General features: G+C 50.6%; 52 protein-coding genes and 2 pseudogenes (1 of these 54 running past the window's edge). 29 read left to right on the top strand and 25 right to left on the bottom strand.

All coding sequences use genetic code 11. From position 1 onward, the window contains the following. The 5 genes and pseudogenes from ACUVQO_RS03855 to ACUVQO_RS03835 all read right to left on the bottom strand — a co-directional run. A protein-coding gene (locus ACUVQO_RS03855) for a toxin TcdB middle/C-terminal domain-containing protein (protein WP_445924580.1) crosses the window boundary here: on the bottom strand, nucleotides 1–1336 show its 5' portion. The gene continues 332 nt to the left of window position 1, outside the view; the window shows 1336 of its 1668 coding nt (coding positions 1–1336); it begins with the start codon at nucleotides 1334–1336; its stop codon lies beyond the left edge, outside the window. A 219-nt stretch (nucleotides 1337–1555) separates the two neighbouring features. Beyond that, nucleotides 1556–1786: pseudogene (locus ACUVQO_RS03850) on the bottom strand (toxin TcdB middle/N-terminal domain-containing protein); the annotation flags it as partial. Nucleotides 1787–1798: 12 nt separating this feature from the next. Then, nucleotides 1799–2320, bottom strand: coding sequence for an FG-GAP repeat domain-containing protein (locus tag ACUVQO_RS03845; protein WP_445924573.1), 522 nt, complete (start codon nucleotides 2318–2320; stop codon nucleotides 1799–1801). Next, entirely contained in the window at nucleotides 2274–2891 is a 618-nt protein-coding gene (locus tag ACUVQO_RS03840) for an FG-GAP repeat domain-containing protein (protein WP_445924572.1), read from the bottom strand. The genes ACUVQO_RS03845 and ACUVQO_RS03840 overlap by 47 nt, the downstream gene beginning before the upstream one ends. Beyond that, a complete protein-coding gene (locus ACUVQO_RS03835) occupies nucleotides 2879–3847 on the bottom strand; it encodes a SpvB/TcaC N-terminal domain-containing protein (protein ID WP_445924571.1) in 969 nt (322 codons plus the stop codon). Before ACUVQO_RS03835 ends, ACUVQO_RS03840 begins: the two co-directional genes overlap by 13 nt. A 293-nt stretch (nucleotides 3848–4140) precedes the next feature. Here ACUVQO_RS03835 and ACUVQO_RS03830 point away from each other — a divergent pair, with 293 nt between their 5' ends. Next, nucleotides 4141–4581 carry a hypothetical protein gene (locus tag ACUVQO_RS03830; RefSeq protein WP_445924570.1) on the top strand — a complete coding sequence of 147 codons (441 nt, stop codon included), beginning with the start codon at nucleotides 4141–4143 and terminating at the stop codon, nucleotides 4579–4581. A gap of 213 nt (nucleotides 4582–4794) precedes the next feature. Here ACUVQO_RS03830 and ACUVQO_RS03825 read toward each other — a convergent pair whose 3' ends face one another. Then, nucleotides 4795–5064: a helix-turn-helix domain-containing protein gene (locus ACUVQO_RS03825; protein WP_445924569.1), complete on the bottom strand. Its 270-nt coding sequence runs from the start codon at nucleotides 5062–5064 to the stop codon at nucleotides 4795–4797. A 49-nt stretch (nucleotides 5065–5113) separates the two neighbouring features. Then, a complete protein-coding gene (locus ACUVQO_RS03820; RefSeq protein ID WP_445924568.1) occupies nucleotides 5114–5374 on the bottom strand; it encodes a glutathione S-transferase family protein in 261 nt (86 codons plus the stop codon). Between the two features lie 285 nt (nucleotides 5375–5659). On the opposite strand from ACUVQO_RS03820, the gene ACUVQO_RS03815 reads away from it, so the two are divergent. Next, nucleotides 5660–7369, top strand: coding sequence for a S8 family serine peptidase (locus tag ACUVQO_RS03815; protein ID WP_445924567.1), 1710 nt, complete (start codon nucleotides 5660–5662; stop codon nucleotides 7367–7369). A gap of 104 nt (nucleotides 7370–7473) precedes the next feature. Here ACUVQO_RS03815 and ACUVQO_RS03810 read toward each other — a convergent pair whose 3' ends face one another. Next, nucleotides 7474–7794, bottom strand: coding sequence for a hypothetical protein (locus ACUVQO_RS03810; protein WP_445924566.1), 321 nt, complete (start codon nucleotides 7792–7794; stop codon nucleotides 7474–7476). A gap of 352 nt (nucleotides 7795–8146) precedes the next feature. Here ACUVQO_RS03810 and ACUVQO_RS03805 point away from each other — a divergent pair, with 352 nt between their 5' ends. The 4 genes from ACUVQO_RS03805 to ACUVQO_RS03790 all read left to right on the top strand — a co-directional run bounded on the left by ACUVQO_RS03805 (nucleotide 8147) and on the right by ACUVQO_RS03790 (nucleotide 12693). Continuing rightward, nucleotides 8147–8851, top strand: a complete 705-nt coding sequence (locus ACUVQO_RS03805) for a hypothetical protein (RefSeq protein WP_445924565.1) — start codon at nucleotides 8147–8149, stop codon at nucleotides 8849–8851. A 176-nt stretch (nucleotides 8852–9027) separates the two neighbouring features. Then, nucleotides 9028–11508, top strand: coding sequence for a heavy metal translocating P-type ATPase (locus ACUVQO_RS03800; RefSeq protein WP_445924564.1), 2481 nt, complete (start codon nucleotides 9028–9030; stop codon nucleotides 11506–11508). A 281-nt stretch (nucleotides 11509–11789) separates the two neighbouring features. Beyond that, the gene (locus tag ACUVQO_RS03795) at nucleotides 11790–12215 is read left to right on the top strand and encodes an FHA domain-containing protein (protein WP_445924563.1); all 426 of its coding nucleotides are present in this window, start codon (nucleotides 11790–11792) and stop codon (nucleotides 12213–12215) included. 4 nt (nucleotides 12216–12219) lie between these two features. Continuing rightward, nucleotides 12220–12693, top strand: a complete 474-nt coding sequence (locus tag ACUVQO_RS03790) for an FHA domain-containing protein (protein ID WP_445924562.1) — start codon at nucleotides 12220–12222, stop codon at nucleotides 12691–12693. An 88-nt stretch (nucleotides 12694–12781) separates the two neighbouring features. Here the strand turns inward: ACUVQO_RS03790 and ACUVQO_RS03785 are convergent, their stop codons facing one another. Beyond that, nucleotides 12782–13129, bottom strand: a complete 348-nt coding sequence (locus ACUVQO_RS03785; protein ID WP_445924561.1) for a hypothetical protein — start codon at nucleotides 13127–13129, stop codon at nucleotides 12782–12784. A 144-nt stretch (nucleotides 13130–13273) separates the two neighbouring features. Here ACUVQO_RS03785 and tmk point away from each other — a divergent pair, with 144 nt between their 5' ends. The 11 genes and pseudogenes from tmk to ACUVQO_RS03730 all read left to right on the top strand — a co-directional run bounded on the left by tmk (nucleotide 13274) and on the right by ACUVQO_RS03730 (nucleotide 21921). Next, nucleotides 13274–13957: a dTMP kinase gene (gene tmk, locus ACUVQO_RS03780; protein WP_445924560.1), complete on the top strand. Its 684-nt coding sequence runs from the start codon at nucleotides 13274–13276 to the stop codon at nucleotides 13955–13957. A gap of 138 nt (nucleotides 13958–14095) precedes the next feature. Beyond that, a complete protein-coding gene (gene holB / locus ACUVQO_RS03775; protein ID WP_445924559.1) occupies nucleotides 14096–15064 on the top strand; it encodes a DNA polymerase III subunit delta' in 969 nt (322 codons plus the stop codon). Between the two features lie 141 nt (nucleotides 15065–15205). Further along, entirely contained in the window at nucleotides 15206–15742 is a 537-nt protein-coding gene (locus ACUVQO_RS03770; RefSeq protein ID WP_445924558.1) for a hypothetical protein, read from the top strand. Then, on the top strand, nucleotides 15730–16527 hold the full coding sequence (locus tag ACUVQO_RS03765) for a DUF3153 domain-containing protein (protein WP_445924557.1): 798 nt from the start codon (nucleotides 15730–15732) through the stop codon (nucleotides 16525–16527). The genes ACUVQO_RS03770 and ACUVQO_RS03765 overlap by 13 nt, the downstream gene beginning before the upstream one ends. 43 nt (nucleotides 16528–16570) lie before the next feature. After that, on the top strand, nucleotides 16571–17602 hold the full coding sequence (locus tag ACUVQO_RS03760) for an AI-2E family transporter (RefSeq protein WP_445924556.1): 1032 nt from the start codon (nucleotides 16571–16573) through the stop codon (nucleotides 17600–17602). Nucleotides 17603–17771: 169 nt separating this feature from the next. Beyond that, a complete protein-coding gene (locus ACUVQO_RS03755) occupies nucleotides 17772–18140 on the top strand; it encodes a LapA family protein (RefSeq protein WP_445924555.1) in 369 nt (122 codons plus the stop codon). Between the two features lie 153 nt (nucleotides 18141–18293). Then, nucleotides 18294–19136, top strand: coding sequence for a segregation/condensation protein A (locus tag ACUVQO_RS03750; protein WP_445924554.1), 843 nt, complete (start codon nucleotides 18294–18296; stop codon nucleotides 19134–19136). A gap of 422 nt (nucleotides 19137–19558) precedes the next feature. Then, nucleotides 19559–20833 (top strand): sugar phosphate nucleotidyltransferase, encoded by a 1275-nt coding sequence (locus ACUVQO_RS03745; RefSeq protein ID WP_445924553.1) that lies wholly within the window; start codon nucleotides 19559–19561, stop codon nucleotides 20831–20833. Further along, entirely contained in the window at nucleotides 20833–21075 is a 243-nt protein-coding gene (locus ACUVQO_RS03740) for a hypothetical protein (protein ID WP_445924552.1), read from the top strand. Before ACUVQO_RS03745 ends, ACUVQO_RS03740 begins: the two co-directional genes overlap by 1 nt. 12 nt (nucleotides 21076–21087) lie before the next feature. After that, nucleotides 21088–21339: pseudogene (locus tag ACUVQO_RS03735) on the top strand (LD-carboxypeptidase); the annotation flags it as partial. 69 nt (nucleotides 21340–21408) lie between these two features. Further along, nucleotides 21409–21921 (top strand): S66 peptidase family protein, encoded by a 513-nt coding sequence (locus tag ACUVQO_RS03730; RefSeq protein WP_445924579.1) that lies wholly within the window; start codon nucleotides 21409–21411, stop codon nucleotides 21919–21921. A gap of 88 nt (nucleotides 21922–22009) precedes the next feature. Here the strand turns inward: ACUVQO_RS03730 and ACUVQO_RS03725 are convergent, their stop codons facing one another. Both ACUVQO_RS03725 and ACUVQO_RS03720 read right to left on the bottom strand, forming a co-directional pair. Continuing rightward, entirely contained in the window at nucleotides 22010–22618 is a 609-nt protein-coding gene (locus ACUVQO_RS03725; protein WP_445924551.1) for a hypothetical protein, read from the bottom strand. 195 nt (nucleotides 22619–22813) lie between these two features. Then, nucleotides 22814–23419 (bottom strand): thylakoid membrane photosystem I accumulation factor, encoded by a 606-nt coding sequence (locus ACUVQO_RS03720; protein WP_445924550.1) that lies wholly within the window; start codon nucleotides 23417–23419, stop codon nucleotides 22814–22816. A 185-nt stretch (nucleotides 23420–23604) separates the two neighbouring features. Here ACUVQO_RS03720 and ACUVQO_RS03715 point away from each other — a divergent pair, with 185 nt between their 5' ends. Beyond that, complete coding sequence (locus tag ACUVQO_RS03715; protein ID WP_445924549.1) at nucleotides 23605–24066, top strand: Fur family transcriptional regulator; 462 nt, start codon at nucleotides 23605–23607, stop codon at nucleotides 24064–24066. Nucleotides 24067–24139: 73 nt separating this feature from the next. Here the strand turns inward: ACUVQO_RS03715 and ACUVQO_RS03710 are convergent, their stop codons facing one another. Then, nucleotides 24140–25282, bottom strand: coding sequence for an aldo/keto reductase (locus ACUVQO_RS03710; RefSeq protein ID WP_445924548.1), 1143 nt, complete (start codon nucleotides 25280–25282; stop codon nucleotides 24140–24142). A gap of 37 nt (nucleotides 25283–25319) precedes the next feature. After that, a complete protein-coding gene (locus ACUVQO_RS03705; RefSeq protein ID WP_445924547.1) occupies nucleotides 25320–26381 on the bottom strand; it encodes a WD40 repeat domain-containing protein in 1062 nt (353 codons plus the stop codon). A gap of 64 nt (nucleotides 26382–26445) precedes the next feature. Here ACUVQO_RS03705 and ACUVQO_RS03700 point away from each other — a divergent pair, with 64 nt between their 5' ends. Then, nucleotides 26446–27909 carry a hypothetical protein gene (locus tag ACUVQO_RS03700; RefSeq protein ID WP_445924546.1) on the top strand — a complete coding sequence of 488 codons (1464 nt, stop codon included), beginning with the start codon at nucleotides 26446–26448 and terminating at the stop codon, nucleotides 27907–27909. Nucleotides 27910–27984: 75 nt separating this feature from the next. Here ACUVQO_RS03700 and ACUVQO_RS03695 read toward each other — a convergent pair whose 3' ends face one another. The 3 genes from ACUVQO_RS03695 to ACUVQO_RS03685 form a co-directional block, all read right to left on the bottom strand. After that, nucleotides 27985–30588: a hypothetical protein gene (locus ACUVQO_RS03695; protein WP_445924545.1), complete on the bottom strand. Its 2604-nt coding sequence runs from the start codon at nucleotides 30586–30588 to the stop codon at nucleotides 27985–27987. A gap of 213 nt (nucleotides 30589–30801) precedes the next feature. Beyond that, nucleotides 30802–31296 carry a single-stranded DNA-binding protein gene (locus ACUVQO_RS03690; RefSeq protein WP_445924544.1) on the bottom strand — a complete coding sequence of 165 codons (495 nt, stop codon included), beginning with the start codon at nucleotides 31294–31296 and terminating at the stop codon, nucleotides 30802–30804. Nucleotides 31297–31389: 93 nt separating this feature from the next. Then, nucleotides 31390–33936 (bottom strand): sugar phosphate nucleotidyltransferase, encoded by a 2547-nt coding sequence (locus ACUVQO_RS03685; protein ID WP_445924543.1) that lies wholly within the window; start codon nucleotides 33934–33936, stop codon nucleotides 31390–31392. A gap of 233 nt (nucleotides 33937–34169) precedes the next feature. On the opposite strand from ACUVQO_RS03685, the gene ACUVQO_RS03680 reads away from it, so the two are divergent. The 3 genes from ACUVQO_RS03680 to ACUVQO_RS03670 are packed head-to-tail and all read left to right on the top strand — an operon-like array spanning nucleotide 34170 to nucleotide 35582. Beyond that, complete coding sequence (locus tag ACUVQO_RS03680; protein ID WP_233748319.1) at nucleotides 34170–34346, top strand: hypothetical protein; 177 nt, start codon at nucleotides 34170–34172, stop codon at nucleotides 34344–34346. 6 nt (nucleotides 34347–34352) lie between these two features. Next, nucleotides 34353–35090, top strand: coding sequence for a class I SAM-dependent methyltransferase (locus ACUVQO_RS03675; protein WP_445924542.1), 738 nt, complete (start codon nucleotides 34353–34355; stop codon nucleotides 35088–35090). A 24-nt stretch (nucleotides 35091–35114) separates the two neighbouring features. Continuing rightward, complete coding sequence (locus ACUVQO_RS03670; protein WP_445924541.1) at nucleotides 35115–35582, top strand: acyl-CoA thioesterase; 468 nt, start codon at nucleotides 35115–35117, stop codon at nucleotides 35580–35582. On the opposite strand, the gene ACUVQO_RS03665 is transcribed toward ACUVQO_RS03670, so the two are convergent. The 3 genes from ACUVQO_RS03665 to menA are packed head-to-tail and all read right to left on the bottom strand — an operon-like array spanning nucleotide 35497 to nucleotide 38987. Then, the gene (locus tag ACUVQO_RS03665; protein ID WP_445924540.1) at nucleotides 35497–37110 is read right to left on the bottom strand and encodes a 2-succinylbenzoate--CoA ligase; all 1614 of its coding nucleotides are present in this window, start codon (nucleotides 37108–37110) and stop codon (nucleotides 35497–35499) included. The two genes, ACUVQO_RS03670 and ACUVQO_RS03665, sit on opposite strands and share 86 nt — an antisense overlap. Next, the gene (locus ACUVQO_RS03660; RefSeq protein WP_445924539.1) at nucleotides 37073–38071 is read right to left on the bottom strand and encodes an o-succinylbenzoate synthase; all 999 of its coding nucleotides are present in this window, start codon (nucleotides 38069–38071) and stop codon (nucleotides 37073–37075) included. Before ACUVQO_RS03660 ends, ACUVQO_RS03665 begins: the two co-directional genes overlap by 38 nt. A 4-nt stretch (nucleotides 38072–38075) precedes the next feature. Continuing rightward, complete coding sequence (gene menA, locus ACUVQO_RS03655; RefSeq protein ID WP_445924538.1) at nucleotides 38076–38987, bottom strand: 2-carboxy-1,4-naphthoquinone phytyltransferase; 912 nt, start codon at nucleotides 38985–38987, stop codon at nucleotides 38076–38078. Between the two features lie 202 nt (nucleotides 38988–39189). Here menA and ACUVQO_RS03650 point away from each other — a divergent pair, with 202 nt between their 5' ends. From ACUVQO_RS03650 to menB, 3 genes are all read left to right on the top strand, one after another. Continuing rightward, nucleotides 39190–40638 carry an isochorismate synthase gene (locus tag ACUVQO_RS03650; RefSeq protein ID WP_445924537.1) on the top strand — a complete coding sequence of 483 codons (1449 nt, stop codon included), beginning with the start codon at nucleotides 39190–39192 and terminating at the stop codon, nucleotides 40636–40638. Between the two features lie 134 nt (nucleotides 40639–40772). Next, complete coding sequence (gene menD / locus ACUVQO_RS03645) at nucleotides 40773–42554, top strand: 2-succinyl-5-enolpyruvyl-6-hydroxy-3-cyclohexene-1-carboxylic-acid synthase (protein ID WP_445924536.1); 1782 nt, start codon at nucleotides 40773–40775, stop codon at nucleotides 42552–42554. Then, nucleotides 42544–43377, top strand: coding sequence for a 1,4-dihydroxy-2-naphthoyl-CoA synthase (gene menB / locus ACUVQO_RS03640; protein WP_445924535.1), 834 nt, complete (start codon nucleotides 42544–42546; stop codon nucleotides 43375–43377). The genes menD and menB overlap by 11 nt, the downstream gene beginning before the upstream one ends. Nucleotides 43378–43478: 101 nt before the next feature. Here the strand turns inward: menB and ACUVQO_RS03635 are convergent, their stop codons facing one another. Further along, complete coding sequence (locus ACUVQO_RS03635) at nucleotides 43479–43775, bottom strand: hypothetical protein (RefSeq protein WP_445924534.1); 297 nt, start codon at nucleotides 43773–43775, stop codon at nucleotides 43479–43481. Between the two features lie 432 nt (nucleotides 43776–44207). Beyond that, on the bottom strand, nucleotides 44208–44789 hold the full coding sequence (locus ACUVQO_RS03630) for a DUF721 domain-containing protein (protein WP_445924533.1): 582 nt from the start codon (nucleotides 44787–44789) through the stop codon (nucleotides 44208–44210). Between the two features lie 257 nt (nucleotides 44790–45046). Between ACUVQO_RS03630 and ACUVQO_RS03625 the strand changes: the two genes are divergently transcribed. Together ACUVQO_RS03625 and ACUVQO_RS03620 are read left to right on the top strand one after the other, a co-directional pair. Further along, nucleotides 45047–46582, top strand: a complete 1536-nt coding sequence (locus ACUVQO_RS03625) for an SPOR domain-containing protein (RefSeq protein ID WP_445924532.1) — start codon at nucleotides 45047–45049, stop codon at nucleotides 46580–46582. A 95-nt stretch (nucleotides 46583–46677) separates the two neighbouring features. Continuing rightward, nucleotides 46678–47436, top strand: coding sequence for a PspA/IM30 family protein (locus tag ACUVQO_RS03620; protein ID WP_445924531.1), 759 nt, complete (start codon nucleotides 46678–46680; stop codon nucleotides 47434–47436). A 214-nt stretch (nucleotides 47437–47650) separates the two neighbouring features. Here the strand turns inward: ACUVQO_RS03620 and ACUVQO_RS03615 are convergent, their stop codons facing one another. Further along, the gene (locus ACUVQO_RS03615) at nucleotides 47651–48019 is read right to left on the bottom strand and encodes a hypothetical protein (protein WP_445924530.1); all 369 of its coding nucleotides are present in this window, start codon (nucleotides 48017–48019) and stop codon (nucleotides 47651–47653) included. Between the two features lie 133 nt (nucleotides 48020–48152). Between ACUVQO_RS03615 and ACUVQO_RS03610 the strand changes: the two genes are divergently transcribed. Beyond that, nucleotides 48153–49079 (top strand): histone deacetylase family protein, encoded by a 927-nt coding sequence (locus ACUVQO_RS03610; RefSeq protein WP_445924529.1) that lies wholly within the window; start codon nucleotides 48153–48155, stop codon nucleotides 49077–49079. Nucleotides 49080–49160: 81 nt separating this feature from the next. On the opposite strand, the gene ACUVQO_RS03605 is transcribed toward ACUVQO_RS03610, so the two are convergent. Continuing rightward, complete coding sequence (locus ACUVQO_RS03605; protein ID WP_445924528.1) at nucleotides 49161–50813, bottom strand: ArnT family glycosyltransferase; 1653 nt, start codon at nucleotides 50811–50813, stop codon at nucleotides 49161–49163. A 225-nt stretch (nucleotides 50814–51038) separates the two neighbouring features. After that, the gene (locus tag ACUVQO_RS03600; RefSeq protein ID WP_445924527.1) at nucleotides 51039–52661 is read right to left on the bottom strand and encodes a hypothetical protein; all 1623 of its coding nucleotides are present in this window, start codon (nucleotides 52659–52661) and stop codon (nucleotides 51039–51041) included. Nucleotides 52662–52847: 186 nt separating this feature from the next. On the opposite strand from ACUVQO_RS03600, the gene ACUVQO_RS03595 reads away from it, so the two are divergent. Further along, on the top strand, nucleotides 52848–53984 hold the full coding sequence (locus ACUVQO_RS03595; protein WP_445924526.1) for a Gfo/Idh/MocA family oxidoreductase: 1137 nt from the start codon (nucleotides 52848–52850) through the stop codon (nucleotides 53982–53984). Between the two features lie 118 nt (nucleotides 53985–54102). Here the strand turns inward: ACUVQO_RS03595 and ACUVQO_RS03590 are convergent, their stop codons facing one another. Beyond that, on the bottom strand, nucleotides 54103–57459 hold the full coding sequence (locus tag ACUVQO_RS03590; protein ID WP_445924525.1) for a GAF domain-containing sensor histidine kinase: 3357 nt from the start codon (nucleotides 57457–57459) through the stop codon (nucleotides 54103–54105). Nucleotides 57460–57671: the final 212 nt, after the last annotated feature.

Below are 57671 nucleotides of genomic sequence, written 5' to 3'. Positions count from 1 at the left end.
GCCGCCCAAAGCCATCGGAGTATTCCCGCGACTCAATGGTTTCATCCCGCTTTGGCAGCGGCACATCCGTTTCCGTATCGTGGTGCGTGTGGCGAATGGAGCGGACGAAAATCGGCTGACGCTGGTCGGGTGGACTGTGGTCAAAAGCGAAGAAGTCATAGTCCAGCCGGGTGCTGGAACGTTGGCGATCGCCTTCAACTTTTTGGGGGTTCCCTTTCACCCAGGTCTCCGTCAGCAGTCCCAGCGGTGAAAATTTGAATTCACTTTGATTGCCGTTGGGGTCGGTAACCTGCCTTGGCTGCAACACCCGATAGTCATAGGCGGCGGTGGTCCTCAGTCCAGCGGGGTCTGTAACTGCGGTGGGTAAGAGATCATAGGCATCGTAGGCAATCGTTGTATCCCGATTTGCCTCCAGCCCCAGCGGGTCGCGCATCACCAGGATCAACCCTCGGGCTAAGCCGTCCCCCGATTGGAAGTCGTAACGCCGCCGCTCTGTGGCCACAAAGTAACCCTGCTTATAGGGCGAATCCCCTACGGCAAACCCATAGCCGATCGGCGTGATTGTCAGCCCCGGTCGGGTGGGGTCGGAAGTTGTCTGCACTGGCAGTAGCTCGCGGAAGGCAAGCGGATACTCATCCAGTATGCCATTTGGGACAAAGTAGGGTGGAATATCCGTTCCGTAGGCTTCCTGAAGGATCGATTGATCCAGAATTAGCGTCTCGCTACGCACCAGCGCCCCATACTGACCGAGCTGCCCCGTAGGTAGTCCGGTAAACGCCTCCCCGTCGTAGAAGCTCAACCCCTGGCCAATCAACTGCCGCTGGCGATCGTCTGAGGCAGCCTGGCGCAGATCGGCGATCGTCATGGCCGTGGCTGGCTTCAGCTCATAGCTGGATACCGTCGCCACCCGATCCACGATGTAGACGGCTCGATCATCCCGCTGGGCAAAGCTGGTTTCCGCTACCGTTGCCAGATACTCCTTGCTCGTCCCCTGCCAGCCTCTAGGACAGGCAATCTGAAGCTGGCAGCGCGGCTGACCATAGGCATCGTAGTCCTCCGTAAAGCTGAACTGGGTCATCGGCTCATCGCCCCGCTCCCACTGGCTTGTCCGCTGCGCCAGGGTATAGGGGAAGAAAATGCGTAGTCGTCCTGTCTCCTCTGGGCTGGGGGGAACCTCCTCCCGCACCCCAGACAGCGATTCCGTCACCGTATAGGGTCGAGCCTGTTCTGGCTTGCCATCCAGGGCATACAGTTCCGTGCGCAAGATCCGTCCCCGCAGGGTTCGCAACGCATCCCACTTGGCTCGCCGAGGCAGGGTCTTGAGGAAGACTTGCATCTCAGTCGGGCGTTCTAATTGTGAGCCATCCCCAGCCCAATACTCATTGCGGTAGTCGGTTTCCTCCCATTCGCCAAATTCCTCTCCCACCGGCCCCTGGTGGAACCAGGTTTTGGTCAGCGTCGGCGGTGAAAAATGGGTTCTATCGACCTTGACAAAGCCATTCTCTGAACCATGCAATCCCGCCTGGTCGTAAGCCTTAAAGATTTCCGTATCCAACTGCTCCACCCGACCAAAGCCCCGGAACTCTCGCTCGGCTCCATCCCAGTAGCCGTGGTAGTAGCGATACTCCGTCGTCAGCTTGCCCTTCGAGATCTAGTCAATCACCTCCACCCTGGCTACCACCAGCACCGGAAACGGCAATAGCGTTTTCCAGGGCTGCCGCTGTTGCTCATCTCCCAGATAGAACTTGGTTGAGGGCTGGTACTCCACCTTCGTCACCGCCCCCATGTGGTTGTCCATCTAGTGCAGCAGATAGGGCTTCACACCCCCCGTAAAGTCCAGAAAATAGAGGTGATGGCGGGACAGCCCGTTGGCATCGGCACTCCACAGCACCCCGCTGATGCCCGTACCTAGCAGATCCACCAGCCGCACCGCATCCATATCCGTCGCTGACGGGGTGCCCTTAATGACGATCGGGTCGCTCCAACCATTGCCGCTCTGGTTAATCCACAGAATTACCTGGTTGTCATCCACATACACCAGGTCGGCTAACCCGTCCCCATCCACATCACCGATCAGAATCCGGCGCGGGTCATAGCCATAGCGGAAGCGGGGACTGTTGCGCATGGAAATCCGCTTGCCCCAGTGGCCATAGCCCCGGTTGGGCCAGTACTCAATATTGCCGTCATAGACCAGCACAATATCCTGCAAGCCATCCCCGCTCATGTCTCCCCACTTCACTCGCGGGTCTGAGAAATTGATGTTGGGGAAGTCCTCAATGTCTTGCCGCTCCACCCAGCGGGTTTCCTTCCAGCCTTCCAACGGATCGTTGAAGAAACACTCCAACCGACTGCCTGATCGGATCCGTCACCCCATCCCCGGTCAGATCGACCAGTCGCACTTCCGGGTCTTCCAGATTGAAACTGGGAGCCACCGCATAGGGTTGGAACGACTTCCGATTCCACAGGCCGCCAAACTTCAGGGGAAAGTAGCCTGACAATCCCGGCTGTATCACCAGCAAGTCAATTCGACCATCCCCATTGGCATCAATCAGCTGCACCTCTGGATCCACCAGTTGCAGCCCGGCCGGGGCTTCCTTCATTTCTCTAGGCAGATCAAAGCGCCCATTGCCCAGATTGCGCCAGTAGCGCACCGTACCGTTCATTTCCAGAATGTCCGGCAGGCCATTGCCAAACAGATCGGCCAGTTCCAGTTCAGGGTTAGCCAGCGAGCGAGCCGGTAAGTCGCACCCTTCGACAGGGAAGAAATCTCGGCCTTGTGGTTCAAACCGGCTGTAATCAAATTCCAGCGGCGGCAGGTCTTCGGTGGTGTTGCCATCATGGCCAAAGACCTGAACCTGACTCAGTAGCGACACCCCATTCAGTGGCAGCAAGCTTTCCAGATTTGCCAGATCAGGGCGCTGTCCAGGTAGATAAACTGATAGGTGCGGGTTAGCTGTTCCTGGGCCGTATGAGTACGAATTTCAATGTGCTGACAGCGCCTGCGGGTGCGAATCTCAAATCCCGATCGATATTCCGAGAAAGGATCAGGGCGTTCTGGGCGGTCAGTCTCCAGTTCGTCTTCGTACTTAAAGGTGACGGAAACCAGAAATTCAGGTTTGTTCCTATCACCATAGTCGGCATAGCGAATCTGCTTCAGATAGAGCTGATCCCAATGATGGGGACCATGTGTGCCAGTGTCTCGCTCATAGTCGTAGACAATCAAATTCCCAAACGGGTCGCGGGTCTGGGTCAACGACCAGGAGAAAATATGGCTGCGATCGCCCGGGTTGGCGACAACCGCCGGATCAACCCAGGTGGTATCGGCATTGGCGGGAAGTGCCGCTGTGCCGTAATAGCTGACCAACCCATCCTTACTGCGCACTTCCCAGTAGTCCTGTACCGGGCCATTTGGCAGGTAGACAATGTGATGGTGTTGCATGCGAGCAAATAAACCTTCGGTGCGAGGGCGATAGGTAATAGATCGGTGGCGATCGGTATCCGTCTCGGAATACTCTTCCTTTATAGGCACCAAATCCTCAGCCCCCGACAGCATGAACACATCTTGATCGTCGTCATAGCGGGGAATCCCTTTCGAGGTCTTGCGACTGACGCCGGGAACGCTCAAGCCCCAGCCTAATCCGAAGTCGCCATTGCCATTGCCGGTGCTGTAAACCAGATTTAGTTCCGGTTGAAAGCCGTTGCAGCTAGGCGGCAGGGCGATCGGCACGGTGAAGTTGCCAGTGCCCGTGAACAGATCAGGCGAGAAGGTTTCGCCGATGCCTTTTAGGGCTCCGCCGCCCTTGGGGAGCGAAATCACTTGACTGGAGGTGCCGGACTTGTTGCTCATAGAGCCTCCAGCAGATGTTTATCTTGATCAATAATCAGACTGCTAGGAATAACATTGCCACCATTGAGTCGCCCTACCGTATCAGGCAGAAAACAATAGTCATAGTCTTTGTCTGACGCTGAAGCTTGTCCGTTACCTGGGCATCGCAACGATGCAAGCATGTTCCTGCCCTCCGCTTGCCACAAACCTGAACCTGTCCTCGTAGCGCAAAGACAGTTTCCAGGCAGATGTGTTATTTCTACTCAAACTCTAGATCAAGCGGATGTCCTTGGTTCCAGAACATACATCTAAATTTGCTTTCGGCGACAAAAACGCAAAGATCCCCGAAGTTAGATTGCATTCTGGTTGCAGAGCGATCGCCCCTGTCTCCAACGCCAGGATCTTTCTGTTCACTCAATACCCGCTTTGCAACCCCATCCATGCACTGCTTTCTCAGTCTCCCCTCAGCCAGTTGGACTTTGCCTCGTCATCTGGCGTTCAATCTCCGATGCGGGATGTTGAATGCAGAAATTCGGTTTGGCATTGAACGGACTCCAGATGCAGATTTTCACGAGGAATTGAATCAATGTTTGAATACTACATTGCGTCTCTGGTTCAGCGATCGCATTCTAGAGGTTGACGAAGAAATGATTTTAATCTGGCGCAAGATGGTCGAGCAGGGACGCAAACAGGGGTATACCTTCAACCAGTCGGATCTTTTCATTGCAGCAACTGCCGTTCTGCATGACCTGTAAGTAGTCACTCGCAATGTTATGGACTTTGAGAAATCAGAGGTAATGGTCTTCAACCCCTTTACTGATTTTCAACAACGATCAGAACAAGAATAAAGCTGGGGACACCTTAAAGAACTCGGCTAACTTCTGAGCGTAGTTTTCGCTAATCTCGCGTTTGCCATTGATGACTTCAGAAGCAATGCCACTGGAACCGAAAACTCCCAGCAAATCTGCTTATTTCAGTCCACCGGACTCCATCAGGTGCAGGAGGCCACTGTGGGGAGTTGACAGATTTTGTAGGGGATATTGCTCAGACTCAAATTTTTCAATCAAGATGACAAACAGATCGAGTACCCGGTCTTCTTCAGGGGTTGGCTCCTGCTTGTGCATGAGCAATTCGACAATCGTTAATGCTCTCTGGTACTCGTCTTCAGTCTTGATGGGTTGTGGCAAAACTTCTACCAGGAGGTTGGCATAGGTTTGACGATCAAAAGTAAGGGTCATTTTTCCAGGTATCCTTATCGCATTCGGCGTGGGTCAGGAAGTAGACAAATTACTTCTCTTTCAGAAGATTCTGACTCCAGGTTTGAATGGCTTTTAGGGCGATCGCCGCTTCTTCGTCACTGACTTTGGGAAGCCGTGTAGTCATATAATCTTCGTCAATCCCAACCTGATCACCCGCTGTGAAGTCGTCGCGAAACTGGTCTCCATCTAAGTTCACCAAAATTGGGTCAAAGGGAATTTGTTTTTCCAGCAATGCGACCCAGACTCGACGAGCATTGACAGAGACTGGATTGTAGTAAAACTTCAACATGAAAACTCCAACTTGATGACTACGCTGACTTGATCATATTTCTCTCAAACAACTTCAAAGATCAACTTCTTGAATCTCTCAAACTATCCTGACCCTTCACGCTAAGCAAGTACCGACCTTGTCGAGAGTTAAAGAGTGGCCAATTAAACCTCGTCCAAGCCCAGAACCGTAGTTTCTCTGATCGGAAAACGACCGTTCTCTCGCTGGACTTGGTTTAGAAGATCAAGTTGTTGAACACCCAGTTCTGCCGCTAGGCTATTTCTTATTCTTAAACTTATTTAGTTGATGGGTAGTGGGGCTGTGAAAGGTCAAGTAAGGCTGACAGGGATTCAGCGTCTAGGTCGGGGATTGGCAGTGCTGACTTTAGCCACGATCGCCTGTTGTGCCAGCGATCGCCTGCTACTGCCAGGATTAGCTAAGGTCGCCGTTAAACCGTTGCGCTCTAGTTCCGTTGGAGAAATGGGGATTGATGCTCTACGGCTGCAGAAGGCTCCCTATAGTCTAACGGGACGTAAGATCGCGATCGGTCAGGTAGAAATTGGTCGTCCTGGCCTATTCGGGATTGATAAGGCTGTCTCTAAAAATCAGGTCATGAGTCCAGCGCAGGTATTTTACCAGGACACTCTGGCCCGCATGAATACGGCAGACAGCCATGCTCAGAATGTAGCCAGTATCATCCTCAGTTCAGCTAAATTAATGCGGGGGGTGGCTCCCGATGCCCGTCTGTACTCCTCAGCGGCAGGTACCCCTAAGCGGTATGGTCAGCCAGAAGAATGTCTCTCGGCCCAACATATTGCCTTACAGAATGGTGGTGATGTGCGAGCGATTAACTTCAGTTTTGGGGAAGCACTGCGTCATGATCCTCGGCCCAAAGCTCAATTAGATGGCAATGCCTTGTTAACTCAGTGTGTCGATTGGTCGAGCCGCGTGCATAACGTGCTGTATGTCGTGGCTGGAAATCAGGGCCGTGGTGGCATTTCCATTCCAACTGATAATTACAATGGCATCAATGTAGCTTTTACCACACGGATTCAAGATGTCTTTGCCAGGGTAGATTTTGCCAACTTGGGGGATTCGGCCTTTGGAGCCGTAGAAGGTCAGGAGAGCAATGTTGGCCCCCGTCGCTCTATTGGCCTTGTTGCTCCCGGAAATGAAGTGTCCCTGGTTAATCCCAACGGTAGCGTGACAACTTCCTCTGGTACCAGTTTTGCGGCCCCTCACGTCACTGGAACGGTAGCCCTGTTGCAGGAATATGGCGATCGCCAATTGCGCCAGAGTTGTAAATCTGGTTCCGGTTGCTCTTTACCCTGGACTCTGGATGCTCGTCGCGCAGAAGTTATGAAAGCTGTTTTGTTGAACTCAACCGACAAGCTGAAGGATCAGGGGGACGGCTTAACCCTGGGCATGAGCCGCACGATTTTGGATAAAAACAATCGCACCTGGACAGAAGCTGATACCTCCCAAAATCCCAAAATTCCCCTCCATATTCAAATGGGAACAGGACAACTCAACGCCTTCCGGGCCTATCAGCAATTCAGTCCCGGCCAGTGGAATCCAGAACACCCCATTCCTGCGATCGGCTGGGACTACAGAACCATAGCTGCCCCAGATACTCCATCTCCCTCACTCCTGACTCCTGCCTACCGCGATTATGTGTTTGACAAACCGTTACAGCAGGGCAGCTATGTCTCCATTACCCTGGCGTGGAATCGATTGGTAGAACTGATCGACAAAAATCGTACCGATCGCTATGAATTGGGTGATGAATTTCGCGATCGCGGTCTGAATACTCTTTATCTGTATCTCATGCGGGCTGAGGACAATGACCCAAAGCGAAGTATTTGGTCGTCCATCAGTGATGTGGATAGTGTGCAACACATCTTTCACAAAGTTCCAGCAACCGGACGGTACAAAATTCGGGTGCAGTTTATGAAGCGAGTAAACGAACCTGTTCAGCCTTATGCGATCGCCTGGTGGAGTGTTCCTGCCCGTTGATTTGAGGATGATTCGGAGAGTAAGAGGGTGGGAGAGTGGGTGGAGGGGGAACAGGTCGGGAATACCACAGGACAACCGACACAGAACAACTGACCAACGCCCTTCTATTTCATTGGAATAAACGGTAGATAGGTCTTGATGAATTTACGTACTTTCAGCAGGGTTACTATGGATCTGACTTTCGAGGATAGAGGCGCAGGGGGATGATAGGGAGCCTGTTGCTCGGCTTGCAGTGCGGCATACTCTGCCGGATTCATCGGTCTGCCATCCACGGGCGATCGGGCATCTAGAATAATCTCTGTCCGCAACACTTCTTCAGGAGTGTCTTGGGCAGGTGGTAAGGCCCACGTTGGGTTACTGCTGACCAAAACGAGAGGGGATAGCAAACTGGCGAGCGTGCCCCGTTTGATAGCTTGTAACTTCATTGGCTCTATCCTCTGCAGTTATTTTGTTGGCAACCCTTCAGGCGTACTGTAAACCTGAATTATCAATCCTTCTAACTTTTTCTAAATCAGAAATTTCTTCTAGGATAGCATTTAAATCATAAAAGTTTTTCTACAAAAAACTTTTGCAACTCTCTTTTCCTTCCTGCTTCTACCCTTGCTCAGGCAGAATTTACAACAACCTGATGTGTGGATTTGGTTAAAGATAAATTGCGGAGATGTAGCAGTTGACGTTTATTTCAACTTAAGTGGATACACTATCGGAGTAGAGGTTTCCGATAAAGATTAAAAATTTAAATATTGAAGCAAATTCGCTTCAGATTAATCGAGAACAATGGGAATCTTCATTATTTATGCTGTTTCCTGGAGGCTAAAAGGGATGGAAAGCCGAGGATTAGAAGGCGTGAATGCTCTGATTCAGCGGGGCTATACCGTCAAAATCGGAGAGTATATCAGCCAAGGATGGAAACTTTTTAAGAAGAATGCTGGAGGCTATATTGTCTTCACCATTGTTCTGATTCTCATAAATATAGTAGTAACTAAAATTAATGAATCGGCTTCCCCGTTGGGAACGGTGATCAGACTGGTTGTCACCGGACCTCTGACAGCGGGCTGGTATATTGTCGCCTTCAAGCAACTGAGAAATCGCCTTCCCGAATTTGCTGATTTCTTCAAAGGATTTAATAATTTTCTGCCTTTCTTCCTGGTTAGCCTGATTACAGGAATTCTGATTGTTCTCGGTATGTTGCTTTTAATTCTGCCGGGAATTTACTTAGCTGTTGCCTATATGTTTGCAATGGCCTTTGCAGTCGCTCAACGAATGGACTTCTGGACAGCCATGGAAGCCAGCCGTAAACTCATCACTAAAAATTGGTTTTCCTTCTTTGGATTTGCCCTGGTGCTGTTCTTGATTAATTTGGGAGGGGCTTTACTCCTGGGAGTGGGACTACTGGTAACTATTCCCCTATCGGCTTGTGCCGTTGCTGCCGCCTATGCAGATGTTGTTGGGTTGGGGCCGGAGTTATCGGCAGGTGAATAGTGGATGGTGAAGGGACGGGTGAGATGACGGGATGTTCTGATTCCGGATCCCCAATCCCTGATCCCTAAACCCCAATCCCCCTCATCCCTTTCTAAAGAAACCTGGCTGTAAAGTCTGCAATCCTGTAGGATTTCTTCTACGCTCAAAGAGGAAGTCCTTATTTTTTCAGGTGTGACGTGACGCAATCGGTTTCAAGTCCCTCAGAGATGGCCCCTGAGGTAGTGATTCCAGCCTCGGCCCAAACGATCGCCATCGACGTAACCGGAATGAAATGTGCGGGTTGTGTGCGGGCGGTGGAACAGGAACTGACCCAGTGTGAAGGGGTGGTGTCGGCCACAGTGAATCTGGCAACAGAAGTAGCGACAGTGCAATATCAACCGGGCACTGCCAATCCCGTCAAGCTGGCGGAAAAGTTAACAGCAGCCGGATTTCCCTCCCAACCTCGATTACCGCTGGGCGATCGCACCTCAACCGGCCAGATTGATATTCAAGAGCGGCGCCAATTAGAAACCCGCCAGCAACTCTGGCGACTGGCGATCGCCACCCTGCTCCTGTTTCTGTCTGCTCTGGGACACCTGGAACTGCTGGCCGGGATCAAACTTCCTGGCTTGAGCAACATCTGGTTTCACTGCGGTCTGGCCACTGTGGCCTTGCTGGGGCCAGGTCGTGCCATGCTGATTGACGGTTGGCGGGGATTGCGGCGCAATGCTCCCAACATGAACACCCTGGTCAGTCTGGGAACCCTCACCGCCTACACCACCAGTCTGATTGCGTTGCTGTTTCCCCAACTCGGCTGGGAGTGCTTCTTTGATGAACCTGTAATGCTGGTTGGCTTTATCCTGCTGGGTCGCACTCTAGAACAACAGGCTCGTCACCGAGCGGCCGGTGCTTTTCAATCTCTGCTGGCTCTGCAACCCCAAATTGCCCGTCTGATCCCAGCTCAGGAAGCATCTCTTGAAACCCCAACCACCTCCGCAGCGATCGAAATTCCAGCAGAGTCTGTGCGAGTTGGAGAATGGCTACAGGTACTACCGGGCGACAAAATTCCGGTGGATGGGGAAATAGTAGCCGGACAGACGACCGTGGATGAGTCGATGTTAACGGGAGAGTCTATACCCGTCTTTAAGCAACCCGGAGATCTGGTAGCAGCAGGAACCCTGAACCAATCCGGCACGATCGCTCTACGCACCACCCGTACTGGACAGGACACGACCCTGGCTCAGATCATTGCATTAGTGGAGGCGGCCCAAATTCGGAAAGCGCCGATTCAAAGACTGGCAGATGTGGTCGCCGGATACTTTACCTACGGCGTGATGACGATCGCCGCTTTCACCTTTTGTTTCTGGTACTTCTTCGGCACTCATCTCTGGCCAGAGGTATTGGGAACTGGGGATTGGGGCATGGGAAGTAGTCATCTGATGGCCCATCATCTCATCACCCATCATCCCACCACCCCATCCCCCCTTCTCCTCAGCCTGAAACTCGCGATCGCCGTATTGGTAGTCGCCTGCCCCTGTGCCCTTGGCCTCGCCACCCCTACTGCTATCCTCGTTGGTTCCAGCATTGGCGCTGAACGTGGCCTGTTAATCCGGGGAAGTGACATCCTGGAACGAGTCTCCCACCTCAACACCATTCTCTTCGACAAAACTGGCACCCTCACCACAGGCAAACCCACCGTCACCGACTGCCTGGTCATCTCACCCCCCCACTCCTCCACTTCCCCACCTCTCTACTCCTCCTCCACCCTCCTCCAACTCGCCGCCAGTGTCGAAAGCGGTACCCGTCACCCCCTGGCGATCGCCATTCAACAGCAAGCTCAACAGCAGAAACTGCCTGTACTTCCGGCTCAAGATTTTGTCACCACTCCTGGCCTTGGAGTAGGGGCCACGGTATTGCAGGATGCAGCAGTTGATCCAGATCAGATGCCCGTGCGGGTGCTTTTAGGAACGCTGAACTGGCTGGAACAACATCAGGTGCAGGTTGATGAGGAAATCCAACAACAGGCCCAGTCCCTTGCTGAAGCAGGTAAAACAGTGGTTTATGTCGCAGTGGACGATCGCGTAGTTGGGGTAATTGCCGTATTGGATACCCTGCGTCCAGACGCCGAACCGATGGTTGCCGAACTGAAGCGGATGGGCTTACAGGTGATGATGCTGACTGGCGATCGCCAGGAAACAGCAACCGCGATCGCCCAGGCTCTCAATCTACCAGCGGAAGCGATTCTGGCAGAAGTTAGACCAGAAGCCAAGGCTCACCTGATTGCTAATCTGCAACAGCAGGGATATCGGATGGCCATGGTGGGCGATGGGATCAACGATGCCCCAGCCCTGGCTCAGGCGGATGTGGGAGTTGCCCTGCATTCAGGAACGGACGTTGCCACTGAAGCGGCAGGTATTATTCTGATGCGCGATCGCCTGACTGATGTGGTGGAATCGATCCGTCTCAGTCGAACCACCTTCAATAAGATTCGGCAAAATTTGTTTTGGGCCTTTGCCTACAATAGTTTAGGAATCCCCCTAGCTGCCGGTGTCCTGTTACCCACCCTGGGGATCCTCCTCAATCCGGCGGCGGCAGGAGCCATGATGGCCTTCAGTTCAGTCAGCGTTGTCATGAATTCTCTGTTACTTTATTTGACATTTTCTCCTTCTAAGTCCTAATGATTGGGAACCCAATAACTTCTAGTAGACGGGAGCCAGTAAGTCAGGGATCTCTCTGACAAGGTATTCAGGGAGGTGAAAAACTGCCGGAATTACTCGGATGTGCGATCGCGGGGGTGAAATTGTAAAATGCTTCACGGAGCTACCTAGACTCAGATTGCGAGAGTTTGCCAATCCAGTTAATAACTCTTTATTGGAGTATCCTGAAAAGCGGGTCGATTGACTGTTTCTAGAGTTAGCTCTTCCTGAGTTTTGAAAATCACTACGCCACTAGAGAATCCATGCCTGCCGCTGCTTACCAAAGCCATATATTAATTATTGAAGATGACAAGGGGCGTCTTGAGGTTCCCCTCGATGGACCGACGTACTCCATTGGGCGTGATCCAAACTGTGACATTCGGTTATTTTCCCAGTTTGTCTCGCGACGGCACGCAACTCTAGTGCAAATACCCAACGAAGATGGCTCTTTCTCCTATCGCATCGTAGATGGGGTTCCTAGAGGAAAAGCCAGTTCTAATGGGATATTAGTTAACGGCAGGAAACTTAAAGCCCATGATTTGCAGCACGAGGACAAAGTGGTTTTTGGCCCCAATGTTAGTGCAACTTACCTGGCACTCAAGCGGGATGCAGTAATGACGGCTCCTCCCGATGAATTTGATATCACACTAATTGGGCCTAATATGATTGGTGAGCCAGAAGACGGATAATTCAATGCCTTCAGAATCCTATCAACACCATTTGTTAATTATTCAGGACGATAAGGGACGACGAGAGTTTATCCTGGAGAATCCGATTTACTCAATCGGTCGGGATCCAAAAAGCGATATTCGTCTCATCTCTCAATTTGTGTCCCGCCATCACGCCACTCTGAAGCAGTTGTCCCACAAAGATGGTTCGATTTATTACCGTATTGAAGATGGGGATGCCAAAGGAAAACCCAGTGCGAATGGCCTGCTCATTAATGGGCGTAAGTTGCATGCCCACGACTTGAACAATGAGGACGAAATTGTATTTGGCCCCAAAGTGCGGGCAGTCTATTACCGACTAGAACGGGATGCGATCCTAACAATTCCACCCGATGAATTTGACATCACCCTCATCAGTCCCAATATGATCGGGGAGCCTGAAGATGATGACGACCAGCCAGGAAATAATGATGAGCTAGATGATGACGATTTAAGGTAGCCTCATCTGATCCACACTCACCCTCAATCACAAAAGTGGGCTTCTCCCGCTGTATTCTGCCCTCTACCTTCTAGCTTTCTGATTGAATTTAACTAGTAGTCACTTCAATTAATTTCCAGCAGCTTGCATCCTGAACTGCCTGATTCACCTGATTGAATACTTGATAGCAGTGGTTATCTACTTGCAGCGGCAGTTCTTCATTTTTGATCACAAAATTCATTTGTACTTCTTGATTTGTAGCCGTCGTCTTATCAACAAGAACTTCTACCGTTACCAGTTGATGATAAGCAACCTTGCCAGGAATTTCGCGAGCCATCAAATAATCTCCCGTCTGGTAAATGATATTAAAGTTGCAGGATTCTAAAAGTTCGCTCAATAGCTGCTGAAAGTTGTTTACAGAGGCTGCAACTTTGAAAAAGCCAGTGTAACGCGCCATGATTTGTCCTGGATATTGGGATACTAAGACTCTGCCATGATAGCGTCCATTGAGCAGAGTAGGGTTGCTGATTCTAATCGTGACTCTGCTATTTATCAGAAATATTAATCGAAAAATTAATAGTAATTAGAGGAATTTTTGAACATGCGGGGTCGATTGATCGTCTTTGAAGGAGGCGAGGGCGCAGGTAAAACCACTCAACTCCAGCGATCGCACCAATGGTTGATCGATAGTGGCTGGTTAACCCACTTGCAGAGCAAAGGCTGTATCCGTCAGATTGTCTTAACTCGCGAACCGGGAGGAACCGAAACCGGCCAGCGGATTCGCCAAATCTTGCTAGAACAATCCCAACAAGTAGAGATCTGCGATCGCACTGAACTTTTGCTGTATGCCGCCGATCGTGCCCAACACGTAGAAACCTTTTTGCGTCCCCGACTGGCTGCAGGGGATTTGATTCTTTGCGATCGCTTTACAGATTCCACGATCGCCTACCAGGGCTATGGTCGAGGACTGGATCTAGCCTTAATTGAACACCTGAATCAGATTGCCACCAACGGCTTACAAAGCGACCTTACCTTCTGGCTCGATCTGGACGTTGAAACCGGGCTAACCAGGACTCGACAACGAGGCGAGATTGATCGCATCGAACAAACCGATCACACCTTCCACCACCAAGTGCGGCGTGGTTTTACAACTCTGGCAGCGACCTTCCCTGATCGCATCGTTTCCATTAACGCCAACCAGCCCACAGACCTAGTTGCCCAACAGATTCAAGCTATTTTAAAGGAACGGTTCCAGCAGTGGTTTGGGACAAGCTTTGAGCTTTAAACCTTGTCCAAGTCCAGAACTGGCGTTTCTCTGATCGGAAAACGAACGTTCTCTAGCTGAACTTGGTTTAAGTTTTGAGTTCTCAGTTCAGAGCCAACTTAAAACTTAACACTTAACACTTAAAACTCTCTCTTCCCCATGTCCCACCTCTTCCCTCTCATCGGCCAACCCCAGGCCGTCAAGTTACTGACTCAGGCGATCGCAAAACAGCGAATTGCTCCGGCTTACCTGTTTGCTGGCCCAGCAGGGGTCGGTCGCAGTTTAGCGGCAGAGTGTTTTATTGCCGATTTATTCAGTCAGACTGCATCTATGAGTAAGGAATCAGCAATCTTACAGCAGCGGATTCGCGATCGCAACCATCCCGATTTGCTGTGGGTGGAGCCAACTTATTTGCACCAGGGAAAGCGGCTGTCAGCAGCGGAAGCAATCACGGCAGAAATGAAACGAAAAACGGCTCCCTTGATTCGTCTGGAACAGATTCGGGAGATTGCTCAGTTTTTGGGCCGTCCCCCCCTGGAAGCGCCTCGATCGGTGGTCGTGATTGACCAGGCTGAAACGATGGCAGAAGCTCCTGCCAATGCTTTGCTGAAGACGCTGGAAGAACCGGGACAAGCTACCTTGATTTTGATCGCACCGGGTGTCGAGTCCCTACTCCCAACGTTGGTATCCCGCTGTCAGCGCATCCCCTTTTACCGATTGTCCAGGGAAGCAATAGTGCAGGTGCTGCAAAATACCGGATATGGGGAAATTGAGCAGCATCCCCAAATTTTGCAACTGGCGGATGGCAGTCCGGGAAGTGCGATCGCTCACTGGCAGCAATTGCAAGCCTTACCTGCCGATCTACTGCAACAAATGACACAACGGCCCCGTTCTCACCAGGAGGCTCTAGCCCTCGCCCGTCAGATTAACCAACTGATTGAACCCGAAATGCAACTCTGGTTGATTGATTACTTGCAGCACCATTACTGGCAACAGATTCAGCAACTGCCCTGGGAAAATGCTCTGCTTCAACCCTTACAGCTACTCGAAAAAGCCCGTGAGTATCTGCGCTCAAACGTGCAACCTCGACTGGTGTGGGAAGTGACCCTGTTGGGAATGGTGGCCTGAGAATTTTGTAGGATGGGTTAGGCCGTAGCCGTAACACAGCAATGGCTGACGGTGGTGCCTTACGGAAGAGTAACACATCCTACACAAGAACTCGGAGTGACTCCATCCGGCTTCTCAGAATTTGTACAGGGAGGAGGCTGTATGACTGCAAATCCAGACAATCTTGATGCTGCAAAAGCCGATTACCAGGCAGGAAAAACGGCCTTTGAACGGGGAGATTATCGGAAGTCGGTTAATTCTTTAGAAAAAGCTAATGCTTTAATCAATCCCAATTCCTCGTTGGGGGGAGAAGTGCAAAGCTGGCTGGTCATGGCCTATGAAGCCGTGGGACAGCGGGAAGCGGCGATCGCCCTGTGCCGTCAACTGACCAACCATCCCCATCTCAAGACCCGCAAGGAAGGTCGTCGCCTGCTATACATTCTGGAAGCCCCTCAACTCAAAACCCGTCCAGAATGGCTGACCCAAATCCCAGATCTAACCAACTTGGGTGAGGCTAGTGCCAAAAGTCGAATTGGGGCATCATCTAGAGGATCAGCCAGTAGCCGTCCCGCCCCTAAACCCAAAACTGTTCCTGAACCTGTTGATCTCAGTCAGGTCAATACGGAAGATAATCGCTTTATCTGGGTTGCTCTTGTGGGGGCATTGCTGATTGTCGGAGGGTTGATATGGCTGGCTTAAAGGAGGTGGCGATCGTCCGCTGGTTATCTCGTTTATCGCGATGCTGGGTGATGATCTTGCTAGCCCTGGTGCTGTCTGGGTGCGTGGATTCCACCATCGGGATTCGATTTGATCACGCGAACCGGGGCGAGATTGTGCAACACATTCAATTGGGGGAACGGCTCAAAAGTTTTGGAGGTTCAGCCTTGCAGCAATGGGCGCAGGCAGTGGAACAGCAAGCCGCTAATTTAGGCGGCAAAGTGACTTTTACCGCAGGGCAGGATCTGATCGCCAAAATTCCCTTTATCAGCAGTGCCGATTTAGAAAGGAAGTTTAATCAGTTCTTGGGCACGGTGTTAAATCAAGACTCTGAAACTGCGGCGGACAATGAGCTTGCAACGATCACGTCTCATTTGAAGGTGGAGCATAGTAACTGGTTGCTGGCGGAGCGCGATCGCCTGGTGTATGACATTGACTTGCGATCGCTGGGCGTGGCCTCTGCTCACGGAGAAATCCTCGTCAGTCCCGCTAACCTGATTCAACTGGAATTTCAGCTAGAAACGCCCTGGGGTGCCCGTAACTACTATGGCAATGGCATGAACCGTCCCAGAATTCTTAAACAAGGTCATCAACTCATCTGGTCATTAATCCCCGGTAAGCAGAATGTGCTGGAAGCTGTCTTTTGGCTTCCTAGCCCACTGGGGATTGGTACAGTAGGGATTATTCTTCTAGTTGCTCTGGGTATCCTCCTGAAATCTTTCCAGCCCCCTCAGGAACTGGCTACCCCCAATTCCAGACCCGCTTAACATGCACCGTTCTGTTCACCTTCAACGCCTGCTCATTTGGGGTTTGACTGGTCCAATCGTCGCTTTAAACGTTTGGCTACTAACCCAACTCTTTCGCTTTTTTGAGGGACTTATCACTGTCCTGGTGATGGCAGCAATTCTGGCTTTTCTACTCAACTATCCGGTACGTCTGTTTCAGCGGGCCACTCTATCGCGAGTGCAAGCGGTCACGCTGGTGCTGGTGGTTACAGTGGCATTGTTTGTGATTGCCGGAGTGACCCTGGTGCCAATTATTGTAGATCAGACGGCTCAACTCCTAGCCAAAATCCCCGATTGGCTTCAGACGAGTGCCCGCAACTTACAAACACTCGATCTATGGGCAAAGCAGCATAATCTGCCGCTGGATCTCCAGGGTTTCAGTGGCCGGATTAATAATCAAATTGAACGGCAGTTAGAAGTTGTGGCCAAGGAAGCTGTGGGAGTGGCCGTCGGTACGGTAAATGGGTTGATTACCACAATTCTGGTGTTTGTTCTGGCATTCTATATGCTGCTGTATGGCCACCAGTTGTGGAATGGGCTGATCAATCTGCTGCCACCCCGGTATGGCATCCCCTTTCGTGAGTCGCTGTGGCTGAATTTTCATAATTTTTTTATTAGTCAAATCTTGTTGGCCGTGTTTATGGGACTGGCCCTGATTCCTGTTTTTCTCGTCCTGCAAGTCCCGTTTGCCTTACTGTTTGCCCTGTTAATTGGGATTGCTGAACTGATTCCGCTGGTGGGAGCGGCTCTGGGAATTGGAGTTGTCACTATTCTGCTGATGCTCCAAAATTTTTGGATGGGCTTCTGGGTGGTGATCGCGGCCACCATCCTGCAACAAATTCGGGACAACGTTCTTGGCCCCAAAATGCTGGGCGACTTTACGGGCCTGAATCCTATCTGGATCTTCATTGCCCTGCTGATGGGATTACAAATGGCAGGCTTTTTGGGAGTCATTATCGCGGTTCCGATCGCAGGCACCATCAAAGGCACTCTGGAGGCTGTCCGATCGGAACGCCTTGCCCTAGAATTGAAAAAAGCGGAAGAAGAAATTATTTGATAACAATTCCAAAACAAATCCTCGATCTCAGCCATTGATCGTCAGCCTCTGGTACAAATTAATCAGTAAGCGTCCCTGGGAGCCAGGAAAAATTTAATAGGTTAAAATCTGGCTGGCCATATTCATGTAAATTGCTATCTTTGTAGCTCTCCTAACTGATTTGAGGCTTATGCGACAGGTTAATTTTTTTGTCATTTTCGTGATTTGTCTGGCTCTGGTTCTGTTTGGCATTGAGAACACAGAACCTACCGTGATTCACCTGGTCAAGGGAGTCGATCTGCAGGCTCCTCTATCCATTGAATTAATTCTAGCGATGGGATTAGGGGCGGTGCTGGCCTGGGTGTTTAGCGTCTGGACACGATTGCAACGGTTACTGGAAACTGGTCAAGAAATTCGGGTACGGGATGAGCGAATTCAAGCATTAGAGGAAGATGTAGAACGCTACAAGGCAGAGATTGAGCAACAGCGCCTGCTGCCCGCAGCAAAATCTGTTTCCTCCGAAACGCAGACAACAGACGCTGAATTGGTGACTCAGTAACCCTTGTATAGGTTAGGAGGCACTCATGACGGCTGCTGATTGGATTACACCTACAAGTTTATGGAGCCTTTGGGTACCGCTCCTGTTGTTGGGGTTGATTCTTTTAGCCGCTGCCTGGTTTGTCCGGTTCTCCCACCGTTAAGGTCTTTTCTTATGCCGCTTTCTCTTGCTGAGGATGCGATCGCGCTCCTGATCAACATGGCAGAACAGGGAGAGATTGATCCCTGGGATGTAAAGGTAATTGAAGTCATCGATCGATTTCTCAGTGAAATGACTCCCGTAGCGGATGGACGAGAGCCTTACGAAAAAAGCTTGTCTTCCTCCGGGCAAGCATTTTTGTATGCGTCTATGCTGGTGTTGCTGAAAGCAGATAGTCTGGTACAGGCTGAAACAACACAAGCAAACTCTGAATTGCTGGATCAGGTGGAATTAGAAGGGGAAGACAATGGCCCGATGCCGCTTCCTCCTTACCTGGAACGGCAATTACGGCGACGGGCGGTGGCTCCTGCCCCCAAACGCCGACGAGTGACTTTAACGGATTTGATTGAGCAACTGCGAGCGATCGCGCAAGCCCTGGAGGATCCCACTCCTCGTAAGCGCCTCCGTCGTCCGCCCCCCCAATCTTGCTCGCAAGCGGTACGGGCGATCGCTCAACTGGCCCACCAGGAAAATTTATCGGAAGTCGCAACGGCCCTGGAGCAATTCTTTGCTGCTCATTGGGAAGCGATCGCTCCCACCACTCAAAACTGGCTGGATTTTGAACTACTACTGCAACTGTGGACGAACTCCCAGGGCAAGACTGCCATCTATTCAGGCCAATTATCCGCTGATCCAGAAGTTCATCCCTCAACGCACGATCGGGTTGGCATTTTTTGGGCCTTACTGCTGCTCTCAGCCCAATCTAAGGTGGAACTGGCGCAGGACGAATTTTATCAAGATTTACGAGTTCGTCCCCTTACGGTAGCCGATGTCCAAACAACTGACGGATCTGCCTAGAAGACAGCAACCTATCCCAAAAAGCCAGTGTCTCGAGATGCAGATGTTAAAATGAGCCTCTATGATATAGAAACCGGATTTCTTCAGTATTGTAAAGATCAAACTTTGTTCCTCTTGAGTGGAGGAACCAGATTTCTCCGGATTGAGCAAGCAAGCCCTGGTACTTTCAAGATAGACATCCAGCTTCTAAAATCGTGTTAATTCTGATTTGTGTATTCCCTTAAATTAAAGTTGCTGTAGCTAAAAGTAGCTCCTCTGAATGAAGAATTTTTGTGCTTCCAAGAAACCTTTCATAATCGTGATGGCAGCTACCTCCATGTTTGCCACTCCTGTGTAGCATGAATAAAGCTTGGAGACAGATCGGCGAGAAGCGGATCCTGGCAGTTAAAATTTAATGGCTGAGGATTGAGAGAAAACTATTTATGAAAGCCATGATTCTGGCCGCGGGCAAAGGAACGCGGGTACGCCCCATCACCTATGAAATTCCCAAGCCCATGATTCCGATCTTGCAAAAACCTGTCATGGAGTTTTTGCTGGAGTTGCTACGGCAACACGGTTTCGATCAGATAATGGTCAATGTCAGCCACCTCGCCCACGAAATTGAAAACTATTTTCGAGACGGGCAACGCTTTGGGGTGCAGATTGCCTATTCCTTTGAAGGGTATATTGACCAGAATGGTGAACTTCAAGGGAAAGCACTAGGATCGGCAGGCGGAATGCGTCGAATCGAGGACTTTTCCCACTTTTTTGACGACACCTTTGTTGTTCTCTGCGGGGATGCCCTGATTGACCTAGATCTTACGGCAGCGGTGAAATGGCACAAGGAAAAAGGGTCGATCGCCACCGTAATTATGAAAACCGTACCCAAGGAAGAAGTATCTAGTTACGGAGTTGTAGTCACGGATGAGACAGGTCGAATTAAAGCCTTTCAGGAGAAACCCTCAGTTGAAGAGGCTCTCAGCAACTGCATCAACACCGGGATTTATATCTTTGAACCAGAAGTGTTGAACTATATCCCCTCGGGTGTGGAATACGACATCGGCAGCCAACTATTCCCCAAGCTGGTGGAAATCGGTGCTCCGTTCTACGGTATCGCGATGGATTTTGAGTGGGTCGATATCGGTAAGGTTCCCGATTATTGGCATGCGATTCGAGCTGTCTTAAAGGGAGAGATCAAAAATGTGCAGATTCCAGGCCAGCAGGTGGCTCCAGGCATTTACACCGGATTGAATGTGGCCGTGAATTGGGACAAGGTTAATATTCAGGGCCCAGTCTACATTGGTGGCATGACCCATATTGAAGATGGAGCGACAATCATTGGGCCAACGATGATTGGCCCCAACTGCTGGATTTGTAGCGGTGCGATGGTTGATAACAGCGTCATCTTTGATTACTCCCGACTGGGGCCAGGAGTGAGGCTGGTGGATAAGCTGGTCTTTGGTCGCTATTGCGTGGACAAGACCGGAGCCACGATCGATGTGCAAGCCGCTTCCCTGGATTGGCTGATTACCGATCGCCGCCAGGAATTTACGGAACCCCCAATCGAAGGTCAGGCGATCGCCGAGTTATTGAGAAATGACCCAGCGCCTGACAAAAAACCTGAACCCAAATTTGATCTCGCTTTGAATAGCTATCCAAGTGAGGAAACCAATCCTGATCAGCAAAACGACCTGGACGAGACGGATAAAGCATCCTGATGGACCAGCCTGATCCCTTGCCTGTCTTCCGTCGTCAGTTTCTCCAGCTTGCGACTGGAGGACTGGCGATGTCGCTATCGACAGGAATCATCCACAAAGCGGTAGCTTCTCCGACCTCCTCCCATGCCGCTCTCAAGCCGCCTGTTTTGCGCCCTGGAGATACCGTTGGCATGGTGGCGCCGGCCAGCAATGTGTATGAGCCAGAAGACCTGCAGATTGCCAGGGAAACGATGGAGCAGTAAGGCTTCAAGGTCGTCTTGGGACGCAATATCATGGCTCAGAATGGCTACCTGGCAGGTAGTGATGCAGAGCGGGCGGCAGACCTCAACGAAATGTTTCGTCGTCCCGATATCCGGGGTATCGTAACCTTTTCCGGTGGCTATGGCTGTAGTCGCATTCTGCCCCTGCTGGACTATGACCTGATCCGCCGCTCGCCCAAGGTCGTCGTTGGGCACAGCGACATCACTGCCCTCCTGATTGGCCTCAATCGTAAAACTGGCTTAGTGACGTTTCATGGATCTTCTGGCCTCACCGGAGTGGGAGATTATGCCAAAGAGCATTTTCGCCGCGTCATTATGACCGCCTCTGCGATCGGTGAAATTACCAAACCCCCTCCCACTCCCGAAGGTACTGTCGAGCGCAACAATCGCCTGATTACCCTGGTACCAGGACGAGCCACTGGACCACTGGTCGGCGGCAACTTGACATTGGTGACTAATCTGATCGGCACGCCTTACGAACCGGATACCCGTGGCAGGATTTTATTTTTGGAAGAAATTGATGAGGAACCTTACCGCATCGATCGCATGCTCACCCAACTCTGGCTGGCCGGAAAGCTGCAGGATGCGGCTGGCATTGCTTTAGGCCATTTTATTGATTGCTACCCCAAAGAATTTCGGGCTTCCTTCCCCCAAACCATCAGTCTGGAAAATGTGCTACGCGATCGCTTTATCCCCCTGGGAAAACCCACCCTGTACAACCTGATGTTTGGTCACATTCGAGAGAATGCCGTTTTACCGATCGGAGCCACCGCCACTCTAGATGCCACCCCCAAAACCTTGGCCATCAACGAAAGCGCGGTTGAGTAGTTTGGACAGGGGTTTGTGGTGATTGCCATTCCCCAGAGTAGGTATGACGTTGAGCAGATCCCAGCGATCGTTGGCTTTGCCCCGCGTTTCATACCAATGGTTGCCGCCCCGGATTCACCGCATGGACATACTCGCTCCCAGATTCAGGAAAGCCCCGTCGGTAAGTGGCCTCTTCTGGCTTTCCCCAACCCATTTGCAGAATGATTTCCAGCGTCTCGGATGCTCCCTGCTGGCTTAAGGTCAACCACTCGGTACGGTGCAGGATCCGCTCCACATCGGCTGGGGCGATCGATCGATGGGATTTCCCCGCATTCAAGCTCAAGTAAAGATCCAGTCCAGTTGTCACCTCGCACCAGAAGTCATACAGGATGCCTTTGAAGGATTTCATTAACTGCAAATCTTTGGGAAGGGCCGCCAACTGCTCATCTACTTTAGGAAAGCGAATTGGACGGCCCTTAATCGTCAGATTTTGCCAGACAATGCCAGAAACCTGATGGTCTTTTTGGTACTGGTGTACGGCAGCCCGGAAGTCATTGTAAGCCATAAACTTTTGCAGTCCATCGGGCTGCAGGAATTTATCTAACAACGGACTGCCTGAAGGACTGACAGCCAAGTTCAGGCGCTGCCCGTTCATACAAGCTCGGCGCTCGTCTGCCAGAATTCTGATCAGGTCGTCTGTGGTGTAAACGGGTGACATTCAGCCATCCCCCAGCAGAGGTAAATGGTAGAAGGATTGACCAAGTTGTGCCTCAAACGGCTGTTGAGCTTGCTTCGAGTATTGACCAGTTGCCTCTGTTTTGTCACGGGTCTTTACCCCTTTTTCACTGGTTGTTACTAAAGTTTGCTTTTCAGCAATATAGAAGCATTCCAGCTAGGCAGGAAGTAGCCTGGACTACTGCTTCACTAGCTCCATATTGATTTCATTCAAGGGACGGCGTTTGAGTTCAACCGATTCGGAGCGGGGCAGCAGATCAAATACCTCCCGGAATTTGTCATCCACCTGTTCAAAGCTCAACACGCCAGTCTCATTAAGGACAATCTTGCCCGTTTCATCAAACAAAATGGTTTGCGGAACTAATCCTTTGTAATAGTAACCGGGTTCTGTAGGAGCATACTTGCTTTTAGGAGGAATGGAATCCGCCCGGATAGGGATGATGTCAGCAGCCCGAACATAAAATGCCTGAAGTTGAGAAAGAACGATCGAATACTGTTTACAATCCCGGCTGTCATCCACATAAAATACCAGCAAAACTGGACGTTTCCGCTGAAAACCCTGTTCTAAAGTCACTTTGGGGGGAATGAGAGAACCATTCCCTGCATACAATGCAAAAATTTCTCCATCGTAATGATCGTCTTGTAGACTGGCTAGAGCAGGCTGCACCTGAGCCACTGTAACTGTCGCCAGCACCAGCAATAGACTGATCGTTACCATGCAGATTGTGCGCCAAATAGAGGGGGAAATTAAGCAAAAGCGCGATCGCAACCAGGAAAAGGGCATAGGAATCATTACCAATCGTGTTGTGTCTTTTCCTATTGTGAAGTAAGGTCGCACTGGAATGAAGGGGCAAGGAAATGAGGAGATGGGTGGGTGCATGACCTAAACTAAACTTGTAGCGACTTTGTTTTAGCCTGTGCTACAACTGTATCCAGAGGTAGAGTATGCCGTGATACCTCTATGTAGCCATGAATGATATTGCCACCTTAAAACCAATTCGATCGCTAGATGATGCTTTAGAGCGCTGCCAGAATCTTGGGATGCGGCTCAGCCGTCAACGTCGCTTCATTTTAGAATTGCTGTGGGACGCACAGGAACATTTATCTGCACGAGAAATTTATGACCGTCTGAATCAGCAGGGTAAGGAGATTGGTCACACTTCGGTTTACCAGAATCTAGAAGCTTTATCCAGCCAGGGAATTATTGAGTGCATTGAGCGATCGGACGGTCGCCTATACGGCAATATCAGTGACTCTCACAGCCACGTCAATTGCCTGGATACGAACCAAATTCTGGATGTGCATGTAAAGCTGCCAGACTCAATTCTGCAACAGATTGAAGAGCATACTGGTGTTCGCATTGTCGATTATCACATTGATTTCTATGGGTATCGGAATCCTCCTGCTGAAGAAGGTTCGTTTGAGCATTAGGGATCAGGGATCGGGAATCAGTTTTGGGGAATGTGTTAGGTAGCCGCAACGCATCCATTTTCTCCAGTAGCCTCTACTCCCATAGCCGCCGTCTTGTTGGGCCATTAAGACGTTGGTGAGTGTCTCTCAGTAAGGCTGGAATATTGAGTTGTTCTGGGCAGCGGGGCAGGCAGTCGCCGCAGTCGGTACAGCAGTTAGCTTTACTGCCAGGGAACCAGTGGCCTGCATTTTCAAACATACGGTAGCGGTACTGACCGTACTGAGTCATGTCATAGGCGATCGCCAGATTTCGCAACCGCAAGACTTCTGGAATATTAATCTGTTCAGGACAGGGTAAGCATGCATAGCACTGGCTACAGCGATCGTTACCCAAAACTTTCTCCTGTCGCATCTGCAACCGTTCTAAAATGGCTTGTTCTGCCAGCGATAAGGGGCCGTCCTGGTCTGCCATCTCCAGGGGCCAATCCAGTTCCTGCGGGTTTGCAGGGCCAATACTGAGGGTGGTAATTCTGGGATCACTGAGCAGAAAGCGAGTATTTAGGGCTAAGGGCGATAGGGGAGCACACAAGTTTTGCAAAGTTTGGGGCGGAGTATACAGTAACCCACCTTTGTCAAAGGGGGAAATAATAAAAATTCCCATGTCTTTTTGATGCGCCAGGTCGATCGCGGGCGCATGACGTTGGAAGAAAAGATAGTAATGCAGATTGATGAACTCGAATTGATCAGTGGCGATCGCCCGCAAAACCACATCCAGAGATCCATGCGTAGAAAACCCAACATGGCGAACTCGCCCATCTGCAACCGCTCGTTGAACAGCCTGCATACAACCATTAGAAGCCTCTACCCAGGCGAGATGGGCTTCTGTATTCAGGCCATGAATTGCCAATCCATCCAGATAATCAATCCCTAAACGCTCCAGAGACTCGTCGATCACTCGTTCCATGAGATCCGGATCGAGAGTTGGAGCCAGTTTAGTAGTGATATAAAGCTGCTCGCGGGCAATGGAAAGTCCACTTTGTAAAGCCTGCCCCAGATATCGCTCACTCTGCCCATAACCCCTAGCTGTTTCCAGATGATTAATGCCCAACGCGATCGCTCGCTGCACCGTCTGATAGGCAACCTCTTCCGCAGCCAGACAGCGCATCATTCCCAGAGAAAATACAGAGAGCTGAAGATTCGTTTTACCAAAACGGCGGTACTGCATAGGAGATGTCATTTGTCATTCGTTCGTTAAGCCCTGATAGTGAAAACGGCTATAACTCTTCCCTCTTCCTTCCCAACTTCTCCTCCTGCCACACCCGAATGCCATCACTGCTTCCCGTAATAATCTCTCGACCATTCAGTCCAAAGCGGACAAACATGGCGCTGAATTGAGAGCCACGCAGGGTTCCTAAATAGCCCAGAGGTTTCATTCGCCACAGGTTAACAACACCGCCCAACGTGCTGGCCAGCATCCTGCCATCGGCTGTGAGCGCCAGGTCATCCGCAATAGAATCAAGGGTACGGGTAAGGCTTCCTGAGTTTACCTGCCAGAAGTTCATGCCATCTTCGCCCTGGCTTCCCTCGCTGCCAGTCACCAGCATCTGGCTATCAAGACTGAAGAGGAGAGCGTTTAATTCATGCGATCGCAGGGTACGTGTCAAACGGCATTCTGGCAATTGCCATAGTTTAGTATCCTGCGCACCTGCAGCCAACCACTGACCATCAGGACTGAAGGCGAGGGCGTTGATCGGGCCAGTCTGGATACTGCGCTGAATTCGCTGGCTTTTCAGATCCCAAAGCTGGAGGGGAATTTGGGAAGCCACGCTGTTGCTGGTGACAAGACGACTACCACTGGCAAGAGTGGCACCATCGGGACTGAAGGCGAGAGTAGTAACAACCTGATTGGGGTAGAGAATCATTATCGGGGTGCCCGTTTGCAAGTCCCACAGGCGGATGGTTTGATCCAGACTGCTGCTGGCCAGTAGTTGACCATTGGGGCTGAAGGCAAGTGCCGAAATCCAGTTGCGGTGCCCAGTCAGCGATCGCACAGGTTTCAGCGTTTTTAAGTTCCATATCTGAATAGTTTTTCCTGTACCGCTCGCAAGGAGGGCATCCGTTGAGGTAGCCAGGGCCGTGACCGCATTCTGAGAAAGGAGCGTTGTCTGCCCATAACAGGGGGGTGGGCTGGTGGGTGGAGCAGGCAGGCAAAGGTAACTGCCTCGTCGGATCGCAATTTCACTCTTGACCAGACCATAAATACTGATGACAGTAGCGACGAGCAGAGAGGCGATTACACTAATTCCCAGAATTTGCGAAAATCGTTTGTGCTTCATGGTTTGGCTATGTTTGCTTCCCTGATGTCGATACCTTAGATGTTTTGTTGTTTTTAGCTCAGTTGTGAAAGAAACTCTGCCCCCCTCTTCCCCTAAGGTTACGATCGGCACTGCAGCCTTTATCGGAATTGCCCTGCCTTTAGCTCTGTATCTGAGTGGCGCTTTAACCATCTTGGGGATAGAAAAGTTCCACTATGTCCTGGCTGGGGGCAAGCGGTTTGCTACCTTTCCCAATATAGCCAGTCATTTAGGAATTAGTCTCAGTTATCTAGCCCTGGTGTTGCTGCACGTCGTCTGGTTTCTGGGAACGCCTGCATCAGCTTACAGTTATCCCAAGTTTTCCAGCCTTTTGCAACGGGCAGGTCTATTTCTGGTGTTGGCTTTTGTCGCTTATCCGCTAGGCAACGACATTTACCTGTATCTGCACTCTGGATTAATGAATCTGAGCACCATTAATCCTTTCATCATCCAGGCTGGAGCCTTCACCTCTGAGTTGTCACCGTTTGTGGATTGGAAGCAAACCTCCACCTACGGTCCCATTTCCCAACGGTTGTTTACTGCAGCAGCAGTTCTGGTCACCCTCCACCCCGTGCTGGCTATCTATGGGTTTAAGGTTTTTTGTTTGTTGGCCCACATCCTAAATGGCTGGCTGGTCTGGAAGATTTTGCCCTCGAATATACGGGGTAAGGTGGCGATCGCCTATCTCCTGGCTCCAGTTCTGTTGATGGAACAGGTAGGGTCAGCCCACGTGGATGTGTTTGTCTCCACCAGCATTTTGCTGACGGCTCTCTGCCTATTTAAGGGTCTCTATAGCAGAGCCTTTCTCCCCATCTGGGGCGGATTTCTGACCAAAACCATTCCAGTGATCTGGCTACCTCTGTTACTTTGCTTTCTGGTACGGAAACGCCGCTGGGTCAATCTGCTCCTGGGGTTCCTGGCTTCCATTGCGATCGCGATCAGCCTCTGGAAAACCGTTCTCCCCAATCTGGCAGCCTGGAGCAGTTTATTAAATCCTGGTGTGGTCGGCCAGTACCAATCTTCCCTGCCTGCCCTGCTGCGAGCGGGACTGGAAACCTTCAAAGCCCTCGCTCTGGCAGCCCCTTCCCCAGCGGCACAAAAGTATTGGCTGCTGCAATTCTCCCGCTATCTCCTGGTGGGCTTTGCGGCGTTTTATGCGTGGGTGGTGTTGCAGATATTCCGCAGATCCGCCTATTCTGCAATGACTTTATTAGAGGATATGGGATGGGTGGCACTGGTCTTAATGCTGTATGCCACCTCCTGGCTGATGCCCTGGTATGTGTCGATTCTTTATGCGATCGCGGCTGTTCTACCCAGTGCCTGGTTGTTTGGATTAACCGTGCTGATGTTTGGTGTCTCCAGTAGTGCCATGTACTGGCTTGTGGGAGATGCCGGACTGCAAAGCCTGGTGGCGATCGGCCTGCCAACCTTCACAATGCTAGCGGGTGCCTGGATCTTGAGGGGAGAGAGGGAACCGGGAACCGGGGAAGAGTTGAGAGTTGAGGGTTGAGAATTGAGAATTGAGAGTTAAGAGTAAAACTTTTTACCCCGAACTCATCCACCTCTTTCCCCATTTCCCCGCCACTTACCTGCCAGCAGGCGGGTTCGAGTTTTGCTGATCTGTCGTCGAGGCTGGACGACTGCCTGTGTTGCGGACGTTCATGATCTTGCTGAGCAAGTCAAACCAGAAGGGGGCACCCATAGAGATTGCCAACCCACTAATGAGCCAACCCATCGCCATTCGAGGAATGCTCCAGGGTCTTTTCAGTGCAACCTCACTCACAATGGCAATCGGATGAGGAGGTTCAGCAGAGAGCTTCTGACCTGGGTGTGACTGGGGTAGGCAGTCTCTGTAAAATTGTTGCCACTCCTGAATGTTGGCAGTTACTACTCCAGTTTGATCAAAGGAGGGATTGGCCCCCTCAGTAGCAGGGGGGGAGGGTCTGGGCTGAGGTAGTGTAGTCGCAGAATTATCAGGGGGCGTTGCAGTAGCACTGCTCACTGGATTAGCCGCAGCAGGGTTAGATGTAGCCGTCTGCGCTTGAGGAATGCTACATCCAAACTGTTGTCTCAGGTTGGTTGGAGTCCATTGGATAGGTAAGGCAACCTGTTCCAGCACAGGAGCGGTTTTCTGCACCAGAGCTTTTAAATCGGGAGAATTGTTCCCCTGAGACACTCCGGCAGATGATTGGGTGACTCCTCCTGCATTTTGCGTAATCACCTGTCGTAAATCTTCATCGACTGACAGCCGAGACATGATGTGAAAGGTATCAATGTTGATGATCAGAGCTATCAGGATACCGATGACGATCGCGACCAATCTGGCATTCCGTTTGTAAACCCCAGAGGCCCGACTCATGGAGCGATCGAACCAGACAGACACTTCTTCCCTCAACTGATCCAGTTGCCTTTCCGTTTCCTGTACTTTGACGTAAGCACGTCGAGCCAGAATCGCAAGGCTTTGCTTAACCTGGGGGGGCACCCGGCTTAAAAAGTCTTGAATCTGATCATAGGTTTGATAGTTCTTGTAAATCTTGCGTTGATCCAAAGACAGGGTATTCAGGGCCGTGTTGATACACATCTGGCGCTCTTCATTAAACAGCTTGCTGAGGGAATGTTTGACATCAGCGATGAGGGTGGCATCATCCAGATCCTGCCACCGTTTCACAAACGATCGCTTCAGTTCCGCTGGAGAAAAGCGGTTTGGATCCCGAATCGGGTGAGCGAGTACATGATAATCGTAAGTATCTTTGTCTGAGCTAAACAGCCGTCCCAAATCGTTTAATGCTGAGGCAGTCCCTCCGTTTTGCAGTTGGTCAGCAATATTTTGGATGACTTTCAAAATAATTTGCTGGTATTGTTTCCACCCTTGATCCTGGCAAGTCTGCCGATAAATTTCCTGTTCCTTGGGAGTTAGGGTTCTTAAAACTTCTTCTACCTCAGTTTGATACTGGTCGCTGAACAAATCCTCTATGGTAATGGGTTGGGCGATCGCAGAAGCAGCGGGCATACTGGTCATTCCGAAAGCCAGAGAGTCGGTTTGGCCTGAATTAGCCGCATTTCTAGTTCTGGCTAACTCATTCACTTTTGAGGCGATCGTTTCCCAAACAGGTCTAATTGTTGTTGCTTTGCTACTGGCTTCATAAGCCGCCCTGGCATCTTGGAATGCACGTTCAATCTCTTCATAGGTCATACTGCTGCGGTCAAATACTTCCGCAATTTCCAGCAGATTGGGTCTTAACTTGCCAGAAGCGATCGCCCGCGCACTGTTTTCGCCGAAAGTGCTGGTATCCAGAGCTTTCAAACGCTTGTGGAAGTAATCCAGTTGTTTCCTTTCAAAATCTTGTTGGGACTTGGCTGCAGCACCAGTCGCTATTTGGGGATCTGCCGCTGGAATCTTTTCTCCCACCTGGCTAATAAATAGCTTTAACCCCTCCTGCATCCGCTCAACACAAGTCCGGATATTGACCTGACCCGCTTTGAAATCCATCAGCAGATCGTCATATTCCTCTACCAAGGCGACAAAGTCGGGATTGCGATCATCCAGAGTCAGAATAGCATTGGCCGTTTCTCCTATAGTCTGAGGAGCTTCAGCTAAGGCTCTTGCTTTTTCTGCCAGAACGCGGATCCCGCCCTTTTCCCAGTTATCTTTCTGCTCAAACTCCTGAGCGGAAGGAATGTGGATGGTACGTTTTACAGTATCTGTGTCTGGATCTGCGGTTTCTTCAACCGTGTATAACCCCACGATGCGCCCGATAAATTTTTCCAGCCGGATTTCGGTTAACTTGTCAATCAAGAAAGCTATTCCCACCTGATCTAACAGGCTTGTGGCAAACGTTTCTGATGAAATATAAGAGGGGGCAGTTGTATTGTCTCCAAAAATTTTAATTTTTCCGTAAAAAAGCTGATAAACGGCCTGTCCTAAGCGCCCAATGAATCCCCTGGAACTTTGGTTAATGTTTTTAATTAATGGGTCGTTGTAGATAGCTTCGACAAAGCCCGCCACCTGATCGCTGTCTTGAGTGCCGTATCCCCCAGCTATCAGGTTTTGAATTGAGTCTTTCAGGTGCTTGGCCCGCCACTGCAAGAGCGCCGCCAGCAGTTCTTGAATTTCAGATGCCAGCAAACTTGCGATCAGAAAAATGAACATCAGCCCGATCGCAATATCCAGAATGACAGGTAGATTCATACAGCGTTGCCTCAGTGATGAACTGCACCCTACTCAATGCCGTCGCTTCCCCGGTCTGTTGTCTAATTTTCACCAAGACACCAGACTAATTTTCACCGGAAGCATTTGGTACTATAGAGTGCTCTGTATCCAAAACTGCGGCCAGCTTCATAAATTTAAACCAAATTGTTTAGTTGGTGGTAGAGCCGTTCCGGCGGAATGGCTCTACCAGGGTTAAAAGGGAATGTCGTCCAGATTAGATTCAGAGATAGGATTGGCTGCCGGGGCCGCAAAGGTGGAAACTGGAGACTTTGCTTTGGGAGAACCATTGGTACGAGGAGCGGGCGTTCCCTGATACCGTTGAGCAGATGGGGGACCGACTACAGGTGTTTCGCTGGCAGCCGTAGCGGCAGTCCAGGTAGTGTTCCCTGGCAGGCGATGGAATCGTTGAGCCGTTAACTCAGCCCGCTTTTCTTTAAAACCTTCGGGACGCTCGATCGTATTCATGTTCAGGCGACCTTCAATGATTACGCGATCGCCTTCGTGGTAGTTGGCTTGAATTTCCTGTGCCAAATTGCCCCAACCAATCACTTTCAGGGTGGCAGGCGGATCTTCAGGACGAGAGCCAGGAAACTGCACCATCATTTCGGCGATCGGGGTTTGGGTGTCAGAGGTGTAGCGGAGTTCAGGATTTTGAATAATCTCTGCCATGAGGATGCAGTGGTTCATAAGGCAAACTCCTAAAGGAGCAAAATAGTACAAATGAATTAAATTTCTGGTCTGGAATAGATTCTAACAGTGAATTATTGATCGTGAGTAACCCTAGAACGAAGTTTCTGCATAAATGGCGTTTTCGGTTCTGGCTTCTTCTTGATCGACAAATTCTTGCACCCGGATGCGGTATTCTCGCAAGGTTTCATCCACCCAGCCGCGATCGCTACTGTTGGCAAAAATATGTACCAGGGGTTCTCCGGCATCAGGTAGAATCAGCACCCAGCCGTCGTGTTGATAGCTGAAGATTTTCACTCCATCCACCAGTTCCAGACACTCCACGGGATGGGTTTCTACCAATCGCCGCATCAATGCCCCTTTCGCCGCCCAGGGACAGCGAACGGTATAGGTTTGGTAACTGACACGCGGCAGTTCAGCCCGGATCTGGCCCAGGGTGCGTTCCTGAATGGTGAGTAACTCAATAATCTTGCCGATACAGAACATGGCATCAAAGCCAGGATGGAGATGGGGAAAAATGAAGCCCATATCGCCGCTGCCACCTAGCACCACATTAGGACTGGTCTGACAGGCTTCCATCAGCGCGGTTGGATTAGCTTTGGTACGAACAACACGACCATCATGACGACGGGCAATCTGTTCCACAGCACTGGAGGCATGAACGGGGACGACTACCGTACCTCTGGGACTTTGAGCCAGCATAATCTCGGCCATCAATGCCGTCAGCATCTCCCCTCGAATCGGACTACCGGCTTCATCCACTAGCATCAGTTGTTCACCATTGGCGTAGACCTGAACCCCAAAGGTGGCTTTCAGCGCTTCTACCACCTGACCCAACTGGCTCAGGAGCACTTCCCGATCAGTACTGCTAGGCACCATTTGATTCAGGCTGGCATTCAGAACTACGGCATCACAGCCAAACTTTGCCAGAATCTGCGGCAACACGGCTCCAGAAACCGCGTAGACATAATCAATCACCACTTTGGAACTGCTGTGGCGAATGGCTTTCACGTTCAGATGTCGTTCAAAGTTGATGCCATAGATGTCAATGACCTGATTCGCGTAGGCCATTGTGCCAATCTCGTGTATCTGAGCGCGGCGGAAGTCTTCTTTAAAGTAGGCTCCCTCAATTTTCTTTTCCCGTGCTTTGGAAATGTTGATGCCTTTATGGTCGAAAAATTCAATCAGAATATGGTCGGCTCGATCGGGATGCACCCGGACATGAATACCTCCGGCAATCGAGAGGGAGGGCACGATCGATCGGGCAACGGGAATAGCAGTCGCCTCCAGGTTTTGAATATTCACGCCAACCGACATCAACCCGGCAATCAGCGATCGCGACACCATCTGAGAAATGGTCCGCTGATCACGGGAAACGGTGACATGGGAACCGGGCTTCAATGTGGAACCGTAGGCTGCTCCCAACTTGACGGCAAATTCCGGAGTAATGTCGATATTGGCCAGTCCCGATACGCCCCGTTGACCAAACAAATTCCGGTGAGCGGTCTGTCCCCAGATGAGATTGATATTCAGAATGGCACCCGGTTCCACTTTCTTGTTGGGCCAGACTCGCACCGATGGACTGACCTGGGCCTCTTCCCCGATTGTTGATAGCGGTCCCACCACTGCTCCTTCCAGCACGTGAGCGCGGCGATCGACGCGGGTACCTCTAGCAATCACACAGGCCCGGAGATGGGCTTCTTCTCCAATGATGGCGCCATTCCAGATGATCGGACGCTTCAGGTTGGCATCGGCTCCGACTGTGACGTTATCTCCCAGCACCGTGCCACCATCGATTTGTACTCGTGGGCCAATGCGACAATTGCTGCCAATCAATACGGGCGGCTCAATCCGGACAGAGGGGTCGATGTAGGTGTTCTGACCTTTCCAGATGCCAGGAGACAATTCTTCGTAAGCAAAGTCCAGTTTGACTTTGCGGTACAGACCATCGTAGTGCGCTTCCCGGTAGACATCTAAATGTCCAACATCGCACCAGTAGCCCTCAGCAATGTAGCCATACATGGGTTCCCCTTCCGCCAGCAACTGAGGAAACAGATCCTTGGAAAAGTCAGTTTCCTGGTTCTCGGGCAGGTAATCCAGCACTTCCGGTTCCAGGATGTAAATGCCCGTATTCACTGTGTCAGAAAAAATTTCACTGCTGGAAGGTTTTTCCAGAAACCGGCTGATACGATAATTTTCATCGGTAATCACCACGCCGAATTCCAGGGGATTGGGAACACGGGTGAGAACTAAGGTGGCTTTGGACTTGTGGGCTTTGTGAAAGGCGATCGCGGCTCTTAAATCAAAATCAGTAATACTGTCACCGCTGATTACCAGAAATGTATCATCCAGCAGTTCGGCAATATTTTTGACGCAGCCCGCTGTTCCCAGAGGTTGGTCTTCTTCCACGGCATAAGTCATTTGAATCCCAAAGTCACTGCCATCCTGAAAGTAATCTCGCATCACATCCGGGAGATAGTGCAGGGTGGCAATGACCTCTTCGATGCCGTTCAACTTCAGCAGATTGATGATATGTTCTGCGATCGGGCGATTCAGCACAGGCACCATCGGCTTTGGGAGGTCGCAAGTCAGTGGTCGGAGCCGGGTTCCAGATCCTCCTGCCATCAGAACTGCTCGCATAAATCCTCATCCTTCATGGTTATCTAAAGTGGGGTGTAATTAGGAGCGGAATGGGCACCCGTGCTTTCAACCCATTGTTTATCTGAACCTGGTTTTTGCTCTAAGAGCAGAGTCAGATCTGGTCGCCAAACTTCATACCTTGTTACACTTAGGGGTGCCGTTTAACCAGTCCCTGTAAGTAGGATAGAACAGTACTCAAGAGACTTGCTTGATTCGTAGGGAAGGATTCAACAATGGAACTGTTAGGTTTTCTCGCCTTAATTATTTACGGTGGCGGAATTTGGAAATTTTGGACAGGTTTTAACCGGACGAACTTTAGCCAGGGGCGATTGTATTTAGCCTTACTGTGGCCTGTTCTGGTGTTCAATAAATCCTATCGGCAGAACTTCACGAAAGCCTTAAAAGGTTAAGCACCCATGCCTGAGAAGCGCCCAGATCCTCGCTATGCAGCATCTAACAGTGGTTTTGATGTCTTGCGCGATCGCCAGGATTGGGAAAGTCTAGTCAATGCTGTCGCTAACCGCTTTAACCGGGACTATCAGGGGATTAAACCAGAGTTGCCGGAAGAAGTGAAAGCGATGCCAATTTATCAAGAGCAGGTGTCCGGCCTGTTACAGGCCAAATTAACTGCGCCCTTCTGGCAACTGGCCAAACCACAAAAAAATCAACGCTGCCTGGATATAGGCTGTGGGGTAGGCTTTCTCATCTATGCATGGCGAGAGTGGGAAGCGTTATTTTACGGGCTGGAAATCAGCACTGTGGCGCGAGATGTATTGAATGCGCGTGGCCCTCAACTGAACTCCAAACTTTTCAAGGGGGTGGAGTTGGCAGCAGCCCACCAGATGCCCTATGAGGACAATCAGTTTGATCTGGCAATTTCCACAAATGTCAGCTGCTATTACCCGATCGCATACTGGGTAGAGGTATTAGCAGAAGCCAAGCGAGTATTAAAGCCCGGTGGTTTTTTTGTCTTTGATGTGGTAGACCCGGAACTATCTACTTCCGAAAACTGGGCGATTTTGGAGACTTATGCCGGTACAGAAGTCTTTTTAGAGCCACTGGCGAACTGGAAAGCGGCAATCCAATCAGTGGGCGGAAAAATTATGAAAACTCTTCCAGGTGAAGTATTTCAGCTTTATAAGGTAGGATTTTAGTGCCCTTTTGAGAAGGTAAATTGAGTGCCTTTCATTTATCAACGAACGGTTCAATTTCACGATACCGATGCTGCCGGAGTGGTATATTTTGCCAATCTACTGGCCATGTGTCATGAAGCCTACGAAGCATCCCTCTCGGCTTCTGGGATGGATTTGCGGCGGTTCTTTAGTCCGGCAGAGGAGGTGTATCCGATTACCCATGCGGAGGTGGACTTTTTCCGACCCCTGTTTTGTGGCGATCGCTTAACAATTCACCTCAATCCGCATCAGGTACAGTCCTCAGAATTTGAAATCCGCTACAAGGTTTACTTAAGCGATGCGCTAGAGAAGCCCGTTAGCGAAGCTATGACCTGGCATATTGCAGTAGATGCCACTACGGGTACTCGTAAGAATCTGTCACAGCCAATTATACACTGGCTGTCTCAGTACACTGATGGTCAGCCAGCGCGGGGTAATGGTCAGCCACCCAAGCCCTTAAATGGGCCTGATTAATTTTCCCCTGAGCATTACGCGGCAGAGATGCCATGGCAATCCAGTGTTTGGGATGTTTGAACTTGCTGAGCCGGGTCTGTAAGGCTGCTTTTAAGGAGTCGATCTGCAGATCCGGATCGAGTGGGCTATAGAAAGCGGTGATGGCCTGTCCCCAGTGGCGATCGCTAACTCCCATGACATATACATCCCGCACCAGTCCCGTCGCCTGAATCGCTGCCTCCACTTCGGCAGGAAAGACATTTTCTCCTCCGGTAATCATCTTGTCGCTGTTCCGACCTAACAGGTGCAGGTAGCCGTCTGCGTCCAGATAGCCGATATCGTCAGGGTAGAAGGGGGTGGGGAGTGGGGAGTGGGGAGTGGGGAGCGGGGGGTAATAGCTGAGGGCCAGGGAGTGGGAATAAATATGAATCAGGCCAGGTTGGTTGGCAGGTAGGCGATCGCCCTGGTTGTTACAAATCTGAATTTGGACATGAGGCAGTACCTGCCCCACCCCTGTTTTTCCCTGCAAAAATTCTGCTGGTTTGAGGGTGGCAACTTGGGATGCGGTTTCGGTCATGCCGTAGGTGGGAGCCAGGGGTAAGCGCAATTCACGGGCCTGGTTAAGTAATTCTGGCCAGGTGGGGGCACCGCCAAGGAGGATGGCCTTGAAGTAGGAGAGGAAAGGGGATTGGGGATTGGGGATTGGGGATTGGGGGAGAAGGGGAGAGGGGGTGGATGGAGGAGTGATGGAGTGATGGGGTGAATGAGTAGATGGTAGAGGGGTTTCAGTGAAACGTCTGTCCTGTAGGAGGCGGTGAAGCTGGGTGGGGACAAGGGAGAGGAAGAAGGTCTGCGGGTCAAAGTTGGGGAAGTGGCCGGATGCAAAGGTTTTGAAGGGGACAATAGCGAGTTGGCCGCTGGAGGTGAGCGATCTCATGATCTGCATTAAGCCGCTGACATGGTACATGGGCAAGACACAGCAGCAATTGACTTGCTCCACCTCAAAATGCTGCTGAAATCCTCTGACAGAAGCCATTAAGGTATCCCAGGTGTGGATGACAAAGCGAATTTTGCCGGAGGAACCACCAGTAGGGATGGCAATTTTAGATGCTGGAGTTTGGAGTTTAGAGTTTCTTTGATCCTTGGTTCTTGGTTCTTGGTTCTCAAGCAGTGACGAATGACGAATGACGAATGACTGATCAGAATTTTGAATTTTGAATTTTGAATTTTGAATTTCTATGGTGCCGTCCTGCCAGATTAGATCAGGCTGAACCAGTTCAAGAACCTGTTGCCATTCGGTTGCGGCCCAGTCAGGGTTACACAAGAAAAGATGGCTGGGGACGGTGCAGGCCGCGATGAAGTGAGCTAGGAATTGAACCGGATCCCGATGAACCAGCAGGATCTTGAAGGGTTCCCCCGGATCAGGCTGCGGATAGGTCAGGAGTTGTTGGATCAGGTGTTCCGTTAAAGAAAGAACTTTCTGGCTGGAATGACCGATTAACCAGTCAGCTTTAGTCTGTTGTTGTAAATAGGTCAGAGGGGTTTTCATGAGATTCATTAAACCAGTGAGCGATACCATAACCCATGGCCCGATCGCAATTTCCTAACTCTGCGGCCAGTTTCAAACCCGCCTGCTGACCAATGGCGGTTTCGAAGACGGAGGAAAACACGGCATCAATGGCATGACTTTGGCAAAACTGGCGCAGGTGGGAGGGAAATCCTGCGATCGCGGGTTTGATCACGTAAATTCCCTGCCAGCCCTGCTGATAGCAGGTCTTTAACTGTTCCAATGTGGCAACCGCTTCATCCAAGGCCAGGGGAGTAGAGTATTGGGCACTTAATGTGAGCAGGTCATTAAATTGATCGGGGGGTAAGGGTTGCTCCAGATATTCCACTGGTAAGGATTCGCAGACCTGCAGCCAGCGTTCAGCTTGCGCAATACTCAATCCGCCATTGGCATCCAACCGCAGTTGAGCATTTCTGGGAAGTTGGGCCATTAGTTCTTGAAATAGTGCCAATTCAGCTTCCAGGTCAGCGACTCCGATCTTCCACTTGAAGGTACGAGCACCCTGCTGCCAAAACTTTTGCCAGTCTGCTAACGCTGTTTTCCCTGCTGGCAACAACACACTATTGGTCATGGTACTGGTATAGCCCAGTTGCTTCTCTGCGGACTCCCTAGCCCTTGCCTCGTGTCCTGCGCCCCCTGCTTCGTACCATATTTCCTCCCACGCCGACTCAAACCCAAACTGACAGGCAGGTAAATGATTGGGAATGGCCCTAATCTGATCAAAATCAAGTAAGGCAGGCAGTTGAGAACAGAAGGTTAATGCCTCCTCTAGTGTTTCAGAGCCAAACCAGGGAACCGGGGCAATCTCTCCCCAGCCCACTCGGCCATGCACATCCGTTAATTGAATAATAATACTCTCTCGCTCTCGCCACACGCCATAGCGGGTAATCAACGGTTGCCGGAATCGGCGGCGATAAGAACGGTAGGCGAACCGGATACGCAAATCATTAGCCCCACATTGCTTCCAGCATGAATCCAACGCCCAGCATCAGCCCCGTCCAGAAGTGCAGGGCAACGGCAATAAAGCGGCAGTAGAGCAGTTTTGCGGGTTCATGGTAATGGCTGCCAATGAAACGGCAGAGCTTCACAGCATAGGGACAGCTGATAAAGACGAGCAGCGTCCAGACTGGGAAAAGTTGGGCCACAATTCCCATGACTGTAAGGCCGTAAATGGTGGCACAAATCCAGGGCAGCAGTTGAGCCGATCGCTGACTCCCCAGACGAACCACGGGCGATTTCTTACCAACAGCGGCATCATCTTCCACCTGATTGAAGTGGGAGCAGAAGAGAATCAGGCTGGTGACCAAACCAATAATCACCGAAGCCGCAAAGTTGGTGACTGACCAGGATTTCGTCTGGCTGTAGTAAACTGCTGCAAAGGCGACAGGCCCAAAGGCAAAGAAGCAGAGAAATTCTCCCCACCCCTGGTAACTCAAGCGAAACGGTGGCCCCTGGTAGATGTAACCGAGAGCACAACAGGCCAGAATTAAGCCAATTACGGTCAGGTCTTGTTGCCAGAAGGCGATCGCCCCAATCCCCATCAGCCCAGTTGCCAGACAGAAATTGCCGCTCCAGAAGATCAGGGATTTATTGCCCGTCAAGTTCACCAGGGAGTTGGCCTTGTTGACATCCACTCCCGTTTCTGAATCAAACACATCATTGCTCAGGTTTTCCCAGGCCAGGATGAGGATCGCGGAAATCAGGAAAGTGGCAAAGATCGCCAGGTGAAGCACACCGGTTTCCGCATAGGCGATCGCTGTTCCCACCCAGATCGGCATAATTGCCACGCTGTACATGGGGGGTTTAATCGCCGCCAGCCAGAGTTTCTTTTTTGCAGGATCAGCAGTTCTGGTGACCATTTTTAGACGTTGTCAAAGGGGCACAATTCGGCTTAAAGTTGCCTCATCATTCTACGATCCAGCGGTTCACAAACTTGCAAGAGAGGCCGAGTCTTCAAATTTTGAAATAAACCTCGTCCCCATCCAGAACTGTAGTTTTTTGCTCTTTTCACGCAAGTTGGAGAACCCCAGGAGTTATTAAAGTTGTGTTAGTTTTTAATACATGCCAGTCACTTTGTATTGCGATCAACTTTTTCATACCTCCAGAAATTTATATCAATTTCTTTCAAATTGTCAGCAAATTTCTGTTGAAAAAAACACCTCTCAAATTGTCAGTATTTCTCTAGAAATTGCTGCAATCGATCCTCTGGTTGTCTTACATGAAATTGCTCAACCTGATCAGTTAAGCTTCTATTTTGAGAAACAGGATACGATCGCAGAAAGTGTCTTTAAGATGCCAGGGGGAGCGATCGCTGCTATCGATTCCGTAGCTCAACTACAAGTGGAAGGACGCGATCGTTTTAGCCAGGTGAAAGCCTTTATCCAATCAACACTGGCTGACACAATCGTGGCTGGCAAAACTAACTTACCCTTCTCCGGCCCCCACTTCTTTTGTAGTTTTGCTTTCGCAGATCACTGCCATAGCCACGACTCCCCAGGCTTTCCAGCCGCAACCGTGTTTCTTCCTCGCTGGCAGGTTTCCTGTTCCGAAAATGGCTGTGTCATCGTCGCCAACTTATTACTTGATCCAGCTACTGCTTTAGAGCGCACCGTCGATACTCTCTGGCAAAACCTTCAAACCATTCGCTCCCTACAGGATGAATTGATCAGTCCAACAATTCAGCAACCAGAATTTTTGCAGCATCAGGATATAACCCCCACAGAAACCTTCAAGCAAGCGGTTCAGTTTGCTTTAGAGTCCATTCAAACCCAGCAATTTAATAAAATTGTCCTGGCTCATGCCATAGAAATGATTTCGCCTCTGGTGTTCAACCCGATTTCTTCCCTGAACAACCTGCGGCAGTTGTACCCCGATTGTTATGTCTTTTCTGCCTGCAATGGACTCGGCCAATATTTCCTGGGAGCCAGTCCGGAGCGGCTTGTCTGTCTACAAAATCATCTGTTAGTGACCGATGCTCTGGCAGGGACTGCACCACGCGGCAAAACAACGCGGGACGATGCCAGACTTGCCAGCAGCCTGTTAACTAATCCCAAAGAAATGCATGAGCATCAGGTGGTGATTGATTTCTTGAGCAGTCAGCTAACTCAGTTAGGCCTATCTCCCGAACGATTTCCCCTCCGCCTGCGCCAACTACCAAACATTCAGCATCTGCACACCCCCATTCGCGCCCTGGTTCCCTCCCGGGTTCATTTACTGGATGTGGTGGCGGCTCTTCATCCCACTCCAGCGGTGGCCGGACTGCCGCGAGAAATCACCTGCGCTCAGATCGATCGCCTAGAGCCGTTTGCCCGATCGCTTTATGCAGGCCCGATCGGCTGGGTAAATTACAAAGGCGACGGGGAATTTGCGGTAGGCATTCGCTCTGCCCTGGTGGAAGGGGGCCGTGCCCGTCTATTTGCAGGTGCCGGCATCGTCCAGGGATCAGATCCGGAGCGGGAACTGGCCGAGGTGCAATTGAAGCTACAGGTGTTGAGGGCAGCTTTGGTGTAAGTTCGTCGCAAGATGGCGGTAAAGATGGTTCAGCAAGCCGTCTGTACGGGATAGTGGGATGATGGGAAGGGTTGGGTGGATGGCCGTTGTGTGAGCCTCAATATCCTTCCTGTCTAGCAGGATTGTTCCCTTGTATGACGACGATCGACTTTACGAATACCAATCTGCTCTGGACTTCGATCCTGGCAGAAACTTTATACCGACTGGGGTTGACGATTGCCATTATCTGCCCAGGATCTCGCTCCGCGCCGCTAACGGTAGCCTTTGCTAATCACCCTGAGATCGAAGCCATTCCCATCCTGGATGAGCGATCGGCGGCTTTTTTTGCCTTAGGTCTGGCGCGTCAGCGGCATGTTCCAGTGGCGCTGGTCTGCACCTCTGGAACCGCTGGGGCAAACTTTTTTCCAGCCGTGATTGAAGCCAGAGAAAGTCAGGTGCCTTTGCTGGTGATTACTGCCGATCGTCCTCCAGAACTGCGGGATTGTAATGCCGGGCAGGCGATCAATCAGAATTATCTCTACGGCTCCTTCCCCAACTGGTACACCGAACTGGCCCTACCCTCTCTGGACAACAAGATGCTCCAGTACCTGCGCCAAACCCTGATCCACGCCTGGGAACAAACCCTTTATCCGGTTGCTGGCCCTGTCCATCTTAACCAAGCCTTCCGGGAACCCCTCGCCCCCCTCCCCGAACCTCAAGCCCAGGCCCAATCCCTCTCCTTTAACCCCACCCACTTCTTCGCTTCCCTCCCTCTCCCTCGCACAGATGTTTTGTCGAAACGTCCTTCCCCCCCCTCCCCTCCTCCCCTCCTCCCCCTCTCCACCTGGCACTCCTGCCAACAGGGCTTAATTATCGCAGGCCCATCCCAACCCGCAAATCCAGAGGCTTATTGTAAGGCGATCGCCCAGCTTTCCCAATCCCTTAACTACCCGGTGCTGGCCGAAGGTTTATCTCCCCTGCGAAACTACGCCGACCTCAACCCCCATCTGATCACGACCTATGATGTGATCCTGCGAAATGCTGGTCTGGCAGAAAAACTATCGCCAGAGGTAGTCATTCGGATTGGGGAAATGCCTACCAGCAAACAGTTACGCACCTGGCTGGAAAAAACTCAACCCCGCCAATGGATCATCGCCCCTAGTGGCCGTAATCTGGATCCCTTGCACGGTGCAACGACCCACCTGCATCTCACCCTTGATGATCTGGTCTCCCGGTTAGAGCAACCCCCTACAGTCAATCCCTATACTGAAGCCTGGTGTACCGCAGACGCCCTCGTGAGGGAAGCGATCGACCAGGTTATGAGCAACACCAGCGATTTGTTTGAAGGCAAAGTCGCCTGGTTGCTGTCCAAAATCCTGCCTCCTGATACGCCCCTATTTATCAGCAGCAGTATGCCCGTCCGGGATGTGGAGTTTTTCTGGAGTCCTAACAATTCTCGCGCCAAACCCTTTTTTAACCGGGGTGCAAATGGCATTGATGGCAGCCTTTCCACAGCGTTAGGGATCGCTCACCACCAACCTCCCAGCGTTATGCTGACGGGTGATTTGGCTCTATTACATGACACCAACGGGTTTCTGCTCAGAACTGCGTTTCACGGACATCTCACCATCTTGCTGATTAATAACCAGGGAGGTGGCATTTTTGAGATGCTGCCGATCGCCGCCTTTGATCCCCCCTTTGAAACCTTCTTTGCCACGCCCCAAGTAGTTGATTTCGGGACGCTCTGCGCCGCTTATGGAGTGGAGCATGAAAGGATTCAGGATTGGAGTCAGTTGGCCCAACGGTTAAATCCCTTACCAGATTCCGGTATGCGAGTATTGGAAATTTGTACCGATCGCAAGGCAGATGCCCAATGGCGGCAAAATAATTTAGGAACATTCGCTGCAAACATTGCCCTATATCCCTATGCACGTTGACTGGCAAGTTGCCAAAACCTACGAAGACATCCTGTATCACAAGGCCGATGGCATGGCCAAAATCACGATTAACCGTCCCCACAAACGCAATGCCTTTCGCCCGGAGACAGTCTTTGAACTGTATGACGCTTTTTCCAATGCCCGCGAAGATCCCCGGATTGGAGTGGTACTGTTTACCGGGGCAGGCCCCCATACGGATGGCAAATATGCCTTTTGTGCGGGTGGAGATCAGAGTGTGCGAGGGCAGGCCGGATACATTGACGCTCAGGGAGTGCCTCGCCTGAATGTGCTGGATTTACAGAAGTTAATCCGCTCTATGCCCAAAGTGGTGATTGCCCTGGTCGCTGGCTATGCGATCGGCGGTGGTCATGTCTTACATATTCTTTGCGACTTGACGATCGCTGCAGACAATGCCATCTTTGGTCAGACTGGCCCCAAGGTCGGCAGTTTCGACGGGGGCTTTGGCTCCAGTTACCTGGCTCGCATTGTTGGTCAGAAAAAAGCCCGCGAAATCTGGTATCTCTGCCGCCAGTACAATGCTCAACAGGCACTGGAAATGGGTCTTGTGAATTGCGTGGTGCCCGTCGAGCAGCTAGAAGCTGAAGGCATTCAATGGGCACAGGAAATCCTGGAGAAAAGCCCAATCGCCATTCGCTGCCTGAAAGCCGCCTTTAATGCCGATTGCGATGGTCAGGCGGGATTGCAGGAGCTGGCCGGAAATGCCACGCTGCTGTATTACATGACCGAAGAAGGCTGTGAAGGAAAACAAGCCTTTCTGGAGAAGCGATCGCCCGATTTCCGGCAATATCCCTGGTTGCCGTAGAGGAAGTTTTAAGTTTTAAGTTAGGAGTTCAACTTAAAACTTAAAATTTTTCTCATGCCTCAAGCATGGTGACTGGCCACCCAGCTTTTCTGTAAAGCTCACTACGATCCCACTACAATCACTGGAACTGACTGGGCTATTTCGGTTAGTTCTTCCGTAGTCGCCTCATCTGTATGAGCCATGATCGCTTCTTGCAGTTCCAGTACTTTTTGTGGCCAGAGCATCATATCGCCAAAATCTTTCCAGGTAGAAACAAAGGGTGAAGCAACCAAATTGCACGCCTCCCATTGACTTTTTACACCCACGTTTAATTTATTACAGTGTCCCCCACGTCGGCCCTGAGGAGTGTAGTACCGACAGTGACGACAGAGAAAGGTGGAAGAAGAAGTATGATTCATAGATGTTTCTCTTAAAAGGAGGAAGACTACTGATCTCCATTGTCAGACAAGAGCATTTGAGTCACTTTGTCACACTAATTCCTAGAGCCACAGCCCCGCTTAACTTTGTGGGGATCATTGTTAAAATTCGAGTTTTAGATTGTCTTCAGATTCTTGAAAACAGATAGGAAGTTTCCTTGAAAGTAAGCTGAAATTATCACCTACGGCCAATCTATACCTGAGGTGGGATTAAGAAAGGGTGGCAGATCTGCTCTTTCAAAAATGCTGATTTTCCAGCGATTTTAACTGCCCAATTTTTGCTCTGATATCCGTACTTTCTTTTAGATTTGGATCAATAAACAAAAACTACTCGGTGAGTCTTTAAGCAAATCTGAGCAGTTCTGAGTAAATATCTGTAAAGAACGAATCACTCCGTATTCCCATCAATTTTTACTACCAATGTTTTGCTGCACAGACTGCACACCGCTGCCAACGGGCGAGTTCTCCTGGCGGTGTAGGACAGTGGCAGTGTGGACACAAAGGCAGGTCTTTTGACCGCGATCGCATCCTAGCCGCCCAGGTTTGAAAGGCCATTACTGGATCCATCGGGGAGTCGTGTGATTCCGGATGGTGCGATCGCTGACTTTCCTGGCTGTTGGACGATCTGAGTAGCCGACTGGGATGCTCCCGCCAGAGTGCCGTTTGCTGCTCATCCCCTGGAAAGGAAGCCAAAGACGCTACTTCATGCCATTGGGCTGTCGAAAACCGGATGTCTTTAATGGAAAAAGGCAGTGCTGTATTTAACTTTTCTAAAATTCGCTGACGTTCAAAAACCAGATTTTGTGCCCAGGCAGCACTCGAAGTAGCCACCTTTAAAATTCCTCGCTGTATGTTGTAAGGCCGTGTCTGGGCCGCCACAACACTGCCCACGACCTCACCCCAGCACCCCTGCACCTGTGCTAAACGATGGGCATCCTGTCGCTTGTATTGTCCTTCCAAATTGCCTAAAACTCGGTTCAAAGGTTGCAGAGACATGGTGTTAGAGGGGATTTAACCGAAAAAACTAATTCATTAATGCGTAAAGAAGTGTATAACTTTGGCTCTACATCTACTCAAACCAGAACAAATTGGAAATACTGTACGGGATTTCGCTAATGTTTTGGCAAATTAAACTATATTTAGCGTGATATACCTCATTCTATGTGTTGCTTCCTCTATGTTTAGAAGATTCTTTTTAGAAGACTAGATAGACCCAGGTACTTCAAGCAAGAAGTTGGTTAGGAGTTCTAGTTATGCATCCATCTTCCACCCTCTATTCTTCCCCTCAAGCCCCTCAGTCTGACAGTTTACATCCCGTGCTCAAGGATGCTCTGGGTAGCCTGGATGTGCAATTAGAGGAAGAGTTAACTCGCTATCGACGGCTGAGAGTACTGGGTAAATCCGGGTATAGCCCTCGTCAGACTACTTCTAAAGGAACGGCGAGCGTGCAACCATCACCTGCGATCGCTCCAGTGACAAACCATTCTCCTATCCCTTCCCAGTCTCCAGAGGCAGGAACCGCAACCAGGACGGAAGTTGAAGCAGCATCCGTGGAAGTCACATCAACCAACCCTGCAGACTCTCAATCCCATTGGGAATTACAGGAGCTGGCGAAACGCTATGCAGCCCAGATTCATCAGGAAGCTGAATTAGCTGCTGCTACCGATGGCCCCAATGACTATCTGGAATCATCTGAAGAATTGCTCAGAAGTTTGGCGGAGGAAGAAGCCAGCGTTCAAGCAGAAGAAAGCTTTTTGAAGAGCTTATCTACTCCTCTGGGAATTGGCTCGATGCTGCTGCTGCTGGTTTCCAGTGCCATGTTTGGGTTTGTGATTATGAACCCCTCCAGCATGACTCACTGGTTTAGTCAGCAAAAGCCTGAAGTGGCAACCAATTCACTGACCCCTGCAAATCCCAGTTCTACGGCTCCTGCAGAGGCTCTGAATTCCTCCGATGTGCCTCAGCCGAACCTGGCGAACCAGGAATTTCCAGATTTGAATCTGTCTACGCTGGCATCGCTTCCGGTCGATCGCACTTCCACCCCTAAACCTGGAAAACTTCCTGGAAAGCCAGCGATCGCTCCCGGCGAAGATGCTAAGAAAGCCAACCTGGGCATTTCTGGTAAGTCCACTCTAACAACTGCGACTCAACCCCGCCCTGTTAAGCCTGCCGTACCTGCTGCTCCTCAAGCCCCTTCATCCACTCCAGAGTCTGCGGCTCCACCTGTTGAGGTTCCCTCCCCCCGTCGGCTGGCTCCTACCACAGGCTACAATCCCTCCCCTGCATCGATCTACCGTGCTCCCGCCCCTCCAGTGCAACCCTACAATCCCGCCCCTTCTGCCCGCTCCTATTCTGCTCCTGCAGCCAAACCGGTTCGCCCCCATGGCTCTACTCCCAAACCTGCAGCCTCTGGAAAACCTGCCAGCACTCCTCAAACCTCCAAATCTGCCCCACCTACACCTTCTCTTCCAGCGCTGAAACTCAATCCTGATCCCACTCTGGACAGATCAATCTCTCCCACTCCAAGCAATAGTTATGCTCCCAGTCCCTCTCCTGCGGTCAGTTCTTCACCTGCAGCGGCTGCTCCTTATAGATATAAAGTCGTGACCCCGTACAGCAGCGATCGTGCTCTGGAAAAAGCCCGTGAACAGGTTCCCGATGCCTATTTACAGAACTATTCTGATGGAGCTAAAGTCCAGCTTGGGGCTTATGACAATGAATCGACGGCCCAAAAGCGTGCTGAAGAATTACGTCAACAAGGCATCCCAGCCGAAGTATACAAGCCCTGAGGAGTAAGCTCTGAATTAGAAAGGTAGGGTAGTATTTAGAAGAGTTCTTTTTGACTCTTCCAAAAACTACCCTACGTCATTTTCTGGAGATCGCTATGGGATTGTTTGACCGAATCTGGCGAGCGATTCGAGCCAACCTGAATAGTCTGGTCAGTCAGGCTGAAGATCCAGAAAAGATTCTGGAGCAGGCGGTGCTGGATATGCAGGAAGAATTGATTCAACTGCGGCAGGCTGTGGCTCAGGCGATCGCAACTCAAAAACGCACTGAACGACAGTATTCTCAAGCAATTTTGACAGCGGATGAGTGGTACAGGCGGGCACAAATGGCCCTGGAGAAAGGAGATGAAACCCTGGCGCGGGAAGCCTTAACTCGTCGCAAGTCCTACCAGGAAACAGCCAACACGATGAAAACTCAGTTGGATCAGCAAGACGTTGTAGTGAGCCAACTGAAACAGAATATGGTGAAGTTAGAAAGCAAGATATCTGAGGCAAAGACAAAAAAAGATTTGTATATTGCCCGTGCTCGTTCCGCCAAGGCTTCTCAGCAGATTAATGATATGTTAGGGCAAGTCGGTACAGGTAGCGCTATGGCCGCTTTCGAGCGGATGGAAGAGAAGGTACTGCAAATGGAAGCCCAGGCAGAAGCGGTTGCAGAACTGGGTGTTGATGATCTAGAGCGGCGGTTTGAGCAACTGGGTAAAGCCGATGACATTGAATCAGAACTGGCCGCCATGAAATCCCATCAAGAATTGCCAGGAAGCACTCAGTCGGGCCAACTTCCAGCCAGCCCAACAATGCCTGAAACCGACCCCGAACTGGAGCAAATCCGACAACAACTCCGGCAATCGTCATGACCCAATCATCTTATACTGAGCCATCGGGATAGAAAAACGGCCCATTATTTGAAGTTCCTACTTTTGCATCTGACACTAGTAGCCAACACCCCTGGTATCTTAGTAAATTGTTAAGCGTAAATTGTTAAGCGCCACTGCCAGATTAACGGCAATTTCATTATGAGGCAGAGTTCTCCCGTCATTGCCTAAACGTGCCCACTCATATATTGGAGCCTTAGTTTACTGGGTTATCAATAGCACGATCTATTTTATTTGGCTCTTCAGGTAGGAAAGAGTCCTGGGACAACCTAAGGATGGGACTGACCTTCAGAATACCTTCTGTCAGACGCGATCGCGGATCTGCCAAACGTTGAATTTCTTGTTCAAATTGTTCTCGCCCGACTCTGAAAAAATCATCAGCATTCGTCGGGGAGTTAAAGTCGCGCGAAAGCCGTTGCAATGCATAGGAGGGCGTAAAGTAAACACGCATCTGAGGGGTAGGTACCGGGGGCTGAGCGATCGCTGCAGGCATCCAAACACCAGAAAGCAGCCAACCAGCCAGTACCGGGGGAACACCAGTAAAGCGACGATAAACCCGGAGCATCAGTAACCTACCCTGCGTTTCGCAATCCAAAATCCAAAATCCAAAACCCAAAATCTTCTTACTTCCAGAGTAAGGCGGTTTTTGGGGTTCCCTGGGTAATAGGATTGAGGAATACGCCACCTTGCTGTCGCCTATGTTGCCAGTCATTTATTCGGATGAGTTTTTGCTGCACGAAACCGGGTATTTTCATCCTGAGCGTCCCGAACGGTTAACAGCAATCAGAAATGCTTTGTTAGCGTGTCCCTGGGCTGATCTCCTGAGTTGGCACAAACCAACTCCCGTAGAAAAGCGGTCCGTACTAGCCGAGATTGAACAGGTTCATTCGCCTCACTACATTGATGTCGTTCGGCAAATTGCGAATCGCGGTGGTGGCTATCTGGATGCGGATACTCCCGTTTCCCCGCGCAGCTATGAAGTTGCATTACTGGCCGTTAGTGCCTGGTTGGATGGAGTTGATTACGTCCTGAACACGAGAGAGCCTGCGTTTGTCCTGGCCCGTCCACCCGGCCATCATGCCGTTCGGGATCGGGGCATGGGCTTTTGTTTGTTCTCCAATGCGGCGATCGCTGCCTTCTACGCCTTGAAGCAACCGAACGTCAAGCAAGTCGCCATTCTGGACTGGGATGTGCATCACGGGAATGGGACACAGGCGATCGTCGAAACTCACCCCAACATTGCCTATTGTTCATTGCATGAATTCCCCCAATACCCTGGTACCGGAGCCGCATCCGAACAGGGCTTTTACCAGAATGTGCTGAATGTACCCATCAAATCGGGGAGTACGATCGCGATTTACAAAGCCGCTTTTGAGCAGCAAATCATTCCCTTTCTGACTAACTTTCAGCCCGATTTACTAATTATCAGCGCAGGCTATGATGCTAATTCAGACGATCCTTTAGCAGGCATTTCCTTACAGCCTCAAGACTATGGAACGCTCACAACCTATTGCTTACAAATCACTCACCAAATTCTGTTTGGTTTAGAAGGCGGTTATGACCTGAATGCATTGGCTCAGTCCGTTTTAGCGACCATTTCAGCCTGTATTAGCGTGAGTTGCTAGTTAGCCAACAGCCGTTCGCAGGTATAGGCCCAAATCAAACTGGAGACCTTGAACAGAAAGTCTTCAACTGACTCTGTTCGCTCATTGTTCAGCTACTTTCAGTGTTTGCGCCCGATTAACCAGCAACCAGTCTTCTGCCATCCCTAAAACCTGAACGGAGGGTAAAGCGAGTCGTTTCAGTGTGGCCTGATCTGTTAGTAGATAGGGATAAGGTTTTTGTGACCAACGATCCGGAATTTGCTTTTCTGCGATCGGGGTAACCTGCCGATCGCTATAGAAATTCAGCGAGGGCCGTCCATCCGGATAGGAAGTAAGTACCACTGCTCCGGGAGGAGTGTTTTGCTGAATCAGGGCCGCTACAGGCTTTACCGGGTAGCTTTCCTGAAGTTCCCATAACCAGTAGGGAGACACCATCAACAACAGTAGTGACACATAACATCCCCAGATCAGCACCAGAATGAATTGGGAATCCTGGCGGATGACCAGCATCGTCGTCACGGTCAGGGTAACTGCGATCGCGGTCACAATAATGTCTAATATCGGTTGTGGGAATGGCCCCACAGGACTGAAAACAAGGCACAGGATCCAGCCCACCATTGCCAATCCACCCAGCGCCATGATCCACGATCGCGGAAATTTCCCTTGAGCAATGGGACGAATGCCAATGACATCTTTAGGGTTCCAGATAGTTGCCAGCATTGCGCCGGTCACCAACGCCAACACTGGATAGAGCGGCATGATGTACCAGGGAAGTTTGGTTTGCATCAAGGAAATGACGAGCAGATAGACCGCTGACCACAGCAGTACCAGTTTGGCCCAGCCTAACTCTCGGTTTTTCCAGGCCAGCCAGAACCCCTGCGGCAAAAATATAAGCCAGGGCAAGGTATATTTCAGAATTTCCCAGAGGTAATACCAGACAGCTCCTTGATTTCCCTCGACGGGCTTCCAGAGCCGACTGAAGGATTGGTCTACCAGATTGATTCCCAAAAAAGAGGGGCCGTAGCGTGCCCACTGTGCCCAGTACCAGGCGATCGCAGGCGCACTCCCTAACCCCATCCCACACCAGAGATAGCGGCAGGTCAACAACCGGGGCGTATCCCAGACGATGAAGCCAAAGCCAAGGCCAATCAGCAATAAGGCGATCGGTCCCTTCGTCAGCGCCATTAGCCCAAACCCAATGCCAACGCCCAGCCCCCAGCGCAAATCTCGCCGTGCCCGCAATAAACACCAGAGACTGAAGAGAAAAAAACACACCAGGGCACCGTCCAGCATGGCTAACCGCCCATGCCGAACCACAGGCAGCCAGGTCAGATAAATTAAGGCGGCGAATACGGCAGGAGTACGCTTAACGAAAATTTCTCGGCCAATTCCATAAAGCAGGGAAACAGAAAGGGCGGTTAATAGTGCTCCTGGCAGGCGGGCCATCCATTCATTCACACCCCCAATCGCAAAACACTGAGCAATCAGGATATGGATCAGCGTCGGTTTGTTGAGGTATGGTTGTCCTTCCAGAGTGGGATAGAGCCAGGTGAGGGAGCCAGCGGGGAAAGAGGCCGGGTCAGTGTGCGATCGCCAGATTTCCCGTGCTACCTGAGCTACGGTACCTTCGTCCCAGTCTCGCAGGGGTACCCCTCCCAGATTCACGGTCAGTAACAAAAGCGCCGCTGATCCCAAGGCCACCATCCACAGGGGGTCTACCCAGGGCTGAAAGGTGATTCTTTTTAACTTGCCCAACGTGCTACCGTCCCAACTCCCCATCATTGAATGCTTTGCAGTTTCTTAATTGCTTTCATTATCCCACCTTGCCATTATCCTTTCTGTATCCAGTACAGACGTGATTAGTCGCGTCTCTACCCTTTCTCCTACTCTGGGTAGAAAATAGCAGAAGGCAGAAGGGAAAGCCTATTTTCAGGATTGAGGGTGAGCGCAGATTATAACAGGCTTTCCAGGGATCATTTCTCAATAGGCGATCGGGATTGGTTGCAGAGTTTCCGTCGTTTGTCTGATGGGTTGAGGTTGGGAGCGGGGAGTCACTTCCACAAGTTGGTTAGGTTTGGTCAGCTGGCGAATCACGGTAGCCGATTTCTTAGTGGCCTTTGATGCCGCCAGGACAATTCTCCGTTGCCCTTGCTGGTGGGGGCCATGGAGCGATCGCGCTTGAGGACTGGCGATCGCGGATTGAACCGTCTCCAGAGAAATGGGATCTTTACTATCAGCAGGGACATCGACGACTGTCAAATACCCTGTAAAGTTTTTCCCGCCCGCTGTTTGCAGGGTGCGCAAAATTTTCGGCATATCGGATTTCAGCAATTGGCCCTGATCGCTGTACAGTTCCAGGGCCGACAGACAGCCGATGGTTGGGTTCCACTCATAGCTGTTGGGATAGTTCTTATCCTTACCGCTGAAGAAGTCAGGAGATTCACCGGAACCATGAATACGGAATAGACTGCGGCCCGATCGTCCCGCCCAGTAGGTTTGGTGGATAGGACGGTAACTGCGCCAGGATGGAGGTAACAATGCCTGATAATCTTCCAGACTGCCGGTGAACGCTCCGGGACGACCAGGGATAAATTGCTTGGCTCCGGGTTCAAAGGGAACAAACAGGTTCACCAGCGGAAACTGACCGTAGGCCCGAAAAAATTCATCGTTGTGTTGGGATATGGTGCCCTCAATCCGATAGATGCCCTGGGGGGTTTGGCCTCTGGTGAAATTCCAGCCCAGGCCATGAATCGATTCCAACAACAAAGGGACTGACCAGAGTTGGCCATCTTGCTTGACAAACTCGCCATTGCGGTCTTTCAGAATGGCTCGACAGAGGACTCTCCGGTTGGGGCGACAGAGGACATACAGATGCAGTTGTTGCGGTGCGATCGTCCAAGTCAACAAATCCCGCAACGGCGGTAGCGGCTGGGGAGTGGTGGCATCATCAATTTCCTGCAAGGTGGTCTGCAAGAATATATTGGTTCTCCAGCCAGGAAAACGAGATTTAACCTGATTGCCCATCCGTTGCAGTTCCGTGGCAACCATCCCTCCCTTAGCCAATCCCGATAGAGAAACCGCCACCCATTCGGGATTGCTACTTTGCTCGATCGTCTCTAAAAACCGCTGGCCAATAGAGCCATAAAAGTTGGGATCGCCGAGATAAAGCTGCGTCCCAACCTTCATGGCCGTGTCCACAATTGCCTTTTCCGCATCCGATAGCTCGGGACGAACCGTTTGCGCCAGAATTTTGTTGAGGGCTTCGGCGACAAACGGTTCCTGTGGTTCTATGACTGCCGTTGTCCAGAGCAAATGCCGCCAGTGAGATTGATTGGTCTTTTGCAGCGGGAACCGTTCCAGGTCAAAGTTGTCTGGCCGAATCTGGCGTACCTGTTGCTGGCGTTGGAGCACCCTGGCTGAGGAAGTGGCTTGAGGCTGCTTCTGAGCGGTCGCTGGGGTATCTAAAATGCCCGCATTGGATCTGGGGGTAGGCTTGATGGCTAATCCTAGAAGAAACAGCGCACTGGCAGTAGCGATCGCCTTTACAGTGCGTGGGTGGGCCAAAATGCAGGAGGTAAGGGGGGAGTGGAGGAAGCGTCTCATCGTAACGATTCAGACACGAAATAGAACTGAGCGATGGATACGAAGATTCCCTACTTTCTAACATTCCTGTTCCTGAAAACCAAACTGTTTAAAAACCGCAAAAAACTACTGACAAGATTTTCCGGGAAGGAACATCAGAATCGCTCTAGAATTCTTCATAAATTGAGCCACTGTGGTACTATCTGGATGGCTAAAGCGGCTGATTGCAACCAACTAGCCCTTCATGGTGGTGAGGAGATGACAGGAGTGCAAAATAATATATCGTCCAGAGGGTCGGGTACGCATCCCTTGCGTAGTCCATTTGAACCCATCCGTGTAGGTGTGATTGGGGTTGGCAATATGGGACAGCACCATGCCCGCATCCTGAGTATGTTAAAGGATGTAGAAATGGTGGGGGTTTCAGATGTCAATGTGGAGCGAGGAATTGATACAGCGAGCAAGTACCGGGTGCGCTTCTTTGAGGACTACCGCGATCTGTTGCCCCACGTTGATGCAGTCTGTGTTGCCGTTCCTACCCGCATACACCACAGCGTTGGTATGGCATGTTTACAGGCTGGAGTGCATGTACTGATTGAAAAACCAATCGCAGCCAGCATTGTGGAAGCGGAATCTTTAGTGAATGCCGCTGCCGAGTCTCAATGTATTCTCCAGGTCGGCCATATTGAGCGGTTTAACCCAGCCTTCCAGGAATTGAGCAAGGTGCTGAAAACCGAAGAATTGCTGGCCTTAGAAGCTCACCGAATGAGTCCCTATTCGCAGCGGGCCAATGATGTCTCAGTCGTCCTCGACCTGATGATTCATGACATTGATTTGCTGCTGGAACTGGCTGCGGCGCCTGTGGTCAGATTAACGGCCAGCGGTAGTCGTGCTTCCGGTTCCGGCTATCTCGATTACGTCACGGCAACCTTGGGATTTGCCAATGGTATTGTCGCCACCCTGACTTCCAGCAAAGTTACCCACCGCAAAATTCGACGGATTGCGGCTCACTGCAAGAACTCCCTGACTGAAGCCGACTTCCTAAATCACGAAATCCTGATCCATCGGCAAACGACTGCTAACTGCATGACCGATTACGGCCAGGTACTCTATCGACAAGATGGCTTGATCGAAAAGGTCTACACCAGCAATATCGAGCCACTGCATGCCGAGCTAGAACATTTTGTCGCCTGTGTGCGGGGAGGCAATCAACCTTCTGTCGGAGGAGAACAGGCCCTCAAAGCCTTGCGTTTAGCCAGCTTGATTGAACAAATTGCCCTGGATGGTCAACCCTGGCAGCAAGATTTGGAGGTGCATACGCCTCATCTTCCTGTAGTGGCGGTGTAAAGGTAGAAAACGGGGGAGGCAGAAGGCAGAAGCAGGAGACAGCTTATCCTTGGAATACCATTCTCCAAAAAAAATTTAGGAGTGGATGTTGCCTTCTGCCCTCTGTTTGAATTCCTACTTAGCGATCGCTAATGTCTGTTTTGCCGGACTGTTTTGCCGGAATTTCAACTAAAAAGGTTGTCCCCTGACCGGGTTGCGACTCACAGTTGAAAGTACCTCCATGCTTTTCTACGACAATTTTGTAACTGATGGAAAGCCCTAACCCGGTCCCCTTCCCCACAGGCTTGGTGGTGAAGAAAGGATCAAAAATTCGCCGTCTCACGGCTTCCGGTATTCCCGGCCCGTTGTCAGAAAATCGAATTTGTACCCGCTGATCGTCCGTGATCTGAGTTTGAATCCGAATGGTGGGTGAGCTGCAGGGCAGTTCAGCGTCAGGGCGGGAAGGGGAGCGATCGCATGTACCCCCCGGTTGGTTAGTTTGTGCCCAGTGTCCATTACTGTGAGCATCCTCCAAGGCTTCGATCGCATTGCCTAAAACATTCATAAATACCTGGTTAAGTTGCCCTGCATAACACTCCACCAGTGGCAGATTGCCGTATTCCTTAATAATCGTAATCCCCGGCCGATCGGATTTTGGCTTCAGTCGGTGTTGCAAGATCATTAGGGTACTATCAATCCCATCATGGATATCGACAGGCTTCATTTCTGCCTGATCCAGACGGGAGAAGTTACGGAGAGACAGCACAATTTGTCGGATGCGATCGACCCCTATTCTCATCGAAGACAGGGTTTTTTGCAAATCCTCAGTGAGGAATTCCAGATCAATGGCTTCGGCGCGATCGCAAATGGCTTGCACCGGATCTGGATAATGCTGCTGATAAAGCTCCACCAAACCCAGCAAATCTTGAGCATAGCTACTGACATGAGCTAGATTTCCGTAAATAAAATTCACCGGGTTATTAATTTCATGGGCGACTCCAGCCACCAACTGACCCAGGCTAGACATTTTCTCTGTTTGAATCAAATGAGCTTGAGCCTGTTTCAAATCATCCAGAGCCTGGGCTAATTGCTTGGCCTGGTGCTGAGTTTGAGCAAGTAAGTCAGCCTGTTGATAGGCCACCCCCAGTTGTCCAGCCACCTGAGTGAAAAAATTCACTTCCGACTCTGTCCACTGCCGGGGAGCAGTATGCTGGTAAGCGGCCAACAGTCCCCACAGGGTACGGCCCACAAAAATTGGAGCAATCAACTGAGCCTTGATCTGAAATTGCGCCAGCATATCCAGGTGGCAATCGGCAAATCCAGCCTGGTTCACATCATGCACCACCAGCACCTCATGATTGCGGTAGCGGCCTCCCTGAGTGTCTTGCAAGTAGGTGTCATTCCAAACGGTGCTGCTACCCGATTTTTGATTTTCTTTCCAGGTAGGATTAGTCGCTTCAAAATTGCTCACAAATTGGCCGCCCCAATCGGCATTGAAGCGGTAAACGACAACGCGATCGGCCCCCAATAAATGACAAGCGCCCTGGGTTGCGCTTTGAAAAAGTGTATTTACATCCAGGGACTCTCGCATCTTAGCCACCACATCAAACAACATTTGCTGTTGCTCAGCGATGCGCCGTAATTCCATGGCTTGTTGCTGAGTTTGAGTCAGTAATTCTCCTTGCTGTAGGGCTATATCCAGTTGGGCAGCAATCTGAGTCACAAATTGAATGTCCATGGTGCTCCAGGCTCGCGCTTCTGTACAGCTATGCACACCCAGTAACCCCCACAATTCATTGCCTTTCCGCAGGGGCAAAAGGAGATTAGCGACAACTTGCAGATTGGTTAATAATTCACGATGACAGTCCTGTAGTTCAGCATCATGAATGCTGGCTATGGCATAAACTTTGCCCTGTTGATACTCAGCCGCATATTTTTCACCGAAGCAGTGATCGTGGATCACTCGACCTAGGGTAGCCACAAAGGGTGGTACAACCTCTTCCGCAACGACCTGACCAGAGTCAAAATTAGAGTCTGAATCGAAGCGGAAAATGATTACGCGATCGACCTGCAGCGATCGCTGCACTTCTGTCACCGTCGTTTTGAAAATATGCTCCAGATCCAGCGATTCCCGAATCTTGGTAACGACTCGCAGCAAAACTGCCTGTTGTTCTCCAGCCAGTTGCAATTCAGCCGTGCGCTTTGCCACCTGTGCTTCCAATTCGGTATTGAAGGCTTGTGTTTGCTGATGCATGGCATACTGTTGAATTGCCGTGGCAAATTGATAACCTAATGCCTGTGCCAACTCCACATCTGCCTCAGTCCATTGATGCAGTTGTCCCTGTTTTGATTCTTTCCAGGCCTCAAAAGACAGTCGGGGTTGCACCTGCCGTTCATCTGGATCGAACCATCCCGCCCACAGCGTTTCCACTGCAATTTCAGAACGAAAAACGGTCAAGTAGCCCAGAAGTTGTTCGCGATATTGCAAGGGAACAGCCAGGATGCCACGAATCAAGGTGGATTTGAAAGCAGGTTGGAGATAGCGTAACTCAGACACTTGATATAGGTCAGGAATCACCCACGCAGTCTCAGGCTGAGCCGTGAAATGATCCTGCCAGATGGAATATTGCTCCATGCAGTGAAACTGCATTTGTTCTGGGGGTATGGGTTGGGAGCCACAGGTATATAAGGTTCCGGTTGACAGAGGCAGATTCTCTTCAGGAACAGCAACCTTGGCATTGAAGGTAGTTGGCAGTAAATAAAGCCTGCCACCTGACCCATTGAGTGCGGTGACAGTTTCTTCTAGGGCCGTCTGCAGTTCGAGCTTCGAAAGGGAATGTAACAAGTCTGCAACCCGGTTGACAGTGGCTTCCCGTTGTGCCTTTTCCTGGACTCGGCACAATAATTCAGCTTGCGCGATCGCAACTGAAAACTGGTTCACTACCATTTGCAACATCTGTAGCTCTTCCAGGGGAATGTCTCGCGCTTCTGCGTGGTGAGCTACCAATAACCCCCACAAATGATTCTGATGGATGATCGGTACAACGGCTGAAGATTGCACCCCCATTGCCGTCAAGTACTTTTGATGGCAGGGATCGACCTGACGGTAGGCAATTTCTTCAGCATCCAGAGTTATATCCATTTCGGGTAAAATGCTTTGCCCAATTTTCCCCGTAGCTACATTTACAATTGAGCGCACCTTTGACCGAACAAAAAGTTCACGATAGGAAGCAGGAATATCATCTTTGGGGAAGTTTAAACCTAATAAGGAAGGTAATCGCTGCAAATTAACTGATTCAGCAATCACCTGGCCACTCTCATCGGGGTGGAATTTGTATACCATCACGCGATCGCAATGCAAAAAGAGTCTGACTTTATTTGCGGCAGCTTGAAGAATACTCTGCAGATCTAGCGATCGTTGGATGCTATCAGTAATACAACTCAGAAGATCAGTTAATTTTCGATTTTCTAAATGCGGTTCACTAGGGCTATGCATTTTTATTTTCCCCAACTAACTACTTTTATCCTGTAAATCTCTGGGCGGTATGAAAAAAACTTTGCGCTCAGTATAGACAATTTTCTACAAATTTCTAAGGGATCAGTATGGAAATTTCTAAGGGATCAGTATGGAAATTTCTAAGGGATCAGTATGGGCAAATCTTGAAGCGAAATCACCCAGGCGTGGCCGGATTTTGAGGGATTTTTTAC

Source organism: Leptodesmis sp. (genome assembly GCF_052746595.1).
The sequence above is the reverse complement of the archived record's forward strand: the minus strand, read 5'-3'. Positions and strand labels throughout refer to the sequence as shown.

Bases quoted from the DNA above. Each gene is read 5' to 3' on its own strand.
- ACUVQO_RS03625 (WP_445924532.1), top strand. From the start codon at position 45,047: ATGCATCCATCTTCCACCCTCTATTCTTCCCCTCAAGCCCCTCAGTCT.
- ACUVQO_RS03745 (WP_445924553.1), top strand. From the start codon at position 19,559: ATGAAAGCCATGATTCTGGCCGCGGGCAAAGGAACGCGGGTACGCCCC.
- ACUVQO_RS03610 (WP_445924529.1), top strand. From the start codon at position 48,153: ATGTTGCCAGTCATTTATTCGGATGAGTTTTTGCTGCACGAAACCGGG.
- ACUVQO_RS03600 (WP_445924527.1), bottom strand. From the start codon at position 52,661: ATGAGACGCTTCCTCCACTCCCCCCTTACCTCCTGCATTTTGGCCCAC.
- ACUVQO_RS03755 (WP_445924555.1), top strand. From the start codon at position 17,772: ATGCGACAGGTTAATTTTTTTGTCATTTTCGTGATTTGTCTGGCTCTG.
- ACUVQO_RS03835 (WP_445924571.1), bottom strand. From the start codon at position 3,847: ATGAGCAACAAGTCCGGCACCTCCAGTCAAGTGATTTCGCTCCCCAAG.
- ACUVQO_RS03770 (WP_445924558.1), top strand. From the start codon at position 15,206: ATGACTGCAAATCCAGACAATCTTGATGCTGCAAAAGCCGATTACCAG.
- ACUVQO_RS03635 (WP_445924534.1), bottom strand. From the start codon at position 43,775: ATGAATCATACTTCTTCTTCCACCTTTCTCTGTCGTCACTGTCGGTAC.
- ACUVQO_RS03750 (WP_445924554.1), top strand. From the start codon at position 18,294: ATGCCGCTTTCTCTTGCTGAGGATGCGATCGCGCTCCTGATCAACATG.
- ACUVQO_RS03710 (WP_445924548.1), bottom strand. From the start codon at position 25,282: ATGACATCTCCTATGCAGTACCGCCGTTTTGGTAAAACGAATCTTCAG.
- ACUVQO_RS03740 (WP_445924552.1), top strand. From the start codon at position 20,833: ATGGACCAGCCTGATCCCTTGCCTGTCTTCCGTCGTCAGTTTCTCCAG.
- tmk (WP_445924560.1), top strand. From the start codon at position 13,274: ATGCGGGGTCGATTGATCGTCTTTGAAGGAGGCGAGGGCGCAGGTAAA.
- ACUVQO_RS03685 (WP_445924543.1), bottom strand. From the start codon at position 33,936: ATGCGAGCAGTTCTGATGGCAGGAGGATCTGGAACCCGGCTCCGACCA.
- ACUVQO_RS03705 (WP_445924547.1), bottom strand. From the start codon at position 26,381: ATGAAGCACAAACGATTTTCGCAAATTCTGGGAATTAGTGTAATCGCC.
- ACUVQO_RS03690 (WP_445924544.1), bottom strand. From the start codon at position 31,296: ATGAACCACTGCATCCTCATGGCAGAGATTATTCAAAATCCTGAACTC.
- ACUVQO_RS03665 (WP_445924540.1), bottom strand. From the start codon at position 37,110: ATGAAAACCCCTCTGACCTATTTACAACAACAGACTAAAGCTGACTGG.
- ACUVQO_RS03815 (WP_445924567.1), top strand. From the start codon at position 5,660: ATGGGTAGTGGGGCTGTGAAAGGTCAAGTAAGGCTGACAGGGATTCAG.
- ACUVQO_RS03805 (WP_445924565.1), top strand. From the start codon at position 8,147: ATGGGAATCTTCATTATTTATGCTGTTTCCTGGAGGCTAAAAGGGATG.
- ACUVQO_RS03795 (WP_445924563.1), top strand. From the start codon at position 11,790: ATGCCTGCCGCTGCTTACCAAAGCCATATATTAATTATTGAAGATGAC.
- ACUVQO_RS03790 (WP_445924562.1), top strand. From the start codon at position 12,220: ATGCCTTCAGAATCCTATCAACACCATTTGTTAATTATTCAGGACGAT.
- ACUVQO_RS03695 (WP_445924545.1), bottom strand. From the start codon at position 30,588: ATGAATCTACCTGTCATTCTGGATATTGCGATCGGGCTGATGTTCATT.
- menA (WP_445924538.1), bottom strand. From the start codon at position 38,987: ATGGTCACCAGAACTGCTGATCCTGCAAAAAAGAAACTCTGGCTGGCG.
- ACUVQO_RS03595 (WP_445924526.1), top strand. From the start codon at position 52,848: ATGGCTAAAGCGGCTGATTGCAACCAACTAGCCCTTCATGGTGGTGAG.
- ACUVQO_RS03765 (WP_445924557.1), top strand. From the start codon at position 15,730: ATGGCTGGCTTAAAGGAGGTGGCGATCGTCCGCTGGTTATCTCGTTTA.
- ACUVQO_RS03615 (WP_445924530.1), bottom strand. From the start codon at position 48,019: ATGCTCCGGGTTTATCGTCGCTTTACTGGTGTTCCCCCGGTACTGGCT.
- ACUVQO_RS03810 (WP_445924566.1), bottom strand. From the start codon at position 7,794: ATGAAGTTACAAGCTATCAAACGGGGCACGCTCGCCAGTTTGCTATCC.
- ACUVQO_RS03630 (WP_445924533.1), bottom strand. From the start codon at position 44,789: ATGTCTCTGCAACCTTTGAACCGAGTTTTAGGCAATTTGGAAGGACAA.
- ACUVQO_RS03820 (WP_445924568.1), bottom strand. From the start codon at position 5,374: ATGTTGAAGTTTTACTACAATCCAGTCTCTGTCAATGCTCGTCGAGTC.
- ACUVQO_RS03680 (WP_233748319.1), top strand. From the start codon at position 34,170: ATGGAACTGTTAGGTTTTCTCGCCTTAATTATTTACGGTGGCGGAATT.
- ACUVQO_RS03720 (WP_445924550.1), bottom strand. From the start codon at position 23,419: ATGCCCTTTTCCTGGTTGCGATCGCGCTTTTGCTTAATTTCCCCCTCT.
- ACUVQO_RS03675 (WP_445924542.1), top strand. From the start codon at position 34,353: ATGCCTGAGAAGCGCCCAGATCCTCGCTATGCAGCATCTAACAGTGGT.
- menD (WP_445924536.1), top strand. From the start codon at position 40,773: ATGACGACGATCGACTTTACGAATACCAATCTGCTCTGGACTTCGATC.
- ACUVQO_RS03825 (WP_445924569.1), bottom strand. From the start codon at position 5,064: ATGACCCTTACTTTTGATCGTCAAACCTATGCCAACCTCCTGGTAGAA.
- ACUVQO_RS03730 (WP_445924579.1), top strand. From the start codon at position 21,409: ATGACCGCCTCTGCGATCGGTGAAATTACCAAACCCCCTCCCACTCCC.
- ACUVQO_RS03590 (WP_445924525.1), bottom strand. From the start codon at position 57,459: ATGCATAGCCCTAGTGAACCGCATTTAGAAAATCGAAAATTAACTGAT.
- ACUVQO_RS03650 (WP_445924537.1), top strand. From the start codon at position 39,190: ATGCCAGTCACTTTGTATTGCGATCAACTTTTTCATACCTCCAGAAAT.
- holB (WP_445924559.1), top strand. From the start codon at position 14,096: ATGTCCCACCTCTTCCCTCTCATCGGCCAACCCCAGGCCGTCAAGTTA.
- ACUVQO_RS03620 (WP_445924531.1), top strand. From the start codon at position 46,678: ATGGGATTGTTTGACCGAATCTGGCGAGCGATTCGAGCCAACCTGAAT.
- menB (WP_445924535.1), top strand. From the start codon at position 42,544: ATGCACGTTGACTGGCAAGTTGCCAAAACCTACGAAGACATCCTGTAT.
- ACUVQO_RS03715 (WP_445924549.1), top strand. From the start codon at position 23,605: ATGAATGATATTGCCACCTTAAAACCAATTCGATCGCTAGATGATGCT.
- ACUVQO_RS03785 (WP_445924561.1), bottom strand. From the start codon at position 13,129: ATGGCGCGTTACACTGGCTTTTTCAAAGTTGCAGCCTCTGTAAACAAC.
- ACUVQO_RS03725 (WP_445924551.1), bottom strand. From the start codon at position 22,618: ATGTCACCCGTTTACACCACAGACGACCTGATCAGAATTCTGGCAGAC.